At 67.4% G+C, this 57,671-nt stretch carries 46 protein-coding genes, 1 tRNA gene, 1 pseudogene and 2 riboswitches (1 of these 50 running past the window's edge); of the genes and pseudogenes, 24 read left to right on the top strand and 24 right to left on the bottom strand.

Annotated features, from left to right (window positions below; all coding sequences use genetic code 11):
* Positions 1–424, top strand: the 3' end of a protein-coding gene (locus ACM6JT_RS06705; protein WP_414856146.1) for a hypothetical protein. The gene continues 554 nt to the left of window position 1, outside the view; only the last 424 of its 978 coding nucleotides appear in the window; the start codon falls outside the window, past its left edge; it ends in the stop codon at positions 422–424.
* Entirely contained in the window at positions 415–1,119 is a 705-nt protein-coding gene (locus ACM6JT_RS06700; protein ID WP_243565088.1) for a phytanoyl-CoA dioxygenase family protein, read from the top strand. The genes ACM6JT_RS06705 and ACM6JT_RS06700 overlap by 10 nt, the downstream gene beginning before the upstream one ends.
* Positions 1,120–1,150: 31 nt before the next feature.
* Here the strand turns inward: ACM6JT_RS06700 and ACM6JT_RS06695 are convergent, their stop codons facing one another.
* The 4 genes from ACM6JT_RS06695 to ACM6JT_RS06680 form a co-directional block, all read right to left on the bottom strand.
* On the bottom strand, positions 1,151–1,933 hold the full coding sequence (locus tag ACM6JT_RS06695; RefSeq protein WP_081938583.1) for an FkbM family methyltransferase: 783 nt from the start codon (positions 1,931–1,933) through the stop codon (positions 1,151–1,153).
* A 189-nt stretch (positions 1,934–2,122) separates the two neighbouring features.
* Positions 2,123–4,072 (bottom strand): tetratricopeptide repeat protein, encoded by a 1,950-nt coding sequence (locus tag ACM6JT_RS06690; RefSeq protein ID WP_414856145.1) that lies wholly within the window; start codon positions 4,070–4,072, stop codon positions 2,123–2,125.
* A 36-nt stretch (positions 4,073–4,108) separates the two neighbouring features.
* Positions 4,109–4,852 carry an acetyltransferase gene (locus ACM6JT_RS06685; RefSeq protein WP_034183878.1) on the bottom strand — a complete coding sequence of 248 codons (744 nt, stop codon included), beginning with the start codon at positions 4,850–4,852 and terminating at the stop codon, positions 4,109–4,111.
* A 347-nt stretch (positions 4,853–5,199) separates the two neighbouring features.
* Positions 5,200–6,771 carry a TIGR04222 domain-containing membrane protein gene (locus ACM6JT_RS06680; protein ID WP_414856144.1) on the bottom strand — a complete coding sequence of 524 codons (1,572 nt, stop codon included), beginning with the start codon at positions 6,769–6,771 and terminating at the stop codon, positions 5,200–5,202.
* An 817-nt stretch (positions 6,772–7,588) separates the two neighbouring features.
* On the opposite strand from ACM6JT_RS06680, the gene ACM6JT_RS06675 reads away from it, so the two are divergent.
* From ACM6JT_RS06675 to ACM6JT_RS06660, 4 genes are all read left to right on the top strand, one after another.
* Entirely contained in the window at positions 7,589–8,596 is a 1,008-nt protein-coding gene (locus ACM6JT_RS06675) for an AAA family ATPase (RefSeq protein ID WP_414856143.1), read from the top strand.
* 61 nt (positions 8,597–8,657) lie between these two features.
* Positions 8,658–9,248, top strand: a complete 591-nt coding sequence (locus ACM6JT_RS06670; protein WP_414856142.1) for a hypothetical protein — start codon at positions 8,658–8,660, stop codon at positions 9,246–9,248.
* 87 nt (positions 9,249–9,335) lie between these two features.
* Complete coding sequence (locus tag ACM6JT_RS06665) at positions 9,336–11,195, top strand: S8 family peptidase (RefSeq protein WP_414856141.1); 1,860 nt, start codon at positions 9,336–9,338, stop codon at positions 11,193–11,195.
* Positions 11,196–12,145: 950 nt separating this feature from the next.
* A complete protein-coding gene (locus tag ACM6JT_RS06660; protein WP_414856140.1) occupies positions 12,146–12,601 on the top strand; it encodes a hypothetical protein in 456 nt (151 codons plus the stop codon).
* Positions 12,602–13,224: 623 nt separating this feature from the next.
* Here ACM6JT_RS06660 and ACM6JT_RS06655 read toward each other — a convergent pair.
* Positions 13,225–13,300, bottom strand: a tRNA-Arg gene (locus ACM6JT_RS06655).
* A 252-nt stretch (positions 13,301–13,552) separates the two neighbouring features.
* Here ACM6JT_RS06655 and ACM6JT_RS06650 point away from each other — a divergent pair.
* Complete coding sequence (locus ACM6JT_RS06650) at positions 13,553–14,446, top strand: c-type cytochrome (protein WP_034183876.1); 894 nt, start codon at positions 13,553–13,555, stop codon at positions 14,444–14,446.
* 100 nt (positions 14,447–14,546) lie between these two features.
* Here ACM6JT_RS06650 and ACM6JT_RS06645 read toward each other — a convergent pair whose 3' ends face one another.
* Positions 14,547–16,634 carry a UvrD-helicase domain-containing protein gene (locus ACM6JT_RS06645; protein WP_105390403.1) on the bottom strand — a complete coding sequence of 696 codons (2,088 nt, stop codon included), beginning with the start codon at positions 16,632–16,634 and terminating at the stop codon, positions 14,547–14,549.
* Positions 16,635–16,930: 296 nt separating this feature from the next.
* Between ACM6JT_RS06645 and ACM6JT_RS06640 the strand changes: the two genes are divergently transcribed.
* The 8 genes from ACM6JT_RS06640 (at position 16,931) to ACM6JT_RS06605 (ending at position 27,235) form a co-directional block, all read left to right on the top strand.
* Positions 16,931–17,638 carry an SGNH/GDSL hydrolase family protein gene (locus ACM6JT_RS06640; RefSeq protein ID WP_414856139.1) on the top strand — a complete coding sequence of 236 codons (708 nt, stop codon included), beginning with the start codon at positions 16,931–16,933 and terminating at the stop codon, positions 17,636–17,638.
* Between the two features lie 233 nt (positions 17,639–17,871).
* Positions 17,872–18,924: an oxidoreductase gene (locus ACM6JT_RS06635; protein WP_407971040.1), complete on the top strand. Its 1,053-nt coding sequence runs from the start codon at positions 17,872–17,874 to the stop codon at positions 18,922–18,924.
* A gap of 157 nt (positions 18,925–19,081) precedes the next feature.
* The gene (locus ACM6JT_RS06630) at positions 19,082–19,444 is read left to right on the top strand and encodes a hypothetical protein (protein WP_034183988.1); all 363 of its coding nucleotides are present in this window, start codon (positions 19,082–19,084) and stop codon (positions 19,442–19,444) included.
* 114 nt (positions 19,445–19,558) lie between these two features.
* Positions 19,559–19,662, top strand: a riboswitch (glycine riboswitch).
* Between the two features lie 31 nt (positions 19,663–19,693).
* A riboswitch (glycine riboswitch) is annotated at positions 19,694–19,827 on the top strand.
* 84 nt (positions 19,828–19,911) lie between these two features.
* On the top strand, positions 19,912–21,030 hold the full coding sequence (gene gcvT / locus ACM6JT_RS06625; RefSeq protein ID WP_243565082.1) for a glycine cleavage system aminomethyltransferase GcvT: 1,119 nt from the start codon (positions 19,912–19,914) through the stop codon (positions 21,028–21,030).
* A gap of 117 nt (positions 21,031–21,147) precedes the next feature.
* Positions 21,148–21,528: a glycine cleavage system protein GcvH gene (gcvH, locus tag ACM6JT_RS06620; protein WP_034183871.1), complete on the top strand. Its 381-nt coding sequence runs from the start codon at positions 21,148–21,150 to the stop codon at positions 21,526–21,528.
* A 65-nt stretch (positions 21,529–21,593) separates the two neighbouring features.
* Entirely contained in the window at positions 21,594–24,521 is a 2,928-nt protein-coding gene (gene gcvP, locus ACM6JT_RS06615) for an aminomethyl-transferring glycine dehydrogenase (RefSeq protein WP_407971042.1), read from the top strand.
* A 151-nt stretch (positions 24,522–24,672) separates the two neighbouring features.
* Positions 24,673–25,815 (top strand): alginate lyase family protein, encoded by a 1,143-nt coding sequence (locus tag ACM6JT_RS06610; protein ID WP_217590124.1) that lies wholly within the window; start codon positions 24,673–24,675, stop codon positions 25,813–25,815.
* A 31-nt stretch (positions 25,816–25,846) separates the two neighbouring features.
* Positions 25,847–27,235, top strand: a complete 1,389-nt coding sequence (locus tag ACM6JT_RS06605; RefSeq protein ID WP_105390396.1) for an L-serine ammonia-lyase — start codon at positions 25,847–25,849, stop codon at positions 27,233–27,235.
* Between the two features lie 58 nt (positions 27,236–27,293).
* Here ACM6JT_RS06605 and ACM6JT_RS06600 read toward each other — a convergent pair whose 3' ends face one another.
* The 4 genes from ACM6JT_RS06600 to ACM6JT_RS06585 form a co-directional block, all read right to left on the bottom strand.
* Positions 27,294–27,704, bottom strand: a complete 411-nt coding sequence (locus ACM6JT_RS06600; protein ID WP_414856138.1) for a type II toxin-antitoxin system VapC family toxin — start codon at positions 27,702–27,704, stop codon at positions 27,294–27,296.
* Positions 27,704–27,940 (bottom strand): type II toxin-antitoxin system VapB family antitoxin, encoded by a 237-nt coding sequence (vapB, locus tag ACM6JT_RS06595; protein WP_034183867.1) that lies wholly within the window; start codon positions 27,938–27,940, stop codon positions 27,704–27,706. Before vapB ends, ACM6JT_RS06600 begins: the two co-directional genes overlap by 1 nt.
* 250 nt (positions 27,941–28,190) lie before the next feature.
* Entirely contained in the window at positions 28,191–28,475 is a 285-nt protein-coding gene (locus ACM6JT_RS06590) for a type II toxin-antitoxin system RelE/ParE family toxin (protein WP_414856137.1), read from the bottom strand.
* The gene (locus tag ACM6JT_RS06585) at positions 28,472–28,933 is read right to left on the bottom strand and encodes a hypothetical protein (RefSeq protein WP_131948726.1); all 462 of its coding nucleotides are present in this window, start codon (positions 28,931–28,933) and stop codon (positions 28,472–28,474) included. Before ACM6JT_RS06585 ends, ACM6JT_RS06590 begins: the two co-directional genes overlap by 4 nt.
* A gap of 290 nt (positions 28,934–29,223) precedes the next feature.
* On the opposite strand from ACM6JT_RS06585, the gene ACM6JT_RS06580 reads away from it, so the two are divergent.
* Complete coding sequence (locus tag ACM6JT_RS06580) at positions 29,224–30,927, top strand: thiamine pyrophosphate-binding protein (protein WP_034183864.1); 1,704 nt, start codon at positions 29,224–29,226, stop codon at positions 30,925–30,927.
* On the top strand, positions 30,924–32,018 hold the full coding sequence (locus ACM6JT_RS06575; RefSeq protein WP_414856160.1) for an ADP-heptose--LPS heptosyltransferase: 1,095 nt from the start codon (positions 30,924–30,926) through the stop codon (positions 32,016–32,018). Before ACM6JT_RS06580 ends, ACM6JT_RS06575 begins: the two co-directional genes overlap by 4 nt.
* Positions 32,019–32,054: 36 nt before the next feature.
* On the opposite strand, the gene ACM6JT_RS06570 is transcribed toward ACM6JT_RS06575, so the two are convergent.
* From ACM6JT_RS06570 to ACM6JT_RS06560, 3 genes are all read right to left on the bottom strand, one after another.
* Entirely contained in the window at positions 32,055–33,089 is a 1,035-nt protein-coding gene (locus tag ACM6JT_RS06570) for a helix-turn-helix domain-containing protein (RefSeq protein WP_034183863.1), read from the bottom strand.
* Between the two features lie 211 nt (positions 33,090–33,300).
* Entirely contained in the window at positions 33,301–33,840 is a 540-nt protein-coding gene (locus ACM6JT_RS06565; protein WP_217590121.1) for a hypothetical protein, read from the bottom strand.
* Between the two features lie 327 nt (positions 33,841–34,167).
* The gene (locus ACM6JT_RS06560) at positions 34,168–35,694 is read right to left on the bottom strand and encodes an aldehyde dehydrogenase family protein (RefSeq protein ID WP_034183862.1); all 1,527 of its coding nucleotides are present in this window, start codon (positions 35,692–35,694) and stop codon (positions 34,168–34,170) included.
* A gap of 216 nt (positions 35,695–35,910) precedes the next feature.
* Here ACM6JT_RS06560 and ACM6JT_RS06555 point away from each other — a divergent pair.
* Positions 35,911–36,459, top strand: a pseudogene (locus ACM6JT_RS06555) (pyridoxamine 5'-phosphate oxidase family protein).
* A gap of 186 nt (positions 36,460–36,645) precedes the next feature.
* Here the strand turns inward: ACM6JT_RS06555 and ACM6JT_RS06550 are convergent.
* Positions 36,646–38,256: an MFS transporter gene (locus tag ACM6JT_RS06550; RefSeq protein ID WP_414856136.1), complete on the bottom strand. Its 1,611-nt coding sequence runs from the start codon at positions 38,254–38,256 to the stop codon at positions 36,646–36,648.
* A gap of 155 nt (positions 38,257–38,411) precedes the next feature.
* Between ACM6JT_RS06550 and ACM6JT_RS06545 the strand changes: the two genes are divergently transcribed.
* On the top strand, positions 38,412–39,296 hold the full coding sequence (locus ACM6JT_RS06545) for a LysR family transcriptional regulator (protein ID WP_105390430.1): 885 nt from the start codon (positions 38,412–38,414) through the stop codon (positions 39,294–39,296).
* 30 nt (positions 39,297–39,326) lie between these two features.
* Here the strand turns inward: ACM6JT_RS06545 and eutC are convergent, their stop codons facing one another.
* The 4 genes from eutC to ACM6JT_RS06525 all read right to left on the bottom strand — a co-directional run bounded on the left by eutC (position 39,327) and on the right by ACM6JT_RS06525 (position 44,673).
* Positions 39,327–40,121 (bottom strand): ethanolamine ammonia-lyase subunit EutC, encoded by a 795-nt coding sequence (eutC, locus tag ACM6JT_RS06540; RefSeq protein WP_414856135.1) that lies wholly within the window; start codon positions 40,119–40,121, stop codon positions 39,327–39,329.
* Positions 40,118–41,515, bottom strand: coding sequence for an ethanolamine ammonia-lyase subunit EutB (locus ACM6JT_RS06535; RefSeq protein WP_034183858.1), 1,398 nt, complete (start codon positions 41,513–41,515; stop codon positions 40,118–40,120). Before ACM6JT_RS06535 ends, eutC begins: the two co-directional genes overlap by 4 nt.
* Positions 41,516–41,610: 95 nt before the next feature.
* Positions 41,611–43,023 carry an ethanolamine permease gene (gene eat / locus ACM6JT_RS06530; protein ID WP_034183857.1) on the bottom strand — a complete coding sequence of 471 codons (1,413 nt, stop codon included), beginning with the start codon at positions 43,021–43,023 and terminating at the stop codon, positions 41,611–41,613.
* 186 nt (positions 43,024–43,209) lie between these two features.
* Entirely contained in the window at positions 43,210–44,673 is a 1,464-nt protein-coding gene (locus ACM6JT_RS06525; protein WP_034183856.1) for a mechanosensitive ion channel, read from the bottom strand.
* Positions 44,674–44,947: 274 nt separating this feature from the next.
* Between ACM6JT_RS06525 and ACM6JT_RS06520 the strand changes: the two genes are divergently transcribed.
* The gene (locus ACM6JT_RS06520) at positions 44,948–45,826 is read left to right on the top strand and encodes an AraC family transcriptional regulator (protein WP_034183855.1); all 879 of its coding nucleotides are present in this window, start codon (positions 44,948–44,950) and stop codon (positions 45,824–45,826) included.
* 115 nt (positions 45,827–45,941) lie between these two features.
* Here the strand turns inward: ACM6JT_RS06520 and ACM6JT_RS06515 are convergent, their stop codons facing one another.
* A complete protein-coding gene (locus ACM6JT_RS06515) occupies positions 45,942–46,307 on the bottom strand; it encodes a zinc ribbon domain-containing protein (protein WP_131945751.1) in 366 nt (121 codons plus the stop codon).
* Positions 46,308–46,317: 10 nt separating this feature from the next.
* Complete coding sequence (locus ACM6JT_RS06510) at positions 46,318–48,840, bottom strand: heavy metal translocating P-type ATPase (RefSeq protein ID WP_414856134.1); 2,523 nt, start codon at positions 48,838–48,840, stop codon at positions 46,318–46,320.
* A gap of 81 nt (positions 48,841–48,921) precedes the next feature.
* Between ACM6JT_RS06510 and cadR the strand changes: the two genes are divergently transcribed.
* Positions 48,922–49,353 (top strand): Cd(II)/Pb(II)-responsive transcriptional regulator, encoded by a 432-nt coding sequence (gene cadR / locus ACM6JT_RS06505; protein ID WP_152860574.1) that lies wholly within the window; start codon positions 48,922–48,924, stop codon positions 49,351–49,353.
* A gap of 68 nt (positions 49,354–49,421) precedes the next feature.
* Positions 49,422–49,994: a PadR family transcriptional regulator gene (locus ACM6JT_RS06500; protein ID WP_034183851.1), complete on the top strand. Its 573-nt coding sequence runs from the start codon at positions 49,422–49,424 to the stop codon at positions 49,992–49,994.
* A gap of 45 nt (positions 49,995–50,039) precedes the next feature.
* Here the strand turns inward: ACM6JT_RS06500 and ACM6JT_RS06495 are convergent, their stop codons facing one another.
* The 4 genes from ACM6JT_RS06495 to ACM6JT_RS06480 form a co-directional block, all read right to left on the bottom strand.
* A complete protein-coding gene (locus tag ACM6JT_RS06495) occupies positions 50,040–51,470 on the bottom strand; it encodes an FAD-binding oxidoreductase (RefSeq protein WP_414856133.1) in 1,431 nt (476 codons plus the stop codon).
* Between the two features lie 15 nt (positions 51,471–51,485).
* Complete coding sequence (locus tag ACM6JT_RS06490; protein WP_034183849.1) at positions 51,486–52,274, bottom strand: ABC transporter substrate-binding protein; 789 nt, start codon at positions 52,272–52,274, stop codon at positions 51,486–51,488.
* A gap of 52 nt (positions 52,275–52,326) precedes the next feature.
* Positions 52,327–53,481, bottom strand: coding sequence for a pyridoxal phosphate-dependent aminotransferase (locus tag ACM6JT_RS06485; protein ID WP_414856132.1), 1,155 nt, complete (start codon positions 53,479–53,481; stop codon positions 52,327–52,329).
* 211 nt (positions 53,482–53,692) lie between these two features.
* Entirely contained in the window at positions 53,693–54,361 is a 669-nt protein-coding gene (locus tag ACM6JT_RS06480) for a TetR/AcrR family transcriptional regulator (RefSeq protein WP_414856131.1), read from the bottom strand.
* Positions 54,362–54,481: 120 nt separating this feature from the next.
* Between ACM6JT_RS06480 and ACM6JT_RS06475 the strand changes: the two genes are divergently transcribed.
* Both ACM6JT_RS06475 and ACM6JT_RS06470 read left to right on the top strand, forming a co-directional pair.
* Positions 54,482–56,134, top strand: a complete 1,653-nt coding sequence (locus ACM6JT_RS06475; RefSeq protein ID WP_034183846.1) for an acyl-CoA dehydrogenase family protein — start codon at positions 54,482–54,484, stop codon at positions 56,132–56,134.
* Between the two features lie 51 nt (positions 56,135–56,185).
* A partial coding sequence (locus tag ACM6JT_RS06470; protein ID WP_414856130.1) for a class I adenylate-forming enzyme family protein occupies positions 56,186–57,671 on the top strand: 1,486 nt, incomplete at its 3' end.

The following is a 57,671-nucleotide window of genomic DNA, read 5'->3' as shown; positions in this document are numbered from 1 at the left end:
CCTGAAATACGCGGAATCGCGCGACGGCATTCACTGGACACGCGGCGGCCGCGTCGCGATCGACTACCTCGACGACCACGAAGGCGGGCTGGCACGCGCGTCGGTCCATTTCGACGGCAGCCTTTACCGGATGTGGTTCTGCAAGCGCAGCCACGACGGCTACCGCGAGCGCTCGTCGGTCAGCTACCGGATCGGCTATGCCGAATCGACCGACGGCATCGTCTGGCGGCGATGTGACGAGGATGCGGGGCTCGACGTGTCGCCGAGCGGCTGGGACGGGTTCATGGTCGCGTATCCCGAAGTCGTGCAGGTCGGCGAGCGCCTGTACATGTTCTACAACGGCGACGGCTTCGGCGCGACCGGCTTCGGTTACGCGCAAGCGCAGGTCGGCAGCGGAATACAGGGTGAGACGGAATGGATGTGATCGCTGGCGATTTTCGGGAACTCGGTTACGCGATCGTCGCGAACAATGCGCTGCAATCGCTGATGCACGTCGTGCGGACGAAGTTCGAGCGGCATTTCATTCCGCGATTCGGCGACGACGCGATGCGCAACCGCAACATCATCAAGCTGCTCGCCGAGGATATCGACGTGAAGCGCTTCTTCTGCTCCCCCGAGCTGACTGCCGCGCTCGACCGCCATCTCGGCATCGCGATGCCGGTGCAGACGGGCCCGATCGTCACCCACTACACGGCGAACGATCGCATCGGCAACAACTACGGGCTGCCGTATCACCAGGACTGGCCGAGCATGGGAACGTCCTCTCGCGGCGTGATCGCATGGACGTCGATCGCCGATGTGCGCAAAGGAGCGCCGGGACTGCGCATCGTCCCGGGCAGCCATCGGCGCGGACTGTGGCCTGGCGAGCAGACCGATCGCGGCTACGTGCTCGACGACCAGGAGATCGACGGCGCCTGCGACCTCGAGATCGACGCAGGGAACGTGCTCTTCATGTCGCCCTATCTCGTGCACCGGACACTCACCAGCGACATCACCGACTGGAAACTGTCGCTGTCGTGCCGCTTCGACGATTTCTCGTGCGATCAATGGAGCCATCGCGGATTCGTCAGCGCCTACCGTACCGCCGTCGACCGGCAGGTCTATCTGTCGGGATTCTGAGCGCGGCCCGCGTTGCGGCGGGCCTCGGCGATCAGCGCACGAAGATGCAGTTCCACAATCCCGCGTAGTTCTGCACCGGATGCTTGCTCGCGATCGTCAGACCGAGCTCGCCGAGACGGCGTGTGAGCAGGTCCATCTTCGCGTCCTCGATCTCGATCAGCAGTTGCCTGCACGCGCCCAGGCCCTGTGTCGCGCCGTCAATGAGCGGAACCTCGTGCCCGTCGACATCGATCTTGACGTACTCGGGCTGCGGCAGACCGAACTGCTCGCGCCAGCGATCGAAGTGGACGACCTGGATCGCATGCACGTGGTTCGGCGCGAACGTTTCGCCGGACACCAGCGACGGCTGGCCGACGATCTTCTCGTGCGCGCCGAGTTCCATCTTGCGGATGTACAGCTGGTCGATCGCGAACCGGTCGGAAGCCGCCACGTTGAACGCCTGGATGTCGAGCCCGTCCTGCGCGTTGAGGTACGCGTTCCACGACAGCAGGAAGTAGTTCGACGGATCGGGTTCGATCGCGATCACCTTCAGGCCGCGCTTTGCGGCATACAGCGCGAAGATCCCGTTGCTCGCGCCGAAATCGTAGTAGACGGATGCGGGCGGCAACCGGTCGATCCAGTCCAGCAGTTCCGGTTCGATGTATTCGAGACCCGCCGCCATCCACAACAGTCGCTTGCTCGGCGCGAGCCAGCGGAACGTGAGCCCGCGCACCGTCGTCTCGACGACGTGGCGATCGAGATCGAACGCTTGCGCGCGCGCGAGCGCTTCCTCGCTCACGAGGCTTTCAACAGGGACAAACTTCCAGTTATTCATGGCCGGCCTTGGTCGATGTCATGCATGACGGGAACACGTGCCCGATACTGCCGGTCGGACGTTGCCCCGAAAACGCGTTGATTCTAGCGACGCGCGATCGATTCGAAACGACGAACAGATTCGGCAAAGGCGGGTAATTCCCGGTGCTCGCGCGAAGGGCCGGCCGGCGCGTTGCGGTCGTCGCGACATTCAACGCTTGCCACCGGTCTCCACGAACGCGCAAGACGGCACGTCGTTCGCTCCAAAATACGCCGCAAACGCCCCGCGCACGCGCTCGGCCACCTGAATCCAGTTCTCGTCGCGCCCACGCCGAAACAGCCGCACCGTGCCTGGATACCACGGCGAATCGTCGCGGTCGTGCATCCAGCGCCAATCGACGTCCTGATTCGGCAGCAGCACCCAGCAACGCTTGCCGAGCGATGCGGCCAGATGCGCGGTGGACGTATCGACGCACACCACGAGATCGAGCTGCGCGACGATCGCAGCGGTATCCGCGAGGTCATCGATCTCCGAGCCGAGATGCAACAGCGGCAACCCGCCCGGCGGATCGCGCGCCTCGTCCTCGCCCTGCCCCTTCTGCAGGCTCACGAAATTCACGCCTGAAACGCTCCACAACGGCGTCAGCAAAGCCAGCGACGGCAGCGAGCGGTGCGCATCGTTGTGATGCTTCGGGTTGCCCTTCCACACGAGCCCGACGCGCGGGCCGGCCGGCAGCGCATCGAGGCGCGCGCGCCAGCGCGCGACGCGGGCGGGATCGGGCACGAGCCGCACCGGCGGCGGGATCGTGTCGAGCGTCGTACCGACGTGCATCGGTGCGCTCAGCAAGCTTGTCCAGTAGTCGAATTCCCGCGCACGCGCGGCGGCCGCATCGTGATCGAGCACTTCGTCGACGCCGTCGACCGTCTCCATCAGCCGATGCAGCGCGGGCTGGCACGCGAAGACCACGCGCGCCGCGTGCCGCGCGCGAAATTCCGCGAAATAGCGGCTGAACTGCAGCATGTCGCCGAGGCCGTCTTCCTGCCAGACGAGCAGCGTCTTGCCGGCGAGCGGCTCGCCTTGCCACTGCGCGCACCGCAGCACCTCGCGCGTCCGGCGATGCACGAACGCCGACAGCTCGTAGCGCGATTCGTAGCGGCGCCAGCCTTCCTCGAACCGGCCAAGGCCGAGCAGCAGCGTCGCCAGCCCGAAACGGGCATCGCCATAGTCGGCGCGCAGCTCGAGCGCGCGGCGGTACGCGCGTTCGGCGTCGTCGTGGCGGCCGGCATGCTCGAACGTCGTGCCCAGGTTGTAATGTGCTTCGGCCATCTGCGGCGCGAGCGCGAGCGCGTCGCTGAACGCGGCCGTCGCTTCGTCGTGGCGGCCCTGCGCGCGCAGGACGCAGCCGAGATTGTTGTGCGGCTGCGGCAGGCCGGGGCGGCAGCGGATCGCATCGCGATACGCCGCTTCCGCTTCAGGCAGGCGATCGAGATTCTGCAGCGCGATGCCGAGGTTGTAATGCGCTTCCGGATGGTCCGGACATAGCGCGATTGTCTGCCGGCTGGCCGCTTCCGCTTCCGGCAGCCGCTGCATGTCGATGAGGATCGCGCCGAGATTCGCATGTGCTAGCGCGTGGTCGGCGCGAACCGCAATCGCGAGCCGGTACGCGAGTTCCGCCTCGGCCAGCCGGCCGAGAACGCGCAGCACGTTGCCGAGATCGGTCAGCACGTCGGCGGACTGCGGCTCGATCAGCAGCGCCTGCCCGAACGCCTGCTCGGCTTCATCGAGCCGGCCGAGCGCTTCGAGCACCTTGGCGAGCCGGTGATGGTGAGATGCACGCAACGGCGTGACGGAAGCGAGCTGCCGGCGGACGATCGCCTCGGCTTCGGGCAGCCGCCCCTGCGACACGAGCAGCGCGTCGAGGCCGTCGTATGGCGGATCGAACGCCGGCATCGCGTCGATCGCCCGCCGCCACCAGGCCTCCGCGTCGGCCAGCCGGTTCAGGCCGAGCGCGCAGACGGCTGCGACGTGCAGCGCCGCAACGTCCGGCGCCGGCGCGTCGAGCAGCGGCGCGACGAGCGACAGTGCGTCGGCGAACCGTCCGTCCTGGCACAGGGTCGCGGCTTGTTGAACGGGCGCGGAATCGTCGGAAGCAGACATCATGTCATGCGGCGATGTGCCCGCATCGCGAACGGACGGTCAGATGGCGGTCGGTGTAGCGGCCGGGTGCCCGGACGTGCTTACAGCACGGTCCTTGGCCTCCTTGAGCGCCGCGAGGGTGTCGAGCGCACGCCCTTCGTCGGCGGTGAGATCGACAAGAAATGCGTCGTTGTTCTGCTTGATCCAGTCGAGCGGCATATCCCACCACGCGAGCTGCAGCAGTTGTTCGCGCACTTTCTCCGTGAAGCGGAAGCGAACCAGACGGGCCGGCGAACCCGCATAGATCCCGTAAGCCTCGGTGCGGAAATTGGGCGGAACGACGGCCCGCGCGCCGATCACGCATCCGCTCTCGATCTGGCTACCGCCAAGGAACAGTGCTTCATCGCCGATCCAGACGTCGTTGTGGATCACGGTATCCGCGTATTGCGGCATCGGCGCATTTACGAGGCCGTTACCGTAAATGCTGAACATGCTCGTGGAAATGGTGCGCATCTCGTGCTGACCGTTCAGCAGGAAACGCAGGCGCATTCCGCCGGCCACGTTCTTGCCGATCACGAGTTTCTGATGGCCTTGGTCGTACTTCACGATCGAGCCCACACCAAGCCCCGAGCAACGGCCGATATGAAAGGTGCCGACCTGCGCCTCTTCGTCGAGCCAGTCGCGGAAGAAATTGTTTGGAATAGACGAAACGGCACCATCCCGGTAGCCCAGCACAATGAAATGCTTCGCCCACGGATGGTCGGGCAACACGCCAATACAGTCGTCGGAGGTCGTAACGTTCATTCGCGATCGCAAGTGTGCCGGCGCCGCGGCTCGATGCCTGGGCCGCCTGGCAGGAACGGGGAAACGACGCGGCACATCGGCCGCGATCATGGACGATGCAGTATAGGAAGCACGCGACAACAACCGACAACGAATAAGAACGGCGTTCTGACTTCTGTTCTGTCGATGAGGCTGGTCTGATCCCGAGTCAGCGGCCAGGATAGGGCCGGCATCGAAATGGACTTGCCTTCGGCGGCAGGCGGCAGGCGCCCGCTGTTCCATCACGGCGTCCCGGCGTCGACATCCGCAGCGGCGTCGCCTCGATCCGACCAACCCGCCCTCACCCACACGCGCCGCACCATTCGCGCTCAGTTGCTCGACGAGCACCCGCCGCAACTGCTCGAACTGCATGAGCTGGAACTGCACGAACTCGACGAACCGCAGCTCGACGACGAGCCGCTGCTGCCGGACGAATCCGAACCGCCCGTACGCGCCGCCATCGTGGCCCGCATCAACGGCGGCGGCTCCATCAGCGCACTCGAATGCACGGCCCACGCGGTGCCGGCCAACGCTCCCGCACCAAACAGCGCGGCAGCCCAGAGCGACTCGTCCGGCGAATCGGACTCGCCGCGGCGTGCGCTCCGGTATGCGTCAAGCGACGCCTTCCCACCCACCGTCAGGCCGCCGCGCCCGAATCCGGTCAGGCGCCGCGCGACGAAGCAGTATGCGATCGCGAACGCCGCCATGCAGATGACGAGCAACAGGACCGGCCGCCCTCGACTCAGCCCGACCGCCAGTTTCGCCGCGCCCGTGCCGAGCACCAGCAGCGCAATCGTGCGCGCGGCCACGCGCGCCGCCCGCATCTCGCCGGGCGCCCAAAACCAGCCGCAGTTGCGCAACGAATCCGCGAATTCGGAGAACCGACGCGCCAGCAGCTGCCGGAACGCGCCGAAGCTGGCTTCCCGGCCCGGTTGCCCGTCCAGCCAGTAGCATTCGTCCGCATATGCGCCGGCGCGCCTCACGTCGATGCTCTGCACGCGCGCGCCCAGTCGCCCCGCCATCCTCAGGTCGATCGCGCCCGCCTGGATGAGCGACAGCGTTGCGACTTGCACGACCCTCGATTCGTCTCCGGCGAGATACGCGACTTCCTCGACCGTCAGGTTCGACGGTGCTTCGCGAGCGCGCGCGCCCCAGCGCCGGCAGCGATACTCGATCTGTTGCAGGCCCACGATCAGCAGCAACGCGACCACGCACGCCGGCACGTAGAACGCGAGAAACTGCGGCCCTGTGTAGTCCAGCACGTCGAAGTCCTGCGCCGACGCGCAGGTCGCGGCGACACTCGCGGCGGCCGCCGGCCACACGAGCTTCGGCAGCCGGTTGCGCCAGGTCCTGCCGGCCGGCGGGGCGGCCGGCGAATCCGGTTCGACCGGCTCGTCCGCGGCCGGCAGGTCCGGCTGCGGCGATCCGGGCGCGGCATGCAGGTCCGCAGGTGGCCAGATCGACTCCGGCGGCTCGCAGCCGAACAGCCGTCGATAGCTGTCGAGCGTGTCGCGATAGCGCTGCGCGTACACGGCGGCTTCGTCCGGCGCGCCCGTGCCGGGCATGTGATGCAGCCGCGCGCGCAGCACGCCGGCGCAGAAGACGTCCCAGTATTCGAGCGTGTATTGCAGGTGGAAATGCCACGCGGCATCGACCGCAACCGACGGCGTGACCGGGTGCCCGGCCGCCTGAGCGAGAAACGCGAAGCGCTTGTATTCGTCGATCACGGCCAGCGCGTGCGCCTGCGACCAGCCTTCGGCCTCGGCAAGGCGCCGGCTGTACGGCAGCGGCGCGTTGGGGTCGTCGGGGGAATAGGCTTGTAGGCGCGCGAGCAGCGCCTGCTGCGCATCGGTCAGCGCGCGGGCATCGACTGCGGTCGAGGGAGGCGGGATGGCAGCCATCGGGAGTCGGCGCGATGCGCGGACGGCAGCCGCGATCGACGCTTGGAGTTGTCGTTGCGGGCGATTCTCGCATAACGGTGCAGCAGTGCGACGCCGGTCCGCCGGTTCTGCCCGACGCCGTGCAATGCGACAGGCCCCGGAAGGGAGGCGCCCGGCAAGCACAGACTCAGCCGATTGAAGATCACGACACCGCAAAGCGACGATGGCCAGCCAGCTGGCTGCGATTTCACTGCAGTTGCTACAGTCACAACACAAGCTCCGAGCACCTTGCTTTCGGCCGTTTCGCGATCGGGTCACGCCGCCCCCCTACCTCCAACTGTCGGCTATTCGAACGCTTCGGCCGAATAGTCTTGCGGCCATTTCCCATATAGGCAGGCCTTCTTATACGGCATCGAAAACAATAATGGCAGAAATAGCATCGATACTGTATATATATACAGTATCGATGCTATTTCTGAGCCAGTCCTTCGAGCAACACTACAGTCCGTCTCGCATTGTCCAGCGCGCCTTCAAGCCCCGTCTCAGTATGTGGGTGGTCACTTACATAATCGGCGAGGCGCGCAAGGCAGAAGTTCAGGAGGTGTGTTGGTGCCCCAAGCTTTTCGGACTCGTACCGAGAAAGGGTTGATTTGTGGACGCCTGTCACGCTCGCGAACTCGGCTTGAGTGCTGTCGCCGCGCGCCCATCGCAGCAGTTCGCCTTGGCTTCGAGGTAGGAACATTTGCATCAAAATGCTGTAGTCACAATCATATTGCTATGATAGCAATATTCCGACCGTGTGAAGTCTATACTTCGTTTCGAGACTTTTGAGGTTCCAATGGCCCGTTCTGACCAAGTGAAAGCACTACTGCGCGCATATGCTGGTGATAACCACGAGCATTTCTACGCGGTTGCTATGCAGATGGCTGCAGACGAGGCTCATCGCGGCCACACAAAGTTGGCAGCAGAACTGCGCGACCTCGTCGATGCTGCGAAGGCGGGAAAGAAGCCCGGTCTGTCCTCGGTGCGGAGCAAGGGAGTGCAACGTCCGACTCCATTGGCTCAACCGAAGGGGGAGCTTTCCGAATTGCTGACGGTGCAGTACCCGCACGAGCATCTGCAGCACATGGTTCTGTCGGATTCAGTTCGTGGGAATCTTGACCGGGTTTTGCGCGAGCAGCGTCATCACGAGCAGCTTCGCGTTCATGGCCTGAGCCCTCGACGTAAACTACTGCTCGTTGGGCCACCTGGAACCGGGAAGACAATGACTGCCGCCGCGCTTGCAGGCGAACTGCGGCTTCCGCTATTCACAGCTCGTTTCGACAGCCTGATTACAAAATTCATGGGCGAAAGCGCCACCAAGCTTCGACTGGTGTTCGAAGCATTGAAGTCGACCCGTGGAGTCTATTTCTTCGATGAGTTCGACTCATTGGGCTTGCAGCGAGGTAGTCAACACGATGTTGCAGAAATGCGGCGCACGCTCAACATGTTCTTGCAATTGATTGAGCAGGACACGTCAGAGAGCCTGCTCATTGCCGCGACGAACCACGGCAAAGACCTCGACACAGCGCTTTTCCGACGCTTTGACGATGTCATCAAGTACGACGCGCCGGACGAGCGCCAGATTGAAGCTCTGCTCAGGAATAGCCTTGGCACATTTGCCGCGCCCGAAATTGACTTTGGGGCTCTAGCGCGAATCGGCCGAGGCGAATCGCATGCCGATATCGTGAAAGCGTGTGTTGACGCCCTCAAAGACGCCATCATGGAGGGGGGCAGAGTCGTTAGCCAGCAAAGCGTCGCTCGCCACTTGGAAGAACGTACTCACGGACGCAACTTGCGGTCGTAAACTTCGGTAAAAACTGCTGTAGACTCACAAGCTAATAGAATTAAATCTAGAGCGTGAGAGCATGGCAGACGAACTCAAGAGTCACCTGTCCATTGACGGGCACGTGACCACAACTGAATTCCGTTCACCGCTGTCAGTTCATCGCGAGAAAGCACCGCAAAGAGACCGTGGCGCACACGCGCGCCGGCTTTTGGGCCAGCTTCGAGCGCTGACAAACAGCATCGCTGACCTAGAACAAACGCGAGCCGAACTAGGCCTCCCGGAGCGGAGAGGGATGACCATCGCGGTCGAATTCAAACCACGTGGCGTCTACGACTACACGAAAGTTGAGTGGAAACGCGAACGTATTGAGCTACTGGCTGTGCACGAGCACAGAGACCGTGAGGTTGCGGTGCTCCACGTCCCTGATGGCAAGCTTTCAGCTTTCGTGAGTCGCGCTACCGAGTACCTGCGGGAGAACAATCCTCAAGGAACCGGCCCAAAGCACGCGTCGCTTGTAAACGCCATCGAAAACATCCGACGCGCGGCGTTCTCCGAGCTGTGGAGCGATACGGCAAAACCGCCCGAGGACGACGAGTCTCATTGGTTTCAGATTTGGCTACGCCACACTTCTGGTGAAATCCAGGACCTTGTCGCGGATTTTACAGTTTAGGCCGAGCGGCTCGGCATCGAAGTAGAGCCAGGATTTGTACGATTCCCTGGCCGCATCGTGGTCGCAGCGTATGGGGCGCGTAGCGAATTGGAGCTAACGGCGGAGCTGCTCGACCTGGTCGCAGAAATCAGGTTTGTCGAGCCTAACGCAGAGTTCTATCTTAGCGACCTCACTCCAGTCGACCAGGCTGAATGGGTCGATGACCTCCTCGGGCGGACTACTTATATCGTCGGAGATGAGCCGCACGTATGCATTTTGGATACGGGCGTAAATCTCGGCCACCCTCTGCTCGAGCCAGCGCTGAATGACAGCGATAGTCACGCTTACGACCCGACATGGGGAAAACACGACCATGACGGGCACGGTAGCGAGATGGCAGGCATCGCTCTCTATGGCGACCTTACTGCGGCGTTGAACTCGGACGATGAAATCGAGCTTCCGCACCGCCTCGAATCAGTAAAAATCCTCCCTCCCCGAGGGGCGACTCCCCCCCACTTATGGGGCGCCGTGACGACTGAAGCTATCAGTCGCGTCGAGGTTGATAAACCAGACCGAAATCGTCTGTTCGCGATGATGACAACGTCGGTCGGACACCTGGAAGGAAACCCGTCGGAATGGTCGGCGTCCATTGACCAACTGGCCTTCGGAAAACCACCAATCGATATTACGTCGATTGACGACGAGCCCGATGACACACCGTGGATTCCAAGACTATTCGTCTTGTCGGCCGGGAATGTGCAATGGGGGGACTGGGTCGAGTACCCTCGCGCAAATTATAAAAGCCCCGTTCAAAACCCCGGACAGTCGTGGAATGCACTCACAGTCGGCGCCGCGACCAATCTCACACATATAGATAAGCGCAAGCACCGAAATCTCGAGCCAATTGCGAAAAAAGGCGAGCTCTCCCCGGCGTCCACCACGTCAATCCTGTGGGCAAAGTCCCAGTGGCCGTTTAAACCTGACGTAGTGGCGGAAGGTGGCAACGGCTCAATGGACGGAGGCCTCCATCCGACCGTAGGCCCCGAATCGCTACGCGTTCTGACGACCTCGAATGATGCTACAGGCGAGTTGCTCAGCGCGTCGGGCGACACAAGCGGCGCTGCAGCAGCAGTTGCCCGCGTTTGTGCTCATCTACAGGCGCGCTACCCCGACTACTGGCCGGAGACGATTCGAGCTCTTATTGTTCACGGTGCGGAATACACCGATGCAATGTTCGCTACCCTACCTGAGTCCGCTCGGCGAAAAGAGAAAGAAGAGCTCTTGCGCACTTACGGATACGGCCTTGTGAAGCACGAGCAGTCTGAGTATTCGACTGCCCACCGCCCCACGCTAGTTGTTCAGCGGGAATTCAATCCTTATCGAAAGAGCGACGCCGGCGGCATTGTCCTCGGTGAGATGCAGCTCCACGACCTCCCTTGGCCGACTGAAGAACTTGAGAGCTTGGGCGGCGCTCAAGTTGAGATGCGCGTAACGCTTTCGTATTTCGTCGAGCCGAATCCGAGTTCTCGAGGCTGGCAAAGCAAATTTCGCTACCAGTCCTACGCTCTACGCTTCGCTGTGAAGGGTGCATCCGAAGAGGAACACCATTTCATGCGCAGAATCAACAAGCTTGAGCGCGACGAAGATGAAGACGCCGATTACGGGGACCCCGATAAGAATCAATGGCGATATGGTGCACAACTTCGCGCCCGCGGTTCCTTGCATTCGGATGTCTGGACCGGTACCGCGGCTCAGCTCGCTGCCAAAGCGCAAATTGCAGTCTTCCCGGTCGGTGGATGGTGGAAGGACTGGAAGGAACTGCGACAGTGGGATGAAACGGCACGGTATGCGCTGCTCATCTCGCTTCATGTCAGCGAAGATATCGACGCAGACATCTATACGCCAATCGCGACAATTATCGAGCAGGAAGTCGAAATTGACGTCGACATCGATGACAGTGAGTTGTGATGCGACGGGTGACTATCGGCCAGCAATCCTTCGGGCCGCGCTTGCAACGTTTCGTGCGACCGAAGGAGCAAACACTCCGTTATCCGCGCAATCATTCGCCGCGCGAAAGCTGGACGCATCCCTGAGGTTGCGCCCTTCTTGTTGTCGAACATGGACTTTTTCGCTCCTGCCGCAAACGATGTCGTACTGTACCTCGCAGCATTGCCTCCTTGGGACCACCGAGATCTACTGAGCGTTGTGCGGAACACCTGTGTATCGGGTATGTTCGATAAGCAATGCGTCCGGGTCTGGATGGAATGGTTATTCAGCCAGCGAGCCGTATTTTTGGAAGACAAGGTCCTGCGCGACTTTGTGTACCGCGGACGAATCGCTTCTCAAGCACTTGGCACGGTCACGACGGGCAACGTGGCGTGGGCGAAAGCGGGCAAGACGAAGGTGTTGTCGAGTGCGTCTTAGGACCGGCGAGCATATATCTATGCACTATCGGTGTTGGCAAACGACGAGAAGGAACATTTCCTCAATCAACTGCTGCAGAACTCGGCGTTGACGCCGACCGACAAGTGGGTAGCGAAATGGGTTAAGGCGGATTGCCCGCCGGAAGCTTCCTCCTCCATTCCGTTCTGATTGGTCTACTTCAATCGGCGTTCAAATCGCCCACATTCGACGGGTGGACCGGCACCCAATCTCCAAGGACGCACCGCACGCTGCCGTGTCTCGCGGACTACGACGTGGCTGCTACCGTCGTGTGGGATTGGTTGGACGAACGCGGCCGGCTCGACCGCAGCTTCAACTTAAGCCTGCAGCAAGACATAGGCGTCAACACAGTTCGATAGAGCTAACAACGCATTTTCTTGTGCGACCACGGATTTCACCAGAGATGCGCTAAAGATTCCTGCATCTCGGGCCGTTATGCCGGTATCTCCATAACAAGTCAACTGGATATTTCCGGGATGCAAATTCGACAATTGATGCTGGCCATCTCGCTTGTTGCGGCCGCGATGATTGCAGCCTGCAGCAACAAAGACGATACGGCGAACGACAGCGCGGCATCCGAGTCTGCCGTCCAAGCTTCGGCAACGACAAACGAGAAGCAGCCTCAGCCTGCCGCGCCCACTGTCAATGAACCCGTCCAAGCCGAACAGGCAAACCAGCAACAGCAGAACTCCACGCCTGACGCTGGCGGCCTGATGCGTGTTCACTTCGACGACATATTTACGATTACCGCAGACGGTAGCCTCTCGCCCAAGGTACCCGTCGACATAAACGGCGTGCGTATGGGTCCTGGCGTCACTTTTGGTGGGGGCGTTCAGTTTGGTGGTTTCGCATTAAGCCAGGTGGTCGGTCACGACCTCGGCGTCCGTCGACTCCCCAATGGTTTCGTGCAGCTCGTCAACTACTACAACTGATGGCTCGCAGCGATCAGCCAGGTCAACGTCGTCGAGCGTATTGAACATTGCGAATGAGATGCAAATTCCGCCGCGCTCCGGGGGAGACGCGTACTCTGGCTCTTGGTAGCCGAGGCCTGGTCCGGCGCCCGAGCAGCCCGTCGCAATGGGGCTAGACGAAATACTGAATAGTTCGCACGACCACATGCTTGGCTAACACGCACACGTCTTCGGATTGCGCCTTCGGCATGAAAGGAGAGTGGTTCGATGCCCACTCGGCCAGCGTTCGCAGCGTCACGCTGAATGTGTGTATCTGGAGGAGCACCGAGCGCTTATAGAAGCCGGATCTATCCTGCGCGGAGGCGCGTCGTCGAGCAAATGCGCGGTAAGGTCAAAACGTTGGGAAGACGCCGAGACGTGCAACGAGCGCAGCGCAAGTCTCACGCGGAGACGGGAACGGCGCTTGCGCGAGGCCGGCGAATCTGCTGGCTCACCCCGCTTGAGCCTACGAACGGTGGACTATCAGACGAAAAAGTCTAAAAACGGACTTTTTGGGACGGCGCGTGCTACCTACAGCTGTCGTTTTACGACATTTGTAGGGTAACGCCGCAGCGAAACCGACGAGAGCCTGAACAGGCATGTTTTGGCGCGCCCGGCTGGGATCGAACCAGCAACCCCTGCCTTCGGAGGGCAGTACTCTATCCATTGAGCTACGGGCGCGTGTGACAGTGAAACGACCCCGATATACAGGCCGCCCACAATTGGCAAGACGGCAAGGATACCCGGTTTCCCATGACGCGTCCACCTTGCCTGCCGAATCGCCGCCGGGCCGCGCTGCGTGCGGGTAAACACGCGCCATCGCGCCGCTCGCCGTGATGTAAACGTTCCGTCTATAATCGTCCGTGCTTCATTGGACTGCCATTTTGCCGTTGCACCGCGCTCACAATTCCTATTCATGGAGACGAGGCAAGCATGAGCGAAGCACCCCACGAATCTCCCGTCAAAACCCCCGGGCAGTTGGTTGCCGTCATCATCGCGTCGTTCGCGATCCCGATCGTCCTGATCATCCTGTTCGCCACCTATGCGAACCATGCGTTCCGTTCCGGCGCCGGCACGGACGCGCTGTCCGACGAGCAGGTCGCCGCACGTATCAAGCCGCTCGCGCAGGTCGACGTGAAGGACGCCAACGCGCCCCGCACGTACAAGACCGGCGAGGCAGTCTACAAGGCCGTCTGCGTGACCTGCCACGGCACGGGCGCCGCCGGCGCGCCGAAGTTCGGCAACAAGGACGACTGGGCGCCGCGCATCTCGCAAGGCTTCGACACGCTGCTCAAGACGGCCCTCGCTGGCAAGGGCGCGATGCCGCCGCGCGGCGGCACGAGCCCCGACGACGTCAGCGACTATGAAATCGCCCGTGCGATCGTCTACATGGCGAACAACGACGGCGCGAACTTCCCCGAACCGGCCGCGCCGGCCGCCAACGCGGCGCAGCCCGCCAGCGGCGCGGCAGGCGCGTCGGGCGCGGCCGACGCCGCGAGCGCGCAGATCGCCGCGGCGCAGGCCGCGATGGCCGCGATCCCGAAGGCCGGCGAACAGCCCGCGGCCGCTCCGGCCAGCGCCGATGCGGCAACCGCCGGCAAGGCGCTGTACACGTCGACCTGCCAGGCCTGCCACGCGGCCGGCGTGCTCGGCGCGCCGAAGTTCGGCAGCAAGGAAGACTGGGCGCCGCGCCTGAAGGAATCGATGGATACGGTCTACAACTACGCGCTGCACGGCAAGGGTGCGATGCCACCGAAGGGCGGATCGACCGCGTCGGACGCCGACGTGAAGGCAGCCGTCGACTACATGGTCAACGCGTCGAAGTAACGCCGGCCCACCCGTAAAAAACCCCCGCGAAGCACACGCATCGCGGGGGTTTTGTTTTGCCGGGCCGCCGGGCCGCCGTGTGCCCGACGGCGCCGCCGCATCACTTCTGCAGCAACGCCTTCAGGCTCGCGAGCCGATCCTTCGGCGACATCGGCGCTTCTTCCGGCGTGGGCGGCGGCGCTTCGTCGAGGCCCATCTCGGGGATGAAGCGCGACGGCTCGCACACGACCGTCTCGCGCGCCCGCTTGCGCTTCTTGCACCAGTTCAGGTGCAGGCTGCGCTGCGCGCGCGTGATCGCGACGTACATCAGCCGGCGCTCTTCCTCGATCCGCTCGCTGTCGATCGGGCCGTCGTCCTCGCTGCCGCCGCGGTGCGGCATGATGCCCTCCTCGACGCCGACCAGGAACACGTGCGGATACTCGAGCCCCTTCGACGCATGGACGGTCGACAGCCGCACGGCATCCGGATCCTCGTCCTTGCCCTCGAGCATCGACATCAGCGCGACGGTCTGGATCAGGCCGAGCAGGTTCTTGCCCGTATCGGCGAGCCCGTCCGCGTTGTGGAAGCCTTCCGCCTCGCCGTCGACGGCTTCCGTCTCGGGCTTCGTGCCCTTGCGCTTCAGCCATTCGAGGAATTCGAGGACGTTCTGCCATTTCGACTGCGCCTGGCGCTCGTCGAACGCGTCGTACAGGTACGCCTCGTAGTGGATCGCCTCCATCATGTCGTCGAGCACGACGGTCGCGGGCTCCTTGTCCGCGCGCTCGGTCAGGCGCTGGATGAAGTCGCAGAACATCCTGAGCGGCTCGACCTGGCGCGCGGACAGCCGCGCCTCGATGCCGCCCATGTACACGGCCTCGAACAGCGACACCTTCGCCTGCCCAGCGAACGAGCCGAGCGCCTCGAGCGTCGTGTTGCCGATCCCGCGGCGCGGCGTCGTGACCGCGCGGATGAACGCGGGATCGTCGTCGGCGTTCGCGATCAGCCGCAGGTACGCGCACAGGTCCTTGATCTCGGCCTTGTCGAAGAACGACTGGCCGCCGGACAGCACGTATGGGATCCGCTCGCGCCGCAGCACCTGCTCGAAGATCCGCGCCTGGAAGTTGCCGCGATACAGGATCGCGTAGTCGCGGAACTGCGCGCGCCGCTCGAACTTGTGCGCGGACAGCCGGAACACGACCGATTCGGCCTCGTGCTCCTCGTCGTTGCACGGCGTGACGGTGATCGAATCGCCCATCCCGTGCTCGGACCACAGCTTCTTCTCGAACAGCTTCGGGTTGTTCGCGATCACGTTGTTCGCGGCGGTCAGGATCCGCACCGTCGACCGGTAGTTCTGCTCGAGCTTGACCAGGTGCAGCTTCGGGAAATCCTTGCCGAGCTGCGCGAGGTTCTCGAGCGTCGCGCCACGCCAGCCGTAGATCGCCTGGTCGTCGTCGCCGACCGCCGTGAACGCGGCACGCGGGCCGGCGAGCAGCTTCAGCAGCTCGTACTGGCACGCGTTGGTGTCCTGGTACTCGTCGATCAGCAGGTAGCGCAGCTTGTTCTGCCAGCGGTCGCGCACCTGCTCGTTCTTCGCGAACAGCTCGGCGGGCAGGCGGATCAGGTCGTCGAAGTCGACCGCCTGGTACGCATGCAGCGTCGCGACGTAGTTGCGGTAGACCAGCGCGGCCTGGTGCTCGTCCTCGTTGGCCGCGATCGCCATCGCCTCGTCGGGCATGATCAGGCCGTTCTTCCACAGCGAGATGATGCTCTGGATCTTGCGGATCAGCCCCTTGTCGGTCGTGCCGAGCTGCTCCTGGATCATCCCGAAGCAGTCGTCCGAATCCATGATCGAGAACTGCGGCTTCAGGCCGACGTGCTCGGCCTCCTGACGCAGGATCTGCACGCCGAGCGAATGGAACGTGCAGACGGTGAGCTGGTTGACGGGCACCTTGCGGCCTTCCTTGCCGGGCGTGGTGAGCGTCTTGCCCTCGAGCAGCTTCCCCACGCGCTCGCGCATTTCGGCGGCCGCCTTGTTCGTGAACGTGACGGCGGCGATGTGGCGCGGCTCGAAGCCTTTCGCTTCGATCAGGTGCGCGATCTTCTGCGTGATCACGCGGGTCTTGCCGCTGCCCGCGCCGGCGAGCACGAGACAGGGACCGTCGAGGTAGCGCACCGCTTCGTTCTGGGCGGAATTGAGGCCTGCGGACATGATGGCGGATGGTGTTGCGGTTGACGGCGGAACGCCGGGAGGATGCCGTGCGCGGCAGGCTGGCGAAGCAGGCGGACACGCGGGCAGGACGCGCATGTTAACACGTCGGCGGCGCGTATTTCGGGAGCGCCACCGGACGGGGCCGTGCGGGCGGATCGGCCGGTCGCACCCCGTCCGTCCGGCCAATCCGGCCCCGTTCGCGCACCGATCGGCCACAATACGCACACACCGGCGGCGCCCCGTGCCGGGCTCGTCTGAACCGCTTGAAACGTCTGAAACACCACCGGATCGACACCATGGGATACCCGCTCGCCACCGCCGCCCTCGGCCCGCTGCTGTTCGCACAGGGGCGCTACGTGCGGCGCGTCACGCCGCGGCTGCCCGAGGCGGCCGGCCCGCGCGACGGCGTGGCCGGCGACGGCCCGCCGCTGCGCGTGCTGGTGGTCGGCGATTCGGCCGCCGCGGGCGTCGGCGTCGCGACGCAGCGCGACGCGCTGTCCGGGCAACTGGCGAGCGAACTGGCGGCCACGCACCGCGTGAGCTGGAAGCTGCTCGCGCGCACGGGCCTGACCACGCAGGATCTCGTCGATTGGCTCGCCGCCGAGCCGGCCGAGCCGTTCGACGTGGCCGTGACGTCGCTCGGCGTCAACGACGTGACGGGCGGCGTGCCGCCGGCGCGCTGGCAGGCGGCGCAGGCAGAACTCGTCCGGACGCTCGCCGGGCGCTTCCGGGTCGGGCACGTGATCCTGTCGGCAGTACCGCCGATGGAACGCTTTCCGGCGCTGCCGCAGCCGCTCGCGTGGTATCTCGGGCTGCGCGCGAAACGGCTCAACGCGGCGCTCGCCGGCTGGGCCGCCGCGCAGCCGCATTGCACGTTCCTGCGGGTCGCGCTGCCGCTCGAGCGCCACCTGATGGCCGCGGACGGCTTCCACCCAGGCGAAGCGGCATGCGCCGTGTGGGCCGCGCAGGTCGCGGCCGCCGTGCGGCAGCGGGTGGCCGCATGACACGGCTCAGCGCCCGCGCGACGCGCCGTTTACCGCGAAGCCGGGCAGGCAGCCACGTGCGCACGGTGCGCGGTCTCGCGCAAATGCCGGCTTCCTTTGCGCATGCGCCGCGTCTCTCCGCGCATTTCGCCCAACGCGCCAGTACGAGCGGCGGCGCCATGCCAAAATAGCCGGTCGTCTTCGCGCCGCCTCGGCGCGCCATCCTTTAATTTCCTTCGCAGCCAGGAATTGCCATGTCGTCATTGCTCAGGATTGGTTTGATGGGTTTCGGTTTCGCCGGCGCGACGTTCCACGCGCCCGTGATCGCCACGAGCGGCCGCACTGAAGTCGCCGCGATCGCGACGGGCCAGCCCGATCGCGCACGGGCCGCGTATCCGGGCGCGCGCGTCGTCCCCGACCTCGACACGCTGCTCGGCCTCGACGACATCGAGTGCGTGGTGATCGCCACGCCGAACGACACGCACTTCGCGCTCGCGCGCCAGGTGCTCGAAGCCGGCCGTCACGTGGTCGTCGACAAGCCCGTCACGCTCACCGCCGACGAAGCACTTGCGCTTGCGCGGCTCGCGAACGCGCGCAGCCGGCTGTTCGCGCCGTTCCACAACCGCCGCTGGGACGGCGATTTCCTGACCGTGCGCCGTGTCGTCGAATCGGGCGAGCTCGGCCGGCTCACCTACTTCGCGTCGCACTTCGACCGCTTCCGGCCGACGCCGCGCACGCGCTGGCGCGAGGAGCCCGCCCGCGGCGGCGGCCTGCTGCTCGACCTCGGCCCACACCTGATCGACCAGGCGCTCGCGCTGTTCGGTGTGCCGGAAACGGTGAGCGCGACCGTCAAGACGCGCCGCGACAACGGCACGGCGCCCGATTTCGTGCACCTGCTGCTCGGCTATCCGGACAAGGATGTCGCGCTGCACGCGAGCGCGCTGTCGGCGATCGAACCCGCGCGCTTCACGCTGCACGGCACGCGCGGCAGCTACCAGAAGTTCGGGCTCGACACGCAGGAAGACCAGCTCAAGGCCGGCCTCACCGCGGACGACGTCGAGTTCGGCGGCGGCAACCCGCCCGGCCTGTTGCGCGTGCTCGACGGCGAAATCGAAGTCGAGCGCCCGGTGCCGACGCTCGACGGCCAGTACGCGGAGTTCTACCGCGCGCTCGCCGCGTCGATCCGCGACGGCGCGCCGTTCCCCGTCACCGCGCAGGACGCCGTCGACGTGATGACGATCATCGAGCTCGCCGCGCAGAGCGAGCACGACGGCCGCCGGCTGCCGTTCGTGCGCCGCATGGTCTGACACCGCGCGCTGGCCGGTTGCAGCCGGCCGGCACGCGTGTACCGGGGCAACCGGAACATTCGGTTACAAATGCCGCGGGAACGAAAGTCAGCGGTACACCTGTCTGACGCGTTTCTCAAAAAAGTCGATCCGACACCAATCCGTCAGGAGAATGTTGATGCAACGGTTGATTCGCGCAGCAGTGTGCTGCGTGCTGGTTTCCTCGCTCGCGGCCTGTATCGTGCAGCCGCAGCAGCCGGTCCGTCAGGCGCCCCCGCCGCGGCCGAATCCGCAGGTCGTCGCGAACGAACGGGCGCAACAGATCCAGGGCCGGATCGACAACCTGCACCGCCGCATCGATGCGCGCGTGAACGGCGGCTACTATCCGCCGCCGTACGGCGCGCAGCTTCACCACCGCCTCGACGTGATCCGCCAGGAAGCGAACGACATGGCCGCGCAGCACAGCGGCGGCCTGTCCGGCGACGAGCAGCGCGTGCTGAACCAGGAACTCGACACGGCCGCGCGCGCGATCGGCGAGTAACGCGCCGGCGCCCGCCGGAGTGGAAAAAAGCGGCGGCACCGGTTGCCGCCGCTTGTCGTGAAGCGACATTTTTTTGCCCAAATTGACAAGGCCCACCCGCTCGCGTACAGTCGCCCGCACGCGTCGGGAGAGCGTGTGACCGCGTTGCTGCAACGCCGGTCGCGCCGCCGAAGGGGCACACCCGCAAACTCTCAGGCAAAAGGACCGGCCGCGTCGGGGAATCCCGTCCGCGCATTGCGCGGGCCGCACTCCCCGCACTCTGGAGAGCGGCAGTAGCCCGCTGCGCACATGCTGCGCGGGCAAGCTGCCCACCGAAGGGGCGCGCGCTCGCCGGGCTTTGCCCGCGGCGCAATCTCTCAGGTATCGAGGACAGAGGGGCATGTACCTGATCGCTCGCAGCCCGTCGGCCGCGGTGGTCGGCACATGGCCGTTCTGATCCGCGCGCAAGCGCCTTGCCTGAGGCCTCGATGACTGCACTGAATCACACCCCGCTCAACGCCGCGCACCGCGCGCTCAATGCCCGCATGGTCGACTTCGGCGGCTGGGACATGCCCGTCAACTACGGCTCGCAGATCGAAGAACACGAAGCCGTGCGCACCGACGCCGGCATGTTCGACGTGTCGCACATGTGCGTCGTCGATTTCACCGGCAGCCGCGTGCGCGCGTTCTTCGAGCACGCGATCGCGAACAACGTCGGCAAGCTGAAGACGCCCGGCAAGGCGCTCTACACGTGCCTGCTCAATCCGCAGGGCGGCGTCGTCGACGACCTGATCGTCTATTACTTCACCGAAGATTTCTTCCGCGTCGTCGTCAATGCCGGCACCGCCGAGAAAGACATCGCGTGGTTCAACACGCTCAACGAGCAAGGCGGCTACGGCCTCACGATCGCGCCGCGCCGCGATTTCGCGATCGTCGCCGTTCAGGGCCCGAACGCCCGCGAAAAGGTCTGGACGACCGTGCCCGCCGCGCGCGCCGCGACGAGCGAGCTGAAGCCGTTCAACGCCGCGCAGGTCGCCGGCACGCCGTTCGGCGATCTCACCGTCGCGCGCACCGGCTATACCGGTGAAGACGGCTTCGAGGTGATCGTCCCGGCCGTGCACGTCGTAGCGCTGTGGAACGCACTGCAGCAAAACGGCGTGCGCCCGTGCGGGCTCGGCGCGCGCGACACGCTGCGCCTCGAGGCCGGCATGAACCTGTACGGCCAGGACATGGACGACACCGTGTCGCCGCTCGACGCGGGCCTCGCATGGACGGTCGACCTCACCGCACCGCGCGACTTCATCGGCCGCGCCGCGCTCGAACGCGACGGCACGCGCGCCGCGTTCGTCGGCCTGATCCTGCAGAAGGAAAACGGCAAGGCGGGCGGCGTGCTGCGCGCACACCAGAAGGTCGTCACGCCGCACGGCGAAGGCGAGATCACGAGCGGCACGTTCTCGCCGTCGATGCAGGAATCGATCGCGTTCGCGCGCGTGCCGGCGGCCGTCCAGGTCGGCGACACGGTCCAGGTGCAAATTCGCGACAAGAATCTTCCCGCGCGCGTGGTAAAACTGCCGTTCGTGCGCAACGGCAAGGTCCTCGCTGCGTAACGGCCGGGGGGCCTCCTCCCGGGAAGCCGGGAGATGGCGCCCGGCGCAAACCACATCCGGCGCGCCCCGGCGGCGCGCCAGCAGAACGAATCACACCCTTTTATCCAGGAGCATCCGATGAGCAACGTCCCGGCCGATCTGAAATACACCGACGAACACGAGTGGATCCGCACCGAGGCAGACGGCACGCTGACGGTCGGCATCACCGATCACGCGCAGAGCACGCTCGGCGACATCGTCTTCCTCGAACTGCCCGAAGTCGGCAAGTCGGTGACCGCGGGCGACGCCGTCGGCGTCGTCGAATCGGTGAAGGCTGCATCCGACATCTACTCGCCGGTGTCCGGCGAGATCGTCGAAGTCAATGGCGCGATCGTCGACGCGCCGGATCAGGTCAACGGCGACGCGTACGCGAGCTGGCTCTTCAAGATCAAGCTCGCGGCCGGCGCATCGACCGACAAGCTGATCGACGCTGCCGCCTACACCAAGCTGATCGACTAATTTCCTTACCCGAACCGCGCGGGGCCGGCCAGCCGCCCCGTCCCGCGCGGGACCAGAGTCACGCCATGAAGCTCGAACACCCGGACCGCCTGATGAACCGCACGCCCCTCTCGCTCGCCGCGCTCGAAACGCACGACGCGTTCGCCGAACGCCATATCGGCCCCGACGCCGCCAGCCAGCAGGCCATGCTCGATACGCTCGGCTTCGCGTCGCGCGCCGCCCTGATGGACGCCGTGATCCCGGCCTCGATCCGCCGCGCCGAAACGCTGCCGCTCGGCCCGTTCGCGCAGCCGAAGAGCGAGGCCGAAGCCCTCGCCGCGCTGCGGGTTCTCGCGGACAAGAACCAGGTGTTCCGCTCGTATATCGGCCAGGGTTACCACGACACGCACACGCCGGCGGTGATCCTGCGCAACGTGCTCGAAAACCCGGCGTGGTACACGGCCTACACGCCGTACCAGCCCGAAATTTCCCAGGGCCGCCTCGAGGCGCTCCTGAACTTCCAGCAGATGGTGACCGACCTCACGGGCCTCGCAATCTCGAACGCGTCGCTGCTCGATGAAGCGACCGCCGCGGCCGAAGCGATGACGCTGCTGCAGCGCACCGGCAAGCCGGCGTCGAACGTGTTCTACGTCGCCGACGACGTGCTGCCGCAGACGCTCGAAGTGATCCGCACGCGCGCGCTGCCGATCGGCATCGAGATCAAGACGGGCCCGGCCGCCGACGCGGCACAGGCGAACGCGTTCGGCGTGCTGCTGCAATACCCGGGCGTGAACGGCGACGTGCGCGACTACCGCGCACTCACCGAAGCGATCCACGCGGCCGGCGGCCACGTGGTCGTCGCGGCCGACCTGCTCGCGCTCACCGTGCTGACGCCGCCCGGCGAATGGGGCGCGGACGTCGCGATCGGCAACACGCAGCGCTTCGGTGTGCCGATGGGCTTCGGCGGCCCGCACGCCGCGTATCTCGCGGTGCGCGATGAATTCAAGCGCCAGATGCCGGGCCGCCTCGTCGGCGTGACGGTCGACGCGCAGGGCAAGCCCGCGCTGCGCCTCGCGCTGCAAACCCGCGAACAGCACATCCGCCGCGAGAAGGCGACGTCGAACGTGTGTACCGCGCAGGCGCTGCTCGCGATCATGGCCAGCATGTACGCGGTTTACCACGGCCCGCACGGGCTGAAGACGATCGCGCTGCGCGTGAACCGCATCGCGGCGCTGTTCGCCGCCGGCGTGAAGCAGCTCGGCTTCGCGACCGTCAACGACACGTTCTTCGACACGCTGACGATCGACACCGGCGCGCGCACCGCGCAGGTTCACGAATTCGCGAAGGCGAAGCGCATCAACCTGCGCCGCGTGAGCGACACGCAAGTCGGCGTGTCGGTCGACGAAACGACGACGCGCGACGACCTCGCCGATCTCCTCACCGTGTTCGCGCAGGCCGCGGGCGGCACCGCGCCGGCCGTCGACGCGCTGGACGCAGGCCTCGCCGGCGTCGCCGCGCTGCCGGCCGGCCTCGAGCGCACGAGCGCGTACCTGACGCACCACGTGTTCAACCGCCACCATTCCGAAACCGAAATGCTGCGCTACCTGCGCAGCCTGTCGGACAAGGATCTCGCGCTCGACCGCTCGATGATCCCGCTCGGCTCGTGCACGATGAAGCTGAACGCGACGTCGGAAATGCTGCCCGTCACGTGGCCCGAGTTCGGCGGCATCCACCCGTTCGCGCCGGCCGACCAGACCGTCGGCTACCGCGAGATGATCGACCAGCTCGAGCAGATGCTCGTCGCGGCCACCGGCTACGCGGCCGTGTCGCTGCAGCCGAACGCTGGCTCGCAGGGCGAGTACGCGGGCCTGCTGATCATCCACGCGTACCACGCATCGCGCGGCGAAGCCCACCGCGACGTGTGCCTGATCCCGGCGTCCGCGCACGGCACGAACCCGGCATCCGCGCACATGGCCGGCATGAAGGTCGTGGTCGTCGCCTGCGACGCGCAGGGCAACGTCGACATCGCCGACCTGAAGGCGAAGGCCGAGCAGCACTCGAAGGACCTCGCGGCGATCATGATCACGTATCCGTCGACGCACGGCGTGTTCGAGCAGAACGTCCGCGAGATCTGCGAGATCGTGCATGCGCACGGCGGCCAGGTGTACGTCGACGGCGCGAACATGAACGCGATGGTCGGCCTGACTGCGCCGGGCCAGTTCGGCGGCGACGTGTCGCACCTGAACCTGCACAAGACCTTCTGCATCCCGCACGGCGGCGGCGGCCCGGGCGTCGGCCCGGTCGCGGTCGGCGCGCACCTCGCGAAGTTCCTGCCGAACCAGCGTTCGACCGGCTACGCGCGCGACGAAAACGGCATCGGCGCGGTGTCGGCCGCCCCGTACGGCTCGGCGTCGATCCTGCCGATCTCGTGGATGTACATCGCGATGATGGGCGCGAAGAACCTGACCGCCGCGACGGAAACCGCGATCCTCAACGCGAACTACATCGCGAAGCGCCTCGCGCCGCACTACCCGGTGCTGTACTCGGGCCCGGGCGGGCTGGTCGCGCACGAATGCATTCTCGACCTGCGTCCGATCAAGGATTCGAGCGGCATCAGCGTCGACGACGTCGCGAAGCGCCTGATGGACTACGGCTTCCACGCGCCGACGATGAGCTTCCCGGTGCCGGGCACGCTGATGGTCGAGCCGACCGAATCGGAATCGCAGGAAGAACTCGACCGCTTCATCGCCGCGATGATCGCGATCCGCGAGGAAATCCGCGCGGTCGAGGAAGGCCGCGCCGACCGCGAGGACAACCCGCTGCGTCACGCGCCGCACACGGCGGCCGTCGTCACCGCGAACGAATGGCCGCACGCGTACTCGCGCGAGCAGGCTGCGTACCCGGTCGCGTCGCTCGGCACGAACAAGTACTGGCCGCCGGTCGGCCGCGCGGACAATGCGTACGGCGACCGCAACCTGTTCTGCTCGTGCGTGCCGATGTCGGAGTACGCATAACGCGCGCCAGGCCCCGAGCCGTCCGATGGTGATCGCACCGCACGCAACTCCGTGTTGCGTGCGGTTTTTGCGTTCGCCGCCGGAACCGGTGCGCGTTCGTCCGCCAATCCGGCTAACATCACACGCGATCCAGCCAATGAAGGAGTTCCGCATGGTGCGTCCGATGTTTCCGGGCCATGGTGCACTGCAGAGTCGGCCGCGCGTGCGTGCGCGCCGGTTCGTGCCGATGCTCGTCGCGTCGCTGTCGTTTGCCGCTGTCGGCCTCGGCGCGTCCGGCAACGCGCGCGCGGCGATGAATTTCTGCGCGGCGCCGGCACTGCAGGCGAGCGAGACGACCCAGGCCGAGCCGGGCGTACAGGCGCTGATCCGCAGCGTCGACGCGCGCATCGGCGAGCAGCCGAAGGCGATGCCGCGCGTGCACACCGAGGGCACGCTGCCGCACGAAGGCATCTACGACCAGAGCGCCGCCGCGCTGAAGGACATGGACCTGATGCGCGACGCGGCGCTCGCGTGGCGCGTGACGAACGCGCCGCGCTACCTGCAGCTCGTCGACCGCTTCCTGTCCGCGTGGGTCGCAACCTACCAGCCGAGCTTCAACCCGATCGACGAGACGCGCTTCGAAAGCCTGATCATCGCGTACGACATGACCGCGAGCGCGCTGCCGGTGAAGACCCGCAACGCGACGGCCGCGTTCATCGCGAAGCTCGGCGCCGGCTATGTCGCGCAGATCGACGCGCAGAAGCGTCCGCTCACCGGCACCTGGCGCAACAACTGGCAGAGCCACCGGATCAAGCTGATCGCGCTGTCTGCGTTCACGCTCGGCGACCGCAGGATGATGAACGCCGCGCAGCGGCTGTTCGTCGAGCATCTCGCCGACAACATCGGCCCGGACGGCAAGACGTGGGACTTCGAGGAACGCGATGCGCTGCACTACGCGGTGTACGACCTGCAGCCGCTGGTGACGGCCGCGCTCGCCGCACGCCGCTTCAACCGCAACTGGCTGCGCGAGCGCGGCGCGAACGGCGCGACGCTCGCGGCCGCGCTCGACTGGCTCGTGCCGTACGCGCTCGGCGAGAAAACCCACGAGGAATTCGTGAATTCGCCGGTGCCGTTCGACGCGAAGCGCCGCGAGGCCGGCCTGCCGGGCTACACGGGGCAGTGGGACCCGAAAAACGCCACCGAACTCTTTCATCTGGCCGCGCGACTGGACGGGCGCTATGCCCGCGTCGCGCAGCAGCTTTCCCCGACGCCGCCCGCATGGCTCGCCGCGTGCCTGCCATTGCAGGCGCGCTAGCACTACTCTTATAAGCAAGGCAGGTATCGAAATGGCAGTCAGCGTGTTTGACCTCTTCAAGATCGGCATCGGTCCGTCCAGTTCGCATACGGTCGGACCGATGCGCGCGGCGCTGATGTTCGTCCAGGGCCTCGAGCGAGACGGGCAGCTCGATGCGACGGCCCACGTGAAGGTCGAGCTGTACGGTTCGCTCGGCGCCACCGGCAAGGGCCACGGCACCGACCGCGGCGTGATGCTCGGCCTGCTCGGCGACGCGCCCGACACCGTCGATCCCGACACGATCGACGCGCGGCTGGAAGACGTCCGCAAGTCGAAGAAGCTCGCGCTGCTCGGCACGCATCCGGTGCCGTTCGTGCTGAAGGAGAACATCGCGTTCTACCGCCAGGCGCTGCCCGAGCATCCGAACGGGATGAAGCTGCGCGCGTCCGACGCGAACGGCGCGGTGCTGGTCGAGCGCACGTACCTGTCGGTCGGCGGCGGTTTCGTCGTGACGGCCGGTGCGCCGAACACGAAGGTGCTGAGCGCGGCCGAGCAGATGACGCACCCGTTCCGCACCGGCGCGGAGCTGCTCGCGCTGACCGAGTCGACCGGCAAGTCGATCGCGCAGTTGATGTGGGAAAACGAGCGCGCGTGGCACACCGAGGAAGAGACGCGCGACGGGCTGCTGAAGATCTGGGCCGTGATGCAGTCGTGCGTGTCGCGCGGCTGCGGGATCGGCAACCCCGATGCCGACGGCAACCTGCCCGGCCCGTTCCAGGTCAAGCGCCGCGCGCCGCAGCTGTACCGCACGCTGACGGGAAGCCCGGAGCGCGCGCTGCAGGACCCGCTGTCGATGATCGACTGGATCAACCTGTACGCGATCGCGGTCAACGAGGAAAACGCGGCCGGCGGCCGGGTCGTCACCGCGCCGACCAACGGCGCGGCCGGCATCATCCCGGCCGTGCTGCACTACTACACGCGCTTCACGCCCGGCGCGAACGAGCAGGGCGTGATCGACTTCCTGCTGACGGCCGCCGCGATCGGCATTCTCTACAAGCTCAACGCGTCGATCTCGGGCGCGGAAGTCGGCTGCCAGGGCGAAGTGGGCGTCGCCTGCTCGATGGCGGCCGGCGCGCTTGCAGCGGTGCTCGGCGGCACGCCGCACCAGGTCGAGAACGCGGCCGAGATCGGCATGGAGCACAACCTCGGCCTCACCTGCGACCCGGTCGGCGGGATGGTGCAGATCCCGTGCATCGAGCGCAACGCGATGGCATCGGTGAAGGCCGTCAACGCGGCGCGCATGGCGCTGCGCGGCGACGGCTCGCACTACGTGTCGCTCGACTCGGTGATCAAGACGATGCGCGAGACGGGCGCCGACATGAAGACGAAGTACAAGGAAACGTCGCGCGGCGGGCTGGCGGTGAATATCGTCGAGTGCTGATGCCGGGTCCGACGGTAATGCGAGGCGGATTGACGTCCCGCATTACCGCCGGACGTTGTCATGGACACGAATCGTTCAGCCAGTTCTCCAGCCGCAACCCCGGATAGCTCACAAAATCCCGCTCGTTGTTGGTCACGAGGGCGACATCGAGCGACACCGCGTGGGCCGCGATCAGCTTGTCGAGATGATCCTTCTTCCGTTCGCGGGTCGCTTCGCGAACAGGACCGTACGCTTGCGCAGCCGCCACATCGAACGGCGCAACGGGAATATCCTCGATCAGCGCGGCAAGATTTAGACGCTCCCGGTCAGGATTCGCGCACACCGCGACACCGTACTCGAGCTCGGCATACGTGACCGCCGACATCACGACGTCCCCCGTGTAACACTGCGCAAACCGTCTTGCGACCTGCTCCGGCTGATTCCTCATCAGATAGATGCACATGTTGGTGTCGAGCATGTAGCGCGGCATCACAGACCCTCGCGCTCAGCCTGCTCCTGATCGCCGCGTCCTTCGGACATGAAATCCGGCCCGAATTTCGCAAACTTCTCGAGCACACGGGTCAGAGGCCGCCGCATAGGCCGAATACGGATTTCGTCACCCACCCGCTCGATTTCCAGCTCGATATCGCTACGCTCATAAGCAAGGTCTGCTGGAATCCGTACGGCCTGCGAGTTGCCGTTCCGAAATACCCTGGTGGTATGCATGTCGATCTCCGATCCGGATGTACGTCGGATGTACTTTAGATCGTTTCCGATATCATGTAAATCCATGTGTGTACATGACGATCCGTTCGGCAGCGGTATGCTCAATGGGCGGTGCCTCGATCCGTAAGCGAACACTGGCACTTCCATCTTTCCCCTCCCGTCATGATGTTCCTCCGGTGTTTGATGGCTTGATTCAGCCCTGTTCCGACACTTGGTGAATAGCGTCGAGCACCGAGCCCGGCGCGATGCATCACGGCCATTGCCGCCGCGCATGCAATACGCGGAGGATCTCCACGATGTTGTCGGCCGGCCGGATGCGATACACGAGCACGTAGTTCGGCGCGACCACCAGCTCGCGTGTGCCCGCCACGCGCCCTTGCCGATACAGTTCGGCGCGCGCGGGCAACGCCGCGGCCCGCTCCTCCAATCGCTCGTCCGGTTCGAGCGCGGCCAGCGGGTCGTCCTGGCCGATGTAGTCCATGATCGCGGCGCGGTCCTCGCGCGCCTTCGGGTGCCAATGCAGCGCGAGGGTCAAGCAGCATTACCCCGCTTGCCCGCGATCCGTTGACGCAGCGCGGCACGGCGCGACGCAAACTCTGCGCTGACCTCGGCATCGGGAATCGACGGGCGCGGATCGTCCAGCGCCTGCTGCACCTGCTCGCGGAACCAGCGGTCGTGGACGGCCGCTTCATGGGCCGCTTTCAGCGCGGCCGCACGATCGGGCCGGGTCGCCCGGCCGGCTGCATCCGGGTCGAAATCCGACGCGTCCACATCGAACCGGCTGATGCCTATTTCGCGCAGAAACCCGACCAGCGTTTCAAAACGGCGGAACACGCGCACGTCGCCGCGCTTGGCCGACAGGAGCCGTTCGCTTGCGCCGCAACGGGCCGAAACGGCCCAGCCGTTGCCGCAGCCGATCACGCGCGCGGCGCGCACGGCGCCGGCCTCGACGAGCTGGACGAGCGTCTTTTGATCGATCGTTTCGGTTGCCATGATGGATTCTCGATACCGTTAGTCATTCCGGGAAATTTTACTATTGAATGGCCTCCCTTTTTATTGTTACTTGGGAGGTGCGGCATCGATGATCGAGACCCGCATTCGCCTCGACATCCGTAGCCACACTCTTCCCTGTCGAGCGATCACGCACAAGTCACCCTTTCGGCCAACCGCAGCCGGCCAACACGGGCGACGCGCAGTCCGGATCACTCCGTGTTCCGACACTTTTCACGGCCCCGCCGACAGGCGTAAGCTGTACGTCCCGCTACCCAGGGAGACGGCAGCCCATGTCGCATTCCAAGGATCTCGAGCCGCGCGCCACCACCGGTGCGCGACTGCTCGTCGATGCGTTGCTCGCCAATCACGTCGAACGCGTGTTCTGCGTGCCGGGCGAGAGTTTCCTCGCCGTACTCGATGCGCTGGCGGACGACACCGCGCGCATCCAGACGGTCGTCTGCCGCCACGAGGCGGCCGCCGCGAACATGGCCGAGGCCGTCGGCAAGCTGACCGGCCGCCCCGGCATCGCGTTCGTCACGCGCGGGCCCGGCGCGACGCATGCGTCGATCGGCGTGCACACCGCGTTCCAGGATTCGACGCCGATGATCCTGTTCGTCGGCCAGTGCGCGCGCGAGCACCTCGACCGCGAAGCCTTCCAGGAAATCGACTACCGCCGGATGTTCGGCCAGATGGCGAAATGGGTCGCGCAGATCGACGACCCACGCCGCATCCCCGAATACCTGAGCCACGCGTTCCACGTCGCGATGTCGGGCCGTCCGGGCCCGGTCGTGCTCGCGCTGCCGGAAGACGTGCTGTCCGAAGCGTGCGCGCCGCAGCCGGTCGTGCCGGCCGCGAAACGCGTCGCCGCCGCGCCGTCGGCCGCGCAGATGGACGAACTGCGCGAGCGGCTCGCGCGCGCGGAACGGCCGCTCGCGATCGTCGGCGGCAGCGGCTGGACACCCGACGCGTGCGCGAACCTGCGCACCTTCGTCGAGCGCTGGCAACTGCCGGTCGCGTGCGCGTTCCGCTATCAGGACACGATCGACAACGCGCACCCGAACTATGCGGGCGACGTCGGGCTCGGGATCAATCCGGCGCTCGCGAAGCGCATCCGCGACGCCGACCTGCTGCTCGTGATCGGGCCGCGCCTCGGCGAAGCGACGACCGGCGGCTACACGCTGCTCGACATCCCGAAGACCCGCCAGACGCTGATCCACGTGCACCAGGGCGCGGACGAGCTCGGCCGCGTGTATGCGGCCGACCTGCCGATCGTGTCGGGGATGCCCGAGATCGCCGCGCCGCTCGCCGCGCTCGAACCGCCCGATCACCCCGCGTGGGCCGGCACGGCCGCCGACGCGCATCGCGCGTACCGCGAATGGCATGCGCCGCTGCCGATGCCCGGCGACGTCCAGCTCGGCGACGTGATGGTGCAGTTGCGCGAGCGCCTGCCGCACGACGCGATCCTGACCAACGGCGCCGGCAACTATGCGATCTGGCTGCATCGCCACTTCGCGTACCGGCACTTCCGCTCGCAGCTCGCGCCGACGAGCGGCGCGATGGGCTACGGCATCCCGGCCGCGCTCGCCGCGAAATCGCTGTACCCGTCGCGGGCCGTCGTCGCGCTCGCGGGCGACGGCTGCTTCATGATGGCCGGCAACGAGCTTGCCACCGCGATGCAGTACGGACTGAACATCGTCGCGATCGTCGTCAACAACGGGCATTTCGGCACGATCCGCATGCATCAGGAGCGCAACTACCCGGGCCGAGTGCACGGCACGGGGCTCACGAATCCCGATTTCGCCGCGTATGCGCGCGCGTTCGGCGCGCATGGCGAGACGGTCGAGCGCACCGCCGATTTCGCGCCCGCGCTCGAGCGCGCACTGACCTGCGGGCTGCCGGCGCTGATCGAGATCCGCATCCCGCAGGACGCCAGCACGCCGGCCGCGACGCTAGAACAGATCCGCGAGCAGGGCCGCCGCGCGCGCGGCGGATAACGGTGGAAACGCGCACCGCGCCGCCCGGCGTCGCGCTGTCGCACGACGACGCGCTCGTGCTCCCCGGCACGCTGCTCGCGCCGGACGGCACGCTCGTCGCGCCGTACGACGTCGAGCACGGCAGCACCCGCGCAGTCGGCCACGTGCCTGCCGCGCCCGCGCTCGGCCTGCTGCATGCCGCGCATCGGCCGTTCCGGCTCGACTACGACGGCGTGCGGCATGTGCACGTGATCAACGGGATGGGCGTCACGCTCGGCGATTCGGTGATCGGGCTGACCGCGCTCGCCGCACTGCGCGCGGCGCACGCGGGCCTGCGTTTCACGCTGTACCGGCCGGCCCGCACGCCGCGCTATGTCGACGCGCTGTATGCGCTCGCGGCCGACGTCGTCGCGCCGTTGCGCACGCTGCCGTGCCCCATCGAAGCGCTGCCCGCGGACGCGCCGTGCATCGACGTCGGCAATCACCTGTACTGGCCCGCGTTCGCGCGGCTGCCGATGATCGATTTCTTCCTCGACGCGCTCGGCGCCGACCCGGCCGCCGTGCCGGCCGCCGCGAAGCGCAACCGCTGGCTCGCGCGGCTGCCGCTGCCCGCGCTGCCGGCCGCATGGCAGCGGCCGTACGTGCTGTTCTGTCCGAATGCGAGCACCGCGGTGCGCAGCGTGCCGCCCGCGCTGCGCGCGGCGTTCGTGGAACGGCTCGCGCAACGCTACGGGCTGCCGGTGGCCGGGTTCGGCCCCGTCGCGCATCCGGCCTACACCGACGTGAGCGGCGACGCGACCGACACCGCGCGCTTCATCGCATGGATCAAGGGCGCAAGCCTGCTGTTCGCGCCCGACACGGCCGCGCTGCATCTCGCCGACGGTTTCGACGTGCCGACGCTCGCGTGTTTCACGACGATCGGGCCGGCGCTGCGCGTGCGCGACTATCCGCATTGCGTGCCGGTCGCGCTCGACGTGCCGGCCGAATTGCGCGGGCTGCATCGCAGCGAGCGGCCGGACGATCTCGCGGCGGTCGAGGCCGCGTATCGCGCGATCGACTGGGATGCGCTCGCGTGGCCGGCGCCGCGCGAAGCGGCGGCGATCACCGGATAAGAAAACAGCACGCGGCAGCCAGCCGGAACGCCGTCGTCACCCCGCCGCGACCGTCGCCGCGCGATCGCGCAGCGTCTCCGACGGCCGCTTGCCGAACAGCCTTCGGTAATCGGTCGCGAACTGGCTGAGATGCCAGAAGCCCCACGCCTCCGCGACGTCCTGCACCGAGCCGGCCGCGCGCCCGCACAGATCGCGCCGCGCGCCGTTCAGCCGCAGCGTGCGCAGATAGGTCGCGGGCGCCATCCCGAGCACGTCCTGGAAGCAGTACTGCAGCGTGCGCCGGCTCACGTGCAACTGTTCGCACAGCTCGGGCACGCCGACCGGGCGCGTGCGGTGCGCGAGCACGTAGTCGCGCGCCTGCTCGACGATCCAGCGGCGCGTCGACGGCGCGCGGCCGGCGCCGTCGTCGCCCGGTTGCGCGCACGCATCGAACAGCGCGGCCAGCACCTCGGCCTGCAGATCGTCGCGCTGCGCATCGGGCAGCGGGCCGGCCACGGCCACCGCGCCGTCGAGCCGGCGGCCGAGCAGCGCGCACAGGCGCGCGAGCCGCGCATCGCCGACCTGCATCACGCGCTGCGTGAACAGCCGCTCGTCGAGCGCGCGGCGTTCGACCTCCTCCGCATAGCGGCGCAGCACGTCGCCGCGCACGACGACGCCGTAGATCGAGAACTGCGCGGGCGTCAGCAGCTCGAATTCGACGTTGCCGGGCCGGAACGCGAGCGCGCCGGGCCCGATCCGGCATGCATCGACGCGTGCCGTACCGTCGCACACGAGCGGGATGCCGAACCAGTATGCATCGCCGCGCACCTCGCATGCCTGGCGCAGCAGGTGGCTCGTCGATTCTCGAAACAGCTTCATCGTGTCGAGCGGCAGCTCGGTCAGCGTGCCGACGAAGCGGCCGGCCGCGAGCTGGTCGTAGGTCTGCCGCCAGCCGATCAGGTTACGCGCCTGCTCGTCCGCGTCGTGCGCGACGCTGACGACCGCCTGCCCGGCCAGCGCGTCGTCGCCCTGGGCGTTGCGACGCGTGTCTTCGGCCGTCGGTTCTTCGATACTCGCCACGTGTTGATCCATCGTGTTCTCCCTCACCTGCCCGGAACCGCATCTGTCTTGCAAGTCCCGTGCCGAACCGCGCGGCCCGGCGCACAACCCGTCATTTCACGCTACCCGGCCGGCTCGCGCGATACGGGCGCACCCGAAGGCGGCGTGCCGCGCACGCCGCCGGTGCGATCCGCGCCGCGACCGCGCATATTCGCCGCCGTCGCCACCGGCTACCGAATACCGGCTACCCGGCCGGTTTCAGCCGCACGACCCGCGTGCCGCAGTTGCCGTACGCCTGCGCGACCGCCAGCTCGACGATCGCGCTGCCGGCCGGCCAGGGCGCCGCGTCCGCTTCGGGCAAATCGGCACGCAGCGTCGCGCGGCCGTTGATCCGGTAGCGGATGCCGCGCACGAAATCGACGAACAGCAATCCGACCCCGCTGCCGCCGCACGCTGTCGCGTCGATCCGGCCATCGCCGTGTGCGGGCAACGCGAACCGCAGCGTCTTCGTGTCGATCACACGGACGACGGGCAGCAGGTCGCCGTTCGCGTCGCGCAGGCTCTGCACGATGTCGCATGTCACGGCTGCGCGTCCCCCGCATGCGGTGCCGACGAACATGAACGGCTGCGATTCGACGAACTGCCGCACGCCGATGCTTACGCGCGTCGTGACGGCGTCGCTCATCCGCTCGGCTTCGTCCGCCACGCCGAAGCGGTGCTGTGCGTCGAGTTCGCCCGCGTGGAATACGGGGTGGCGCGGAAAGGATCGGGGAAGGTCTGCCATGCCGGTTTTCGTTACACGCATCGGCACACCGGGCCGCAGCGAACCCGCGGCGGCCGGTATCGTTTCCGGCGCTGGCCGCGACGGTGCGAGGCCTGCGCCGGGTGTCGGATGTCGAAGTCGAAAATGGCGAAGTGCCGGATTGCCGGTAGTCGGCGATCGTACCCGCGTGTGCGCCGCTCGACGATCGGGCGAACATCGCCCGGCCGTCGAACGTTCTACGCAGCCCGCGCATCACGCGTGTCACCGCCGAACACCGGCAACCGTACGGCCGGCGCTGCTTTGCCGACCGGCCGGCCCCGGCGCTTCGCCACTGCGTTGACGATCGGGTCAGAAGAACCCGAGCGCCTCGGCCTGGTAGCTGACCAGCAGGCACTTCGTCTGCTGATAGTTCGACAACGCCATCTTGTGCGTCTCGCGACCGATCCCCGACTGCTTGTAGCCGCCGAACGCCGCGTGCGCCGGGTACAGGTGGTAGCAGTTGGTCCACACGCGGCCGGCCTCGATCTCGCGGCCCATCCGGTACGCACGCGTGCCGTCGCGCGTCCACACGCCCGCGCCGAGCCCGTAGAACGTGTCGTTCGCGAGTTCGATCGCTTCCTGCTCGTCCTTGAACGTCATCACCGACGCGACCGGCCCGAAGATCTCTTCCTGGAACACGCGCATCTTGTTGTTGCCGAGCAGCATCGTCGGCTTCACGTAGTAGCCCGTGCCGAGTTCGGCGGCCGGCGCCGTGCGTTCGCCGCCCGTCAGGCATTGCGCGCCTTCGCCGCGGCCGATGTCGATGTACGACAGGATCTTGTCGAGCTGCTGCTGCGACGCCTGCGCGCCGATCATCGTCTGCAGGTCGAGCGGGTGGCCGGACTTGATGCGCTCGACGCGCGCGACGGCCTTCTCGATGAAGCGTTCGTAGATCGATTCCTGGATCAGGATGCGCGACGGGCACGTACACACTTCGCCCTGGTTCAGCGCGAACATCGCGAGCCCTTCGAGCGTCTTGTCGAGGAACGCATCTTCCCGATCGAGCACGTCGGCGAAGAAGATGTTCGGGCTCTTGCCGCCCAGTTCGACCGTCGACGGGATCAGGTTGTCGGCGGCGGCGCGCAGGATGTGCTTGCCGACCGGCGTCGAGCCCGTGAACGCGATCTTCGCGATCCGCTTGCTGGTCGCGAGCGCTTCGCCCGCTTCCTTGCCGAAGCCGTTCACGATGTTGATCGTGCCGGCCGGGAACAGGTCGCCGATCAGTTCCATCAGCACCAGCACCGACGCGGGCGTCTGCTCGGCCGGCTTCATCACGACGCAGCAGCCGGCCGCGAGCGCCGGTGCGAGCTTCCACGCGGCCATCAGCAGCGGGAAGTTCCACGGGATGATCTGGCCGACGACGCCGAGCGGCTCGTGGAAGTGGTACGCGACGGTGTTGTCGTCGATTTCGGAGATGCCGCCTTCCTGCGCGCGGATACAGCCCGCGAAGTAGCGGAAGTGGTCGACCGCGAGCGGCAGGTCGGCCGCCATCGTCTCGCGCAGCGGCTTGCCGTTGTCGATCGTCTCGGCCACGGCCAGCAGCTTCAGGTTCTTTTCCATCCGGTCGGCGGCGGCGAGCAGCAGGTTCGCGCGCTCGGCCACGGACGTCTTGCCCCACTTGCGGCGCGCGGCATGCGCGGCGTCCAGCGCCAGCTCGATATCGTCGGCGCCCGAGCGCGGAATGCGGCAGAACGGCTGGCCGTTGATCGGCGACACGTTCTCGAAATACTCGCCCTTCACCGGCGCCACCCACTTGCCGCCGATGTAGTTGTCGTACTGCTGACGGTACGGGTATTCGACGTCGAGGCCCAGTTGTTTCAGGTCAAACGGGTTCATACATGTCTCCTGTTCATCGTGCTTGTGTAAGTACAGCGCCGGTTGGATCGCGCTGCATCGGTTTACGCAACATGCGTGCCAAACGGACGGGAGCGGAACGAAAGCACGACGACCACGGCCGGCCCGCGTGCGCGCCGTGCCGTGTTCACGCACGCAGCACGGCGGGTGTGCCGATTCGGAACACCGCGATTGCGCAGCGGCGTGGCCGGTGTTCGGATTTTTCACAGTGGCTGTGCCGGACCGTACAGGCATGCGGGCCGCGACGCGTGGCATGTCGCTTGCGTGCGAATCGCGCATCCCGTCCACACGCAGCGGCGTTCGCGCCGGCCGACACCATGAGCGACCCGGCCCCCCCTGACCGACGACGCCGTCGCGTTCATCCGCGAGCAGGCGTTCCTGATCGTCGCGACCGCCGACGCGACGGGCGACAGCGACTGCTCGTACCGCGGCCGCCAGCCGCGCGCCGACGGCGCGTTCGAACCGCTCGTCGACATCCCCGACCGCCGCACGCTCGTGCTGCCCGACTTCGCAGGCAACAATCTGTTCAACACGATCGGCAACCTGCTCGTGAATCCTGCCATCGCGCTGCTGTTCGTCGATTTCGTGCGCCAGACGACCTGGCTCGTGCAGGGCCGCGCGACGATCGACGAGGATGCGGGAAGCCGCGCGCATCTGTGGCCCGACGCGCGGCGCTATGTGGTGATCGAGGTGGAGCACGCGCAGGCGCGCGTGGATGCGGCACTGCCGCCGCTGGTGCTGGCGTGATGTGATGCGATTGGCGGATCGTCAGCGTGCGAAGGCGGTGGTGTGCACTGCACGGGGGCTCCGGCGGCCATCGCCAAAGCACCCATGCGTGACGACGCGACGCTCAACGCGCAGATGCGGTGATGTAGCACTGCACGGGCGCTCCGGCCGCCATCGCCAAAGCACCCATGCGCGACGACGCGGCGCTCAACGCCCGTGCGTCTCCGCACAGGCCGGTTCGATCCGGCTGCGCGCGGGCGCGTCGGCTGGCGCATGCCCGTCCGCGTCGTCGCCCGCTTCAGCCGCCGGCCGCCCGCCGAGAAACACGAACACCACCACCGCGCACAGCACCGTGACGACGGCCAGCCCGGTCAGCAGCCGGTCGAACGCATGCGTATAGCTCGCGAGCAGCGCCGCATGACCGACGCCCGGCAACGCAGCAGCCGCGCCCGCGAGATCGCCGGTCGCGAGCCGCGCAGCCGCACGCAGCGTCGCACCGGGCGTGCCGGCAGCACCAGCCGCCTGCCGCAGCCCCGTCTGCGCGAGCGCGGCCAGCACCGCGCCGACGATCGCGAGCGCGATCCCCTCGCCGGCCACGCGCGTCGTGCTGAAGATCCCCGTCGCCATCCCCGCGCGCTCCTTCGGCACGACGCTCACCGACAGCCCGTCCATCAGCCCCCACGGCATCCCGGCGCCGACGCCGATCGCGAGCATCGGCGCGATCGCCGCCGGCCCCGCTCCGTCGCGCAGCGCGACACCCAGCCACACGAGCCCGCCGGCCGCGACCAGCAGCCCGAGCGCCGAGATCACGCCGGCCGACAGCCAGCGCGTGAGCGTCGCCGCGATGAACGGCACGACGAGCATCGGCGCGGAGATCGCGAGCATCAGCCAGCCGGCGTCGATCTCGCTGAAGCCGTCGATGCCGATGAAGCGCAGCGGCAGCACGACGAGCAGCACGATGTAGCAGCAGCAGGTCGACACCGGCAGCACCTGCACGCCGACGAAGCGCGCGATGCGGAACAGCGACAGGTCGAGCATCGGCCGCGCGACGCGCGTCTCGATCGTCACGAACGCGCATGCGCCGAGCGCCGCGCCGGCCAGCAGCACGATCACGAGCACGCTGGTCCAGCCGCGCGCGGGCGCCTCGATCACGCCGAACGTGAATAGCGTCAGTGCGGCGGTGAACGCGGCCGTGCCGGGCCAGTCGAGCCCCGTCGCATGCGGGTCGCGCGACTCATGCATGCGCGGCAGCCCGAATGCGAGCGACAGCACGCCGGCCACCGCGCTCGTGACGAAGATCGCGCGCCAGCCGTAGTGCCCGATCAGGCCGCCGGCCAGCACGGGCCCGAACGCGAGCCCGATGCCGAAGGTCGTGCCGAGCAGGCTGAACGCGCGCGTACGCGCCGCGCCGTCGAACTCCTGCGCGAGCGCGGCCGTGCCGCCCGCGAGCGCCGCGGCCGCCGCGAGCCCTTGCGCGGCGCGCAGCAGGTCGACCGCGAGCATCGACGGTGCGAACGCGAGCGCAACCGACATCAACGTGAAACCGCCGACGCCGATCGCGAACAGCCGCTTGCGGCCGAACTGGTCGGCCAGCGCGCCGGCCGCCATCAGGAAACTGCCGAACGCGAGCATGAACGCGTTGGTGATCCAGTTCATCGCGACCGTGCCGCCATGCAGGTCGCGGCCGATCGCCGGCGTCGCGACCGCGCCGCCCGAAAACGACAGCGGCAGCGCGACGGCGGCCATGCAAACGGCGGCCAGCACCCACGCGCGCCGGCGCGCCGAAACCGCCGATACGGCTGAAAACGGGTGATCCATCATCGCTCCTCGAAAAGCCGGCGCGGATGCGCCGCCAGAGCGACAGAAGATAAATCCGATTCAATCCGCGAAAAACCACGCGAAGTTCCACATATAACGGACTAGAATTCCGCAATTTACTCGGCCGCGCCCGTTGGCGCATGCACTTCGATTCGATGGAAAACCTGACCGGCATCGTCGCCTTCGTCCGCACCGCCGAAGCGCTGAGCTTCGTCGCGGCCGGCCGTGCGCTCGGCATCTCGGCGTCCGCGGTCGGCAAGACGATCGCGAAACTCGAGCAGTCGCTCGGCGTGCGCCTGTTCAACCGCACGACGCGGCGCGTCACGCTCACTGAAGAGGGGCGGCACTTCTACGAACGCTGCCAGCGGATCCTCGAGGATTTCCGCGATGCGGAAGCGACCGTGACGGCATCGGCGCAGCGCCCGCGCGGCAAGCTGCGCGTGAGCCTGCCGGTGATCGGCTACCGCTTCCTGCTGCCGGTGCTGCCCGAGTTCCGGCAGCGCTATCCGGACGTCGAGCTCGATCTCGATTTCAACGACCGGATGGTCGACGTCGTCGAAGGCGGCTTCGACGCTGTGATCCGCAGCGGCCCGCTGTCGGATTCGAGCCTGATGTCGCGGCGGCTCGGCCCGTTCGCATTCGTGCTGTGCGCGACGCCTGCGTATCTCGCGCGGGCCGGCACGCCGCACACGCCGCGCGATCTCGAAGCGCACGAATGCGTGCGCTATTGCTTCCCGACTACCGGCAAGCTGCAGGACTGGGCACTCGCGGCCGACGACGGCACGCCGCTGAAGCTGCGCACCGCGATGACCTGCAACAACATGGAAGCGCTGCGCGGCACCGTGCTCGCGGGGCTCGGCATCGGCTACATGCCCGATTTCCTCGCACGCGACGCGCTCGAACACGGCGCGCTCGTGACCGTGCTCGACGACTACCGGATCGCGCCGGGACAGTTCTCGATCGTGTGGCCGTCGAGCCGGCAGTTGTCGCCGAAGCTGCGCGTGTTCGTCGATTTCCTGTGCGAGCGGCTGTTCAGGTAGCCGCGCGGCACGCAGTCGCGCAGCGCGCCGTCACGCCGCGCCGATCCGATCCGCTTCCGCCGGCGGCAGCAGCGCGTCGCTGTCGTCCTTCAGCCCGACGCCCGTCAGCCCGAGCCTGCGTGCATGCGTCATCAGGTAATGCAGCTTGTGCGCGGCGGCCGCGTGCGGCAGCCCTTCGGGCCGCACGTTCGAGATGCAGTTGCGCAGCGCGTCGTGGCAGCCGACCTTCGGCGCCCACGTCAGGTACACGCCGAGGCTGTCCGGCGAGCTGAGCCCCGGCCGTTCGCCGATCAGCATCGCAACCACCTTCGCGCGCAGCAGCTCGCCGATCTCGTCGCCGAGCGCGACGCGCGCCTGCTTCGCGACCACCACCGGGCCGATCCGCCAGCCGTCCGCATCGAGCCTTGGGCGCACCGCCTGCAGCAGCGGCAGCGCCTGCTTCGCGGCCGCGAACGCCGACAGCCCGTCGCCGACCACGAACACGACGTCGGGCGCCTCGTCGAGCGCCGCGCCGTAACCGGCCAGCAGCCCGCGGCTGTCATCGGAAAGCTTGCGGCCGAGATCGGGCCGGCGCAGATAGTGGTCGCGGTCCGGAGCGGCGCTCTGCACGCCGAGCGTCGGCAACAGGCCGGCCGCCTCGATTTCGCGCCGCAGCGCATCGGCGTCGAGCGGCTGGTGCACGGCGTCGCGCGCCTGCGCGTGCGACAGGTTGAAGGCCAGCAGCGGCGCGGTCGGCAGGCTGTTGCCCGCGCGGCCGAGCGCGATCCGCGCGTTCGTGAACGCCTTCAGCTGGCCCCACGGATTCTTTTCGACGGCATCGCTCATGCTGACAACCCCATCCAGTCGTTCGCGCCGGCCAGGAGCGGCACGCGGGCCGACGCGGCGCGCAGCGCGCCGTGCGCATCGGCGATCTCCATCGTCTCCAGCCACTCCTCGAACTCCGGCGCGCGGCGCAGGCCGAGCACCTCGCGCACGTAGAGCTGGTCGTGAAACGATGTGCTCTGATAGTTCAGCATCACGTCGTCCGCGCCCGGAATCCCCATGATGAAGTTGATGCCGGCCGCGCCGAGCAGCGTCAGCAAGGTATCCATGTCGTCCTGGTCGGCTTCCGCGTGGTTCGTGTAGCAGATGTCGCAGCCCATCGGCACGCCGAGCAGCTTGCCGCAGAAGTGATCCTCGAGCCCCGCGCGGATGATCTGCTTGCCGTCGTACAGGTATTCGGGCCCGATGAAGCCGACCACCGTGTTCACGAGGAACGGCTCGAACTTGCGCGCAACCGCATACGCGCGCACTTCGCAGGTCTGCTGGTCGACGCCGTGATGCGCGTTCGCCGACAACGCGCTGCCCTGGCCCGTCTCGAAGTACATGAGATTGTTGCCGACGGTGCCGCGCTTCAGCGACAACGCGGCCTCGCGCGCCTCGCCGAGCAGCGCGAGCGAGATCCCGAAGCTCGCGTTCGCTTTCTCGGTGCCCGCGATCGACTGGAACACGAGATCGACCGGCGCGCCCTTCTCGATCGCCGCGATCGTGTTGGTCACGTGCGTGAGCACGCACGACTGCGTCGGCACGCCGTAGCGTTCGCGGAACCCGTCGATCATCGCGAGCAGCTTCACGATCGCCGCGAGGCTGTCGGTCGCCGGGTTGATGCCGATCATCGCGTCGCCGCAGCCGTACATCAGCCCGTCGAGCATCGACGCGGCGATCCCCTTCACGTCGTCGGTCGGGTGGTTCGGCTGCAGCCGCACCGACATCCGCCCGGCGAGCCCGACCGTGTTGCGAAAGCGCGTGACCACGCGGCGCTTGCGCGCGGCCGCGATCAGGTCCTGGTTGCGCATCAGCTTCGACACGGCCGCGACCATCTCCGGCGTGAGGCCCGGCGCGATCCGTTCGAGCGCCGCGCCGTCGGCCGCGGGCGACAGCAGCCAGTTGCGGAAATCGCCGACGGTGAGATGCGAGATTTCCGCGAACGCGGCAGCGTCGTGATCGTCGACGATCAGGCGCGTGACCTCGTCGTCTTCATACGGGATCACCGCTTCGTTCAGGAACGCCTTCAGCGGCACGCCCGCGAGCGCGATCTTCGCGGCGACGCGCTCCTCCTCGCTTGCCGCCGCGACGCCGGCGAGCTGGTCGCCGGAACGCAGCGGGCTCGCCTTCGCGAGCAGCGTCTTCAGGTCCGCGAAGCGGTACGTGCGCGGACCGATCGTCTCCGTATAGGACATCGTGCGAGTCTCCTTCCTTGCCAAAAGCCGACGGCGCGCCCGTTCGACGGGGCGCGCCGGATGCCGTCAGGAACGGCCGTTTACCTTCGCCATGCTCACTCCTCCAGCAGCGCGTCGCCGGGCGCGCTCGCGCGCTGCGAACGGGTCGCGAGGAAGTACGCGTAGCCCACCGCGAGGAAGCCGACGAACACCAGCGCGACCAGCCCGTTGAAGTACACCATCGTAGCGAGACAGACGAGCGCCGCAAGAATCGCGAATGCCGGGAAGATCGGGTACAGCGGTGCGCGGAACGGGCGCGCCATGTTCGGCTGCGAGCGGCGCAGCTTGAACAGCGACGCCATGCTCACGATATACATCACGATCGCGCCGAACACCGACATCGTCACGATGTTCGCGGTCAGCGTCTGCCCGCCGAACTGGATCAGCTCGTCGCTGTAGATCGCCGCGATGCCGACCACGCCGCCCGCGAGAATCGCGCGATGCGGGGTCTTGAAGCGCGGATGCACCTTCCCGAGCCACTCCGGCAGGTAGCCTTCGCGGGCCAGCGCGAAGATCTGGCGCGAATAGCCGAGGATGATCCCGTGGAACGATGCGACCAGACCGAACAGCCCCAGCCACACGAGCATGTGCATCCAGCCGCTGTTCGCACCGACGATGTACTTCATCGCCTGCGGCAACGGGTCGTTGATGTTCGCGAGCTTGGTCCAGTCGCCCGCGCCGCCGGCGAACACCATCACGCCGATCGCGAGCGCGACGAGGGTCAGGATCCCGGCCACGTAGGCGATCGGAATCGAGCGCTTCGGGTTCTTCGCTTCCTCGGCGGCCATCGCGACGCCCTCGATCGCGAGGAAGAACCAGATCGCGAACGGGATCGCCGCGAACATCCCGTGGAAGGCGCCGACGCTGAAATGATCGGCGCCCGACCAGCCGCCCTTCATGAAGTTGCTCCACGCGAAGCCCGGCGACACGACGCCCATGAACACCAGCAGCTCGAAGATCGCGAGCAGCGTGACGACGAGCTCGAACGTCGCGGCGATCTGCACGCCGACGATGTTCAGCGCCATGAACACGAGATACGCGCCCATCGCCGCGTGTTTCGGTTCGAGCCCCGGAAACTGCACGTGCAGGTATGCGCCGATCGCGAGCGCGATCGCGGGCGGCGCGAATACGAACTCGACGAGCGTCGCGGCGCCGGCGAGATAACCGCCGGTCGGGCCGAATGCGCGGCGCGCATACGCGAACGGGCCGCCCGCGTGCGGGATCGACGTCGTCAGCTCGGTGAAGCTGAAAATGAAGGTCGTGTACATCGCCGCGACGAACAGCGCGGTGACGACGAAACCCAGCGTACCGGCGCTCGCCCAGCCGTAGCTCCAGCCGAAGTATTCGCCGGAAATCACGAGGCCGACCGCGATGCCCCACAGTTGCCAGGTCCCGAGCGTCTGCTGCAGCGCGGGCTGGCCGGACGACTTGGCGCCGGCGGCGGGCCGGCCATTCGACTCTGCTTTCATCGGACTTTCTCCTCAAATGCGCCGGGCCTGACGGCCTGCGCGACTGAGAATCGATGCTAGAGAGTCATTAAACGACGTGTTATCGAAATTCGGCAAAGATCGCGGCTGACATTTCGCTGACGGAAACGCCAACCGCGGTCGTTGCGAGCGCCATCCGGCCGCACGAGGCGGCCGGGTCCCCCACGCTTACTGGCCGCCGCTGCGCTGGTTGAACCAGCGGTCGAGCAGCTTGCCGGCCGCTTCGCGGCCGCCGAGGCCGAACGACAGCGCGACGGCCACCGCGATCGCACCGAGCACCAGGCCGAACGCGAGCTGGACGATCTCGTTCGCGATGCCCATCGCGCGCAGCCCCATCGCGAACACGAGGCCGAGGATCGCGAATTGCGCGATGCGCGCGAACAGCACGCTGTGCTCGCGATCGGCCTGCTCGATCACGCGGCGCGCGAGGCCCGCGAGCCACACGCCGATCACGAGGATCACGCCGCCCATCAGCACATGGCCGCCGAATTCGATGAACAGCGTGACGACGTCGCGCACCTGCGAGAAGCCGAGCCGGTTCGCGGCTTCGACCGACGCGAACAGCATCGCGAAGAACACGATCAGCCGCGCGACCAGCACCGACGGCTGCAGGATCCCCGAGAACACGCGCTCGACGCCGAGCACGGCCGGCAGCCCGTCGACGCCGGCGGCTTCCAGCAGCTTCTGCGCGAGCGACGCGACGAAGCGCGCGAAGTAGAACGTGACGAGCACGATCACGATCGCCGCGACGATGTCCGGCACCGCGCCGAGGAACTGGTTCAGCATGTTGGTCGCGGGGCCCGAGATCGCGTCGATCTTCAGCGCATCGAGCGCGGAGATCAGCGTCGGCACGAACACGAACACGTAGACGATCGTGCCGATCAGGCTCGACACGCGCACCGGCGTCGGGCTGTCGAGACGCTGCGTGAGGCGGTCGGCGCCGGCGGCGACGAGCAGGTTCGTCACGAGGCCGCGCAGCACGCGCGCGACGACCCAGCCGACGAAGCCGATCACCGCGGCCGCGAACAGGTTCGGCACGATCGCGAGCAGCTTGTCGACCATCCCCTGCACCGGCGACAGCAGGCCCGACAGCGCGAACGACGCGAGGATCGCCGGCAGGAACATCAGGATCACGAGCCAGAACAGCACGTCGCCGAGATAGCCGCTCATCGGCTGCATGCCCGCACCTTCGGACAGCTTGTCGTCGATCTTGCTGGCCCTCAACGCGCGGTTCGCGAGGCTGCGCAGCAGCGACGCGATCAGCCACGCGATCAGCGTCAGCGCCGCGCCGCCGATCAGGTTCGGCAGGTAGTTGACGATGTGCGTGACGAGCAGCGAGAACGGATTGGAGACCGCGTACAGGTTGAGCACGTTGAAGATGCCCACCGCGGTGACGAGCAGCACGAGCCAGAACAGGCCGCCGGCGATGATCCGCTCGACGTACGCGCCCTGGCCGGTGCTTTCGTTGATCCGCTGATCGACCTTCAGCGCGCTGAGCAGGCGCAGCGCGCCGGCCCGCGCCACCACCGCGATCAGCCAGCCGATCACCAGGATGCCGATCGCGCCGGCGATCTTCGGCAGATATCCGCCTAGCGTGGTCTGCAGCGACGTGATGAAGCTGGAAGCATCCATTTCTTGTTCTCCCGAAAACGTGGCGTTGCGATTGAACATCGACGAACTACCTGCGTACTTCGAATGGCGCGCGTTGCCGCTTGAGCAACTTACCCGAGAAAAATGACGCCTTCACCCGATTTCACCGTCTTTAACTTTAGTCATAGATCGCAGGGGGACAAGACCCCATTTCGGCAAATAAAAAGGGGCGGATTTGTCGACCGCTACGCATTTCCGCAAGATTTATCCATTCGGGCCGTGCTACCGTGCCTTCGGTTCTTGCCCGGACACGCCGATGACAGTCGAAACGAAAACCGAAAAGCCCGCGTGGGTCCGCTATGCGGCCAGCGTGGCGCGCGTCCACGAATACATCCGCGCGCACCTCGACGGCCCGCTCGACCTGAACCGGCTCGCCGAGGTCGCGTGCCTGTCGCCGTATCACTGGCAGCGCGTCTACCGCGCGCTGTACGGCGAGTCGATCGTGCTGACGGTGCGGCGGATGCGGATCGTGCGTGCGTCCGAGGATCTCGTCTGCACGGCGCGGCCGCTCGACGAGATCGCGCGGCGCGCGGGCTACGGATCGACGCACGCGTTTGCCCGGGCGTTTCGCGACGCATACGGCGTACTGCCCGCGCAGCACCGGCGCACGGGCGTTCACCGGCCCATCTATCCGCTACAAAGAGGAGAGGAAGACATGTTCAAGCATGAAGTCGAGATCCGGCGCCTGCCGGAACTGCGCGGCTACGCGGTGGCGCACACGGGCGCGTACCTGAAGGTCGGCGACGCGTTCGCGCGAATCGGCGCGTGGGCCGGGCAACACGGGCTGATCGGCCCGGGCGCGAAGATGATCGGGATTTTCTACGACGATCCGGACACGACGCCGGAAGCGCAGCTGCGCGCGAAGGCCTGCTTCATGCCGGCCGACGGCACGCCGGACGTCGAGCCCGTGCCGCCCGTCGAACGCGCGACGGTAGCGGGCGGCGAATACGCGGTGCTGCTGCATACGGGGCCGTATGCGGACCTGAAGACGGCCTACCAGTGGCTCTACGGCGACTGGCTGCGTCACTCGGGCCGCGAAGCCGCCGACGCACCGCCGTTCGAGCTGTACCTCAATACGCCGATGGATGCGGCGCCGGCCGACCTGCGCACCGAGATTTACCTGCCGCTGCGCTGATCGAAGGGCCGGGACGCTTGGGCGAGCCGGCGCGCTGTTCCAGGGCGACGCCAGTTCCAGAGGCCATGCCGTCGGCGACGATTCTGACGCGGGCAACCAGGCCGGCGATTGCGCGTTAGCCGGCCTGTGTCCCGCAGCCCGGGCAGAAGCGCGCGTCGGCGGCCAGCGCCGCGTGGCAGCGGCTGCAAGCCCTGCCGCGTTGCGCCGTACCGCACTGCGCGCAGAAGCGCGCATCCGCCGCGTTGAGCGCGCCGCAGCCCGCGCAGGCGAGCTGGCTCAGCGGCGCGTTGCCGCCCTGGCCGCCTTGACCATCGGTCGGTGCCTGCCAGCCCCAGCCGTGACGATCGCGGCCACGCGCATCGTGGCCGCCGTGCCCGTCCCGGCGCTGCCCGCCGTGATGCCCGCCACCGCCACCGCTGTTGCCGTGCCCACCGCCATGGCCACCGCCGTGCCCACCCAGGATCCGTTTCAGAAAGCTCATCGCACGCTCCTCAACGCGTGGCCTGCGCGCCGCCGAACGCCCCGGAGGACGACAGCAGCCGCAAGCCGTTGGCGACGACGATCAGGCTCGCGCCCGCGTCCGCGAATACCGCCATCCACATCGTGCCGAGCCCCGCGACCGTGAGGCCGAGGAACACGATCTTCACGCCGAGCGCGAAGCCGATGTTCTGCACCAGTACGCGGTGCGTCGCGCGCGACAGCCGCACGAACGCGGGAATCTTGCGCAGGTCGTCGTCCATCAGCGCGACGTCGGCCGTCTCGATCGCCGTGTCGGTGCCCATCGCGCCCATCGCGAAACCGATGTCGGCGCGCGCGAGCGCCGGCGCGTCGTTGATCCCGTCGCCGACCATCCCGACCGCGCCCGCGCCGCCGGCCGACAGTTCCTCGACCGCCGCGAGCTTGTCCTCGGGCAACTGGTTGCCGCGCGCGTCGTCGATGCCGGCCTGCTGCGCGATGGCTTGCGCGGTGTGCGGGTTGTCGCCCGTCAGCATCGCGGTGCGGATGCCGAGCGCATGCAGGTCGGCGATCGCGTCGCGGCTCGTGTCCTTGATCGTGTCGGCTACCGCGAAGATGCCGAGCACGCGCGCGTCGTCGACCAGCACCACGACGCTCTTGCCCTGCCGCTCGAGCGCATCGAGCTTCGTTTCGAGGGCCGGCGAGCAGCGCTCGAGTTCCTCGACGAGCCGGTGGTTGCCGAGCCAGTAGCGCGCGCCGTCGATCGTGCCGCGCACGCCGCGCCCGACCAGTGCTTCGAAGTCCTGCACATCGGCGAACGCCGCCGTTCCGGTGTCGCGCGCCGCGGCCGCGATCGCCTGCGACACCGGGTGATCCGAGCGCGCGGCGAGGCTCGCGCCGAGGTGCCGGATACGCTCGGCATCGACGTCGGTCGCATGCGCGTCGAAGTCGGTCTGCACCGGCTTGCCGTGCGTGATCGTGCCGGTCTTGTCGAGCGCGAGCCACGCGAGCTTGCGCCCTTCCTCCAGATAGACGCCGCCCTTCACGAGAATCCCGCGCCGCGCCGCGGCCGCGAGCCCCGACACGATCGTCACCGGCGTCGAGATCACCAGTGCGCACGGGCATGCGATCACGAGCAGCACCAGCGCGCGGTAGATCCAGTCGTTCCACGCGCCGCCCATCACGAGCGGCGGCACCACCGCGACCAGCAGCGCGACCGCGAACACGATCGGCGTGTAGACGCGCGCGAACTGGTCGACGAAGCGCTGCGTCGGCGCCTTCGCACCCTGCGCCTCCTCGACCGCGTGGATGATCCGCGCGAGCGTCGAGTTGGCCGCGACGGCCGTCACGCGGTATTCGAACGAACCCGCTTCGTTGATCGTGCCTGCGTACACGGCATCGCCGGCCGTCTTTTCGACAGGCAGGCTCTCGCCGGTGATCGGCGCCTGGTTGACCGTCGAGCGGCCGGCAACGACTTCGCCGTCCAGCCCGATCCGCTCGCCCGGCTTCACGCGCACGACCGCGCCGAGCGCGACCTGCGCGGCCTCGATGGTGCGCCACGACCCGTCGGCATCCTGCACGGTCGCGGTGTCCGGCGCGAGCTGCATCAGGCCCTGGATCGCATTGCGCGCGCGGTCGAGCGACTTCGCCTCGATCAGTTCGGCGATCGTGAACAGCACCATCACCATCGCGGCTTCCGGCCACTGGCCGATCGCCATCGCGCCCGTCACCGCGATGCTCATCAGCGCGTTGATGTTCAGGTTGCCGTTGCGAATCGCGATCCAGCCCTTCTTGTACGTAGTGAGCCCGCACGCGAACACCGCCGCGAGCGCGAGCGCCGCCGACAGCCACACGGGCAGGCCGGCCCAGGTCGCCCCCTCGGACGCGATCGCGGCAACGCCCGCCAGCGCCAGCGGCCACCAAGGCTTCGCGGGCGCGTCGGCGACGCGCGCCGCCGGCGCGCCGGCCGCTGCGGCCTCGGGCGTCATCCCGAGCGTGCGGATCGCACTTTCGATCGCCGGCTGGGCGCCCGGCACGTGCTCGACGGTCAGCATCCGCTGCATCAGGTTGAATTCGAGCGCCGACACCTCGCTCATCCCGCCGAGCTTCTTGCGGATCAGCGTCTCCTCGGTCGGGCAGTCCATCTGCATGATCCGGAACGCGGAGCGCACGTGGCCCGATGCGGTCGCCTGCGCGACCGGCAGCGGTGCGAGCGTCAACGCGGCGGGGGCGCAGCAGTCGCCGGCCGCGTGGTCGTGGTCGTGGTCGTGGTCGTGACCGGCATGGTCGTGCGCCGCGTGGTCGTGCGAGCACGCCGCGCCGTGTGCATGTGCGTCGCCGTGCGCATGATCGTGATCGTGATCGTGCCCCTCACCACCGCCGTGGTCGTGATCATGGTCATGGCCGCGCGATGCGGCGTCGCCGTGCGCGTGCTCGCCGGCCGCCGGCGCCGCGTTGGCAACGGTCGCCGCGTGCGTGTCGCGCGCGTCGGCGCAGCACGTGTCGGCGCCGCCGGCATGGCGGTGTCGTGGGTCGTGGGTACGCTGGGCGTCGGTCATGACAACCTCCTTTATGGCTTGACGGTGTAGAGTTAACACCCTGAAGCCACTACAAGGTCAACCCTTACACGGGAGAAAGGCATGAAGATTGGCGAACTGGCCAAAGCGGCCCGCTGCACGCCCGAGACGATCCGCTTCTACGAAAAAGAGGGGCTGATGCCGGATGCGGAGCGCACCGACGCGAACTACCGCAACTACACCGACGTGCACGTGGAACGGCTGCGCTTCATCCGCAACTGCCGCGCGCTCGACATGGCGCACGACGAGATTCGCACGCTGCTGCAGCTCACCGACACGCCGGCCGACCGCTGCGATTCGATCAATTCGCTGCTCGACGACCACATCGGACACGTCGACGCGCGCCTCGCGGAACTCACGCATCTGCGCGACCAGCTCACCGAATTGCGCCGCCAGTGTGTCGGCGAGCATTCGGTCGAGGATTGCGGGATCGTGCACGGTCTCGCGACGATGGAAACCGTCGCGCCGGCCGCGAAACGCTCGCACCTCGGCTGAAACCCTTGTGAAATAAGATGGCCTGGCTGAGAATAGTTATATTCTTACTAGATATGGCCTAACTATTCATGTCAACGAGCCGCCCGTCCCCGCTCGCACTGGCCGTCCTCGCGACGCTCACCGAAACGCCGATGCATCCGTACGGGATGCTGCAGCAACTGAAGGCCCGCGGGTACGACGAAGTCGTCAACGTGCGGCAGCGCACGAGCCTCTATCAGACGATCGACCGGCTGCTGCGCGACGGGCTGATCGCCGTGCACGACACCGAGCGCGACGGCGCCTTTCCCGAGCGCACGCTGTATGCGCTGACCGAGGCCGGGCACACGGCGGGCCAGGCGTGGCTGCATGCACTGCTCGCGGAGCCCGCGCGCGAATATCCGGTGTTCGGTGCCGGCCTCGCGTTCCTGCCGCTGCTCGATGCCGAAGATGCACGACACCAGCTCGAACTCCGGATTACCCGGCTCGACGCCGAGCGCGAGCGTCTGGAAGCGCTGCGCAACGCCGCGCAGGCCGACCAGGTGCCGCGCCTGTTCCTGCTGCAGAACGAACACGCGCTCGTGCTGCTGAATGCGGAGCTCGACTGGGCGCGCAGCGTCGTCGAACACCTGAAGATCGGCGCGCTGCGCTGGGTGGACGGCTGACAAGTAACGAAGGCTGACTCCCGCCAGCAACGGGAATCGCCTCGGTCAAAGCACCTTGCCGGGATTCAGGATGCCGCGCGGGTCCAGCGCGACCTTCAGGCACCGCATCAGCCCGATTTCAGCGTCGCTGCGCGTGTGCGCGAGATAAGGACGTTTGAGCACCCCGATCCCGTGCTCGGCCGACACCGAGCCACCCATGTCCCGCACCACCGCGTACACGCAGTGATCGAGCGCGTCGGCGTCCGCGTCGGTCATCCCGGCCAGCGACACGCCGATATGCACGTTGCCGTCGCCGACATGGCCGAAGAACAGGCACGTGAGCGCCGGCCAGCGCGAGCGCAGCGCCGCCTCGCAGCGCTCGGCGAACGCGCCGAGCTCGCCCGTCGGCAAACTCACGTCGAAGTTGACGAGTTGCGGCAGCGCATCGATCGCGAGGCCTTCGCGCAGCGTCCACAGGTCGCGCGCCTGCCGCTCCGACGTCGCGAGCACCGCATCGTCCACGAGCCCTGCATCGATCCCCGCCGCGAGGCCGGTTTCCAGCGCGTGATGCGCATCGCCGCCCGGCGCGCTCGTCGCGCACTCGATCAGCACCGCGAAACCGCCGTCACCTGCGAATGGCGCAGTGACGCCCGGCGTGTGGCGCGCGACGTAGTCATAGAACGCCGGCCACATCGCCTCGAAGCTGACGACCTCGGGCAGCGTGCGCACGCGGTTCCACAATCCGACCACCGCGTCGTAGTCGCGCACGCGGCAGAGTGCGGTGGCCGGCGCGGCGAGCAACGGATGCAGCCGCAGCACGGCGCGCGTGACGACGCCGAGCGTCCCCTCGCTGCCGATGAACAACTGCTTCAGGTCGTAGCCCGCGTTGTTCTTCAGCATCCGGTTCATCGACGACACGACCGTGCCGTCCGCGAGCACGGCCTCGAGCCCGAGCACCTGCTCGCGCATCATCCCGTAGCGGATCGCGCGCGTGCCGCCCGCATTGGTCGCGAGCATGCCGCCGATCTGGCACGAGCCGCGCGCACCGAGATCGACGCCGAACGTGAAGCCCGCCGCTTCCGCGGCTTCCTGCACCGTCTGCAGCGGCGTCCCGGCCCGCACGGTCATCGTGCCGGCCGCCGCGTCGAGCGCTTCGATGCCTGCGAAGCGTTCCATCGACAACACGACCTCGCCGCCGAGCGCGACCGCGCCGCGTGCGAGCCCCGTCAACCCGCCTTGCGGCACGACCGGCTGGCCGAGCCGCGTGCACAGCGCGAGCGTGCGCGACACGTCGTCGACGCTGCGCGGGCGCACCAGCGCACGCGGCCGCACGCCGGCCGGCTCGTTGTACGCGGTGAAGTAACGCGGATCGATGTCGGCCGCGCGCGTGACGAGCGCGTCGCCCAGTTCGGCGACGAGCACGGCATCGAGCGCATCGTCCGACAGCGGCGCGCCGCCCTGTTCGCCGCCCGCGGCGGCCGGGTTCGGGTTCTGCATCGCGCGCGGCCCCGCTTACTTCGTCGAGATGTCGATATCGCCGAAATACTTCAGGCCGAGCGACTTCACCGTGCCGTCCGCCTTCAGCTTGTCGATCGCCGCGTCGAGCTTCGCCTTCAGCGCGTCGTCGCCCTTGCGCAGGCCGAATGCGATGCCGCTGCCGAGGATCCGGTCGTCGTGCACGGGCTGGCCGACGAACGAGAAGCCCTTGCCGTCCGGGCGCGACAGGAAGCCGCGCTGGCCGGACGGCGCGAGCACCAGCGTCGCGTCGAGGCGGCCCGCCACGAGGTCCGCATACGCCTGGTTCTGGTCCTGGTACGCGACGACCGCGACGCCGGCCGGTTCCCAGTGCGCCTTCGCGAAGGTTTCCTGGATCGACGCCTGCAGCACGCCGACGCGCTTGCCCTTCAGCGATTCGGGCGTCGGCAGCAGGCCGCTGCCGGTGCGCGCGATCAGCTGGGTCGGCACGCGATAGATGATCGTCGTGAAGTCGATCGCCTGGCGCCGCTGCTCGGTCGCGTTCATCGCCGAGTTGATCGCGTCGAACTTGCGGCCCTTCAGCGCGGGAATCAGGCCGTCGAACGACGTCTCGACCCATTTGCACGACAGCTTCGCCGTCTGGCAGACGGCATTGCCGACGTCGATGTCGAAGCCCTGCAGGTCGCCGTTCGGCGCTTTCGATTCGAACGGCGGGTATTGCGCCTCGAGGCCGAAGCGCAGCGTCTGCGTATCGGCGAGCGCCGCGCCGGAGCCGATTGCGCACGCGAGTGCGAATGCGAGTTTCAGGGTTGCCGTGTGCTTCATCGTGATCTCCTGGGTCTGGTCGATGCGACGTCCCCGTCGCCGGTTTCCTTACTTACAGCGAACGCAGCCGCCGCGCGCCTTCGACCAGCGTCGCGTCGTCCTTCGAAAAACTGAGCCGGATCACGCCGGCGTCGGTGCCGTCGGTATAGAACGCCGACAGCGGAATCGTCGCGACGCGCGCGTCGCGGATCAGGCGCAGCACGAAATCGTTGTCGCTTTCGTCCGAGAAGTGCCGGAAGCGCGCGAGCATGAAGAACGAGCCTTCGCTCGGCAGCAGCTCGAAACGCGAATCGGTCAGCTCGCGCGCCAGCAGGTCGCGCTTGGCCTGGTAGAACGCCGACAGGCCGAGATAGCTGTCCGGCCGCGCGAGGATCTCCGCGAACGCGACCTGCATCGGCGTGTCGGCCGCGAACACCATGAACTGGTGCACCTTGCGGATCTCGTCCATCAGCTCGGCCGGCGCCAGGCAGTGACCGACCCGCCAGCCGGTCACGTGGAACGACTTGCCGAACGACGACACGATCACGCTGCGCTCGGCCAGCTCGCGATGGCGCGCCACGCTCTGGTGCAGCGCGCCGTCGAATACGACGTGCTCGTAGACCTCGTCGGACAGGATCACGATGCCGGTGTCGCGCGTGAGCTGCGCGAGCCGCTCGAGATCGTCGGCCGAGAACACGGTCGCGGTCGGGTTGTGCGGCGTGTTCACGATGATCATCCGCGTGCGCGGCGTGATCGCCGCGGCCACCTCGTCCCAGTTCACGCGGAAATGCTCGGGTGACAGCTTGATCGCAACCGGCGTCGCGCCCTGCAGCCGCACGATCGGCGCATAGCTGTCGAACGACGGCTCGAAATAGATCACCTCGTCGCCCGGATGCACGAGCGCGCTGATCGCCGCGTACAGCCCTTCGCTCGCGCTCGCGATCACCGTGATCTCGGTCGCCGGGTCGTAGCGCGCGCCGTACAGCGCCTCGGTCTTTTCGGCGAGCCGTTCGCGCAGCGCCATCACGCCGGCCATCGGCGAGTATTGGTTGTGCCCGTCGCGCATCGCGCGCGCGACGCCTTCGACGAGCGCCGGATCGGGCGCGAAATTCGGCGCGCCCTGCGACAGGTTCAACGCATCGTGTTGCGCGGCCAGCTGGCCGATCACCGTGAAGATCGTCGTGCCGACGTCGGGCAGTTTCGAACGGGGCGCGGTGGCGCTTCGCATGACTCCTCCTTCTGATGTCCTTCGGGCTGGCCCGCGCGACACGCGCGGCCCTGCATCTGCCGCATGATTTAGCCCCAGCCAATATCGGCGGACAATCGAAAGTTCGTCATGGCGGCCATGCATTTTTCTCATGGCTCACGGTATGAAGCACGCAACGGCAGGGCTGAACTGCCGGCCTGACATGCGAATCAGGCATTACCCGTAGGGGATGCTACGCGCCCGCCGCCGCCAGATACGCGAGCAGCACGGCCCGCAGCTCGCCGCGCAGCGCAGCAAAGTCGAGCGCGGGCCCGAGCGTCAGCAATGCCTGCGAGAGGCCGCCGTAGCAGACGGTATGCGCCATCCTTGCGAGCCCGTCGAGCCGCGCGGCCGGCGGCGGATCGGCCGCGTGCGCGAGCGCGTCGCGCCATAGTGCGACATACGCGTCGTAATGCCGGCGGTATGCGGCGAGCGGCGACACCTGCCGCTCCAGCGCGAAGAACGCGCTCCACAGCGCGGCGTCGGCGCCGATCGCGTCGACCTGCAGGTCGACGAGCGCCACGGCGAGTTCGGCCCGCGGCGCGCCGCGCAGCCGCTGCGCCACATCGCGCAGCCGGTCGGCCATCGCCAGCACGTGCCGGTGGATGCAGAGCGCCGCGAGGCTCTGCTTGTCGCCGAAATACTCGTAGAAGGTGCCGATGCTGACGCCCGCGACGGCCGCGATCTCGCGAATCGTCGCCTTCGCGTAGCCGCGTTCGAGCAAAAGCTGAACGAACGCCTGCTGCAGCGCGTCGGAGCTCGCCTGCGCGCGCGACTGGCGCGGCCGGCGGCGCAACGCGGGCGCGGGTTGCGCCGCCGGCTGGCCGGGCGGCGCCGGAACCTGAACATGTCGCGGCGGCATATTTGCTACTCTGGAATTCAGCAGGGAATGCGTTTACCGGGAGCCGGAACCAGCGCCGCAGCGCCACCCGTGTTGCATGACGCCGGCCGCCCGCGAAGCATGAGACCGGAGACAACTTCGATGACCGAATCGACTCACGCCATCACGAACCAGTTCGACGAACTGGTCGACTATAACCTCTTCGCGACGGACGTCGCGCTGCGCGACGCGCTCGCCCGCGCCGGCGCCGACTGGGCCATGCCGCAGCTCGATGCGTACGGCGCGCGGCTCGGCAGCGCCGACACCGCGCAACTCGCCGACGAAGCGAACCAGCACCCGCCGGAGTTGAACGCGTTCGACCGGCGCGGCCGGCGCATCGACCGCGTCGATTTCCACCCGGCGTGGCACGCGCTGCTCGGCCAGTACCGCCACGAAGGCTTCGTGTCGCTCGCGTTCCGCGATACGCGCCGCGGCCGCTGGGCCGCGACCGCGGCCGGCTTCTACCTGCACGGCCAGATCGAGGCCGGCACGTTGTGCCCGGCGACGATGACGCAGGCCGCGATTCCCGTGCTGCAGAAGGAGCCCGCGCTGTGGAACCTGCTGCGCGACAAGCTCTACAGCGACGACTACGACCCGCGCGACGTGCCGGTCGCCGACAAGCGCTCGATCTGGTTCGGCATGGGGATGACCGAGAAACAGGGCGGCTCCGACGTGCGCGCGAACACGACGCTCGCCACGCCCGTCGGCGCGGGCGGGCGCGGCGGCGAATACCTGCTGCGCGGCCACAAGTGGTTCTTCTCCGCGCCGATGTGCGATGCGCACCTCGTCGTCGCGCACACCGAAGGCGGCAGCCCGTCGTGCTTCTACGTGCCGCGCTGGCGGCCGGACGGCACGAAGAACGCGGTCGAGATCCAGCGGCTGAAGAACAAGGTCGGCAACCGCAGCAACTCGAGCAGCGAGATCGAGCTGAACGACGCGTGGGGCATCATGCTCGGCGACGAAGGCCGCGGCATCCCGACCATCATCGAAATGGCCACCTATACGCGGCTGAACTGCGTGCTCGGCAGCGCGGCGATGCTGCGCCAGGGCGTCGTGCAGGCGATCGCGTACACACGCCAGCGCCACGCGTTCGGCCGCGCGCTCGCCGAACAACCGCTGATGCGCACCGTGCTCGCCGATCTCGCGCTCGAAAGCGAAGCGGCGCTCGTACTCGCGATGCGTCTTGCCGACGCGTTCGAGCGCGACGACTCGCCGCGCGAACGCGCGTGGAAGCGCATCGTCACACCGGCTGCGAAATTCTGGGTCTGCAAGCGCGCGGTCGAGCTGACCGGCGAGGTGATGGAAGTGTTCGGCGGCAACGGCTACGTCGACGACGGCCCGATCGCGCGGCTGTTCCGCGAGGCGCCCGTCAACTCGATCTGGGAAGGCTCGGGCAACGTGATGTGCCTCGACGTGCTGCGCGCGGTATCGCGCGAGCCCGACGCAGCCGCCGCGCTGTTCGCCGAACTCGCCGACCTCGGTGCGGGCGAACCGCGCATCCGCGCGGCGCTCGATGCGCTGCGCGCGATGCTTGCCGCGCCGGCCGACACGCTCGAGGCATCGGGCCGCGTGTTCGCGCAGCGGCTCGCGATCGTCGCGCAGGCGTGCCTGCTGCGCCGCGATGCGCCGGCGGCCGTCGCCGACGCGTTCGTCGCGACGCGGCTCGCCGCGCCCGACTGGGGCCGCATCGCGGGCGGCTTCGATCCGCACGCGATCGACGTCGCCGCGCTGCTGCAGCGCGCGTATCCGGCCTGACGCCGGTTCGCTCGCCTTCGTTCGCCTTCGTTCGCCCCGCCCGGAGCCCCGATGAACCTCGTCGCCGCCCTCGACCGCGCCGCCCGCGCGACGCCCGACAAGCCGTTCCTCGTCAGCGAATCCGCGACGATCACCTATGCGGCCGCGCGCGAGCGCTCGCACCGCGCAGCGGCCGTGCTGAGCGCGCTCGGCATCGCGGCCGGCGACCGCGTCGCCGCGATGTGCTTCAACACGCCGGCCTTCGTCGACCTGATGTTCGGCGCGTGGCGGCTCGGCGCGACGTTCGTGCCGGTCAACCACAAGCTGCAGGCGCCGGAAGTCGACTACGTGCTCGAACACAGCCGCAGCAAGGCGCTGCTGTTCGACGTGGCGCTCGCGCCGGTGGTCGAACGCATCGTTCATCCGGCGCGGCGGCTCGTGACCGAAGGCGAGCTCGACGGCGTGCCGTGCTTCGACACGATGTGCGCGACGATGGACGGCGTCGCGGGCATCGAACCGGCCGACGGCGATGTCGCGCAGATCCTCTACACGTCCGGCACGACCGGCCGCCCGAAAGGCTGCGTGCACAGCCACCGCACCGTGACGCTTGCGGCGATGTCGGCGGCGCTCGCGATCGGCATCGGCCGCAACGAGCGCACGCTGATGGCGATGCCGATCTGGCATTCGTCGCCGCTCAACAACTGGTTCGGCGGCACGCTGGTCGCGGGCGGCACCGTCGTGCTGCTGCGCGAATACCATCCGCTGCGGTTCCTGCAGGCCGTCGAGCGCGAGCGCGTGACGCTGTATTTCGGCGCGCCGGTGTCGTACACGCTGCCGCTCGACACGATCGACGGCTTCGCAGCGTTCGACCTGTCGAGCGTGCGCGCGTGGCTGTACGGCGGCGGCCCGATCGGCGCCGCGCAGGCCGAACGGCTCGCGCGCGCGTATCGCAGCGACGCGTTCTTCCACGTGTACGGGATGACGGAAACGGGGCCGGCCGGCACGACGCTGTATCCGGACGAGCAGATCGCGAAGGCCGGTTCGATCGGCCGCCACGGCGGCCCGGGCGTCGACCTGCGCGTCGTGCGGATGGACGGCATCGATGCGCAGCCGGGCGAGACCGGCGAGATCTGGCTGAAGGCAGACAGCATGATGCTCGGTTATCTCGACGACGCGGCCGCGACGCGCGCCGCGTTCGCACCGGGCGGCTGGTATCGCACCGGCGACGTCGCGCGAATCGATCAGGATGGCTACCTGTTCATCGTCGACCGGCTGAAGGACATGATCGTGACCGGCGGCGAGAACGTCTATTCGAAGGAAGTGGAGGACGTGCTCGGCGCGCACCCGGACATCGCCGAGGCGGCCGTCGTCGGCGTCCCGCATCCGGACTGGGGCGAGACGGTGGTTGCACACGTCGTGATGCGTGCGGGCGCGGCGCCCGACGCGGACGCGCTGCGCGCGTTCTGCGGCGAGCGGCTCGCCGCGTACAAGATCCCGCGCGAGTTCGCGTTCGCGCAGGCGCTGCCGCGCACGCCGACCGGCAAGCTGCAGAAATTCC

Source organism: Burkholderia sp. IT-111MI5 (assembly GCF_949752865.1).
Taxonomy (GTDB): domain Bacteria; phylum Pseudomonadota; class Gammaproteobacteria; order Burkholderiales; family Burkholderiaceae; genus Burkholderia; species Burkholderia pyrrocinia_C.
The sequence above is the reverse complement of the archived record's forward strand: the minus strand, read 5'-3'. Positions and strand labels throughout refer to the sequence as shown.

What these genes read in the sequence shown, in the direction of transcription:
- eat (WP_034183857.1), bottom strand. Translation starts at nt 43,023, where the DNA reads ATGAAAGCAGAGTCGAATGGCCGGCCCGCCGCCGGCGCCAAGTCGTCC.
- ACM6JT_RS06525 (WP_034183856.1), bottom strand. Translation starts at nt 44,673, where the DNA reads ATGGATGCTTCCAGCTTCATCACGTCGCTGCAGACCACGCTAGGCGGA.
- ACM6JT_RS06585 (WP_131948726.1), bottom strand. Translation starts at nt 28,933, where the DNA reads ATGGCAACCGAAACGATCGATCAAAAGACGCTCGTCCAGCTCGTCGAG.
- vapB (WP_034183867.1), bottom strand. Translation starts at nt 27,940, where the DNA reads ATGCATACCACCAGGGTATTTCGGAACGGCAACTCGCAGGCCGTACGG.
- ACM6JT_RS06645 (WP_105390403.1), bottom strand. Translation starts at nt 16,634, where the DNA reads ATGTCCGCAGGCCTCAATTCCGCCCAGAACGAAGCGGTGCGCTACCTC.
- ACM6JT_RS06500 (WP_034183851.1), top strand. Translation starts at nt 49,422, where the DNA reads ATGTCAACGAGCCGCCCGTCCCCGCTCGCACTGGCCGTCCTCGCGACG.
- ACM6JT_RS06515 (WP_131945751.1), bottom strand. Translation starts at nt 46,307, where the DNA reads ATGAGCTTTCTGAAACGGATCCTGGGTGGGCACGGCGGTGGCCATGGC.
- ACM6JT_RS06700 (WP_243565088.1), top strand. Translation starts at nt 415, where the DNA reads ATGGATGTGATCGCTGGCGATTTTCGGGAACTCGGTTACGCGATCGTC.
- ACM6JT_RS06520 (WP_034183855.1), top strand. Translation starts at nt 44,948, where the DNA reads ATGACAGTCGAAACGAAAACCGAAAAGCCCGCGTGGGTCCGCTATGCG.
- ACM6JT_RS06610 (WP_217590124.1), top strand. Translation starts at nt 24,673, where the DNA reads ATGGTGCGTCCGATGTTTCCGGGCCATGGTGCACTGCAGAGTCGGCCG.
- ACM6JT_RS06545 (WP_105390430.1), top strand. Translation starts at nt 38,412, where the DNA reads ATGGAAAACCTGACCGGCATCGTCGCCTTCGTCCGCACCGCCGAAGCG.
- eutC (WP_414856135.1), bottom strand. Translation starts at nt 40,121, where the DNA reads ATGAGCGATGCCGTCGAAAAGAATCCGTGGGGCCAGCTGAAGGCGTTC.
- ACM6JT_RS06635 (WP_407971040.1), top strand. Translation starts at nt 17,872, where the DNA reads ATGTCGTCATTGCTCAGGATTGGTTTGATGGGTTTCGGTTTCGCCGGC.
- ACM6JT_RS06480 (WP_414856131.1), bottom strand. Translation starts at nt 54,361, where the DNA reads ATGCCGCCGCGACATGTTCAGGTTCCGGCGCCGCCCGGCCAGCCGGCG.
- gcvP (WP_407971042.1), top strand. Translation starts at nt 21,594, where the DNA reads ATGAAGCTCGAACACCCGGACCGCCTGATGAACCGCACGCCCCTCTCG.
- ACM6JT_RS06650 (WP_034183876.1), top strand. Translation starts at nt 13,553, where the DNA reads ATGAGCGAAGCACCCCACGAATCTCCCGTCAAAACCCCCGGGCAGTTG.
- ACM6JT_RS06670 (WP_414856142.1), top strand. Translation starts at nt 8,658, where the DNA reads ATGGCAGACGAACTCAAGAGTCACCTGTCCATTGACGGGCACGTGACC.
- ACM6JT_RS06570 (WP_034183863.1), bottom strand. Translation starts at nt 33,089, where the DNA reads ATGGATCAACACGTGGCGAGTATCGAAGAACCGACGGCCGAAGACACG.
- ACM6JT_RS06695 (WP_081938583.1), bottom strand. Translation starts at nt 1,933, where the DNA reads ATGAATAACTGGAAGTTTGTCCCTGTTGAAAGCCTCGTGAGCGAGGAA.
- ACM6JT_RS06675 (WP_414856143.1), top strand. Translation starts at nt 7,589, where the DNA reads ATGGCCCGTTCTGACCAAGTGAAAGCACTACTGCGCGCATATGCTGGT.
- ACM6JT_RS06485 (WP_414856132.1), bottom strand. Translation starts at nt 53,481, where the DNA reads ATGCGAAGCGCCACCGCGCCCCGTTCGAAACTGCCCGACGTCGGCACG.
- ACM6JT_RS06510 (WP_414856134.1), bottom strand. Translation starts at nt 48,840, where the DNA reads ATGACCGACGCCCAGCGTACCCACGACCCACGACACCGCCATGCCGGC.
- ACM6JT_RS06660 (WP_414856140.1), top strand. Translation starts at nt 12,146, where the DNA reads ATGCAAATTCGACAATTGATGCTGGCCATCTCGCTTGTTGCGGCCGCG.
- ACM6JT_RS06605 (WP_105390396.1), top strand. Translation starts at nt 25,847, where the DNA reads ATGGCAGTCAGCGTGTTTGACCTCTTCAAGATCGGCATCGGTCCGTCC.
- gcvH (WP_034183871.1), top strand. Translation starts at nt 21,148, where the DNA reads ATGAGCAACGTCCCGGCCGATCTGAAATACACCGACGAACACGAGTGG.
- ACM6JT_RS06690 (WP_414856145.1), bottom strand. Translation starts at nt 4,072, where the DNA reads ATGATGTCTGCTTCCGACGATTCCGCGCCCGTTCAACAAGCCGCGACC.
- ACM6JT_RS06680 (WP_414856144.1), bottom strand. Translation starts at nt 6,771, where the DNA reads ATGGCTGCCATCCCGCCTCCCTCGACCGCAGTCGATGCCCGCGCGCTG.
- ACM6JT_RS06560 (WP_034183862.1), bottom strand. Translation starts at nt 35,694, where the DNA reads ATGAACCCGTTTGACCTGAAACAACTGGGCCTCGACGTCGAATACCCG.
- ACM6JT_RS06535 (WP_034183858.1), bottom strand. Translation starts at nt 41,515, where the DNA reads ATGTCCTATACGGAGACGATCGGTCCGCGCACGTACCGCTTCGCGGAC.
- ACM6JT_RS06580 (WP_034183864.1), top strand. Translation starts at nt 29,224, where the DNA reads ATGTCGCATTCCAAGGATCTCGAGCCGCGCGCCACCACCGGTGCGCGA.
- ACM6JT_RS06565 (WP_217590121.1), bottom strand. Translation starts at nt 33,840, where the DNA reads ATGGCAGACCTTCCCCGATCCTTTCCGCGCCACCCCGTATTCCACGCG.
- ACM6JT_RS06550 (WP_414856136.1), bottom strand. Translation starts at nt 38,256, where the DNA reads ATGGATCACCCGTTTTCAGCCGTATCGGCGGTTTCGGCGCGCCGGCGC.
- ACM6JT_RS06685 (WP_034183878.1), bottom strand. Translation starts at nt 4,852, where the DNA reads ATGAACGTTACGACCTCCGACGACTGTATTGGCGTGTTGCCCGACCAT.
- ACM6JT_RS06630 (WP_034183988.1), top strand. Translation starts at nt 19,082, where the DNA reads ATGCAACGGTTGATTCGCGCAGCAGTGTGCTGCGTGCTGGTTTCCTCG.
- gcvT (WP_243565082.1), top strand. Translation starts at nt 19,912, where the DNA reads ATGACTGCACTGAATCACACCCCGCTCAACGCCGCGCACCGCGCGCTC.
- ACM6JT_RS06495 (WP_414856133.1), bottom strand. Translation starts at nt 51,470, where the DNA reads ATGCAGAACCCGAACCCGGCCGCCGCGGGCGGCGAACAGGGCGGCGCG.
- cadR (WP_152860574.1), top strand. Translation starts at nt 48,922, where the DNA reads ATGAAGATTGGCGAACTGGCCAAAGCGGCCCGCTGCACGCCCGAGACG.
- ACM6JT_RS06475 (WP_034183846.1), top strand. Translation starts at nt 54,482, where the DNA reads ATGACCGAATCGACTCACGCCATCACGAACCAGTTCGACGAACTGGTC.
- ACM6JT_RS06600 (WP_414856138.1), bottom strand. Translation starts at nt 27,704, where the DNA reads ATGCCGCGCTACATGCTCGACACCAACATGTGCATCTATCTGATGAGG.
- ACM6JT_RS06640 (WP_414856139.1), top strand. Translation starts at nt 16,931, where the DNA reads ATGGGATACCCGCTCGCCACCGCCGCCCTCGGCCCGCTGCTGTTCGCA.
- ACM6JT_RS06490 (WP_034183849.1), bottom strand. Translation starts at nt 52,274, where the DNA reads ATGAAGCACACGGCAACCCTGAAACTCGCATTCGCACTCGCGTGCGCA.